The organism is Bacteroidota bacterium (assembly GCA_023957335.1).
Classification (GTDB): Bacteria; Bacteroidota; Bacteroidia; order NS11-12g; family UBA955; genus JALOAG01.
In genome coordinates this window covers 1-57,671 of record JAMLHC010000003.1, presented here as the reverse complement: position 1 = coordinate 57,671, position 57,671 = coordinate 1, and the positions used below count along the sequence as shown (strand labels likewise).

General features: G+C 38.3%; 40 protein-coding genes and 1 pseudogene (1 of these 41 running past the window's edge). 18 read left to right on the top strand and 23 right to left on the bottom strand.

The genetic code is table 11. The features are described from left to right. Positions 1-2,480, bottom strand: partial view of a DUF559 domain-containing protein gene (locus tag M9892_06220; protein ID MCO5253938.1) — the 5' portion only. It extends 625 nt beyond the left edge of the window; 2,480 of the gene's 3,105 nt are visible here — the first part of the coding sequence; its start codon is at positions 2,478-2,480; the stop codon falls past the left edge of the window. A 996-nt stretch (positions 2,481-3,476) separates the two neighbouring features. Between M9892_06220 and M9892_06215 the strand changes: the two genes are divergently transcribed. The 5 genes from M9892_06215 (at position 3,477) to M9892_06195 (ending at position 7,109) form a co-directional block, all read left to right on the top strand. Beyond that, a complete protein-coding gene (locus M9892_06215; GenBank protein ID MCO5253937.1) occupies positions 3,477-3,875 on the top strand; it encodes a hypothetical protein in 399 nt (132 codons plus the stop codon). Between the two features lie 199 nt (positions 3,876-4,074). Then, entirely contained in the window at positions 4,075-5,310 is a 1,236-nt protein-coding gene (locus M9892_06210; GenBank protein MCO5253936.1) for a polysaccharide deacetylase family protein, read from the top strand. Further along, a complete protein-coding gene (locus tag M9892_06205) occupies positions 5,307-6,203 on the top strand; it encodes a hypothetical protein (GenBank protein MCO5253935.1) in 897 nt (298 codons plus the stop codon). The genes M9892_06210 and M9892_06205 overlap by 4 nt, the downstream gene beginning before the upstream one ends. Before the next feature lie 97 nt (positions 6,204-6,300). Beyond that, positions 6,301-6,630 (top strand): hypothetical protein, encoded by a 330-nt coding sequence (locus tag M9892_06200; protein ID MCO5253934.1) that lies wholly within the window; start codon positions 6,301-6,303, stop codon positions 6,628-6,630. Between the two features lie 86 nt (positions 6,631-6,716). Next, positions 6,717-7,109, top strand: a complete 393-nt coding sequence (locus tag M9892_06195) for a hypothetical protein (GenBank protein ID MCO5253933.1) — start codon at positions 6,717-6,719, stop codon at positions 7,107-7,109. Positions 7,110-7,183: 74 nt separating this feature from the next. Here M9892_06195 and M9892_06190 read toward each other — a convergent pair whose 3' ends face one another. Further along, entirely contained in the window at positions 7,184-8,626 is a 1,443-nt protein-coding gene (locus M9892_06190) for a glycosyltransferase family 39 protein (protein MCO5253932.1), read from the bottom strand. Positions 8,627-8,764: 138 nt separating this feature from the next. Here M9892_06190 and M9892_06185 point away from each other — a divergent pair, with 138 nt between their 5' ends. Next, a complete protein-coding gene (locus M9892_06185) occupies positions 8,765-11,053 on the top strand; it encodes an NADP-dependent malic enzyme (protein MCO5253931.1) in 2,289 nt (762 codons plus the stop codon). Between the two features lie 42 nt (positions 11,054-11,095). On the opposite strand, the gene M9892_06180 is transcribed toward M9892_06185, so the two are convergent. Further along, on the bottom strand, positions 11,096-12,358 hold the full coding sequence (locus M9892_06180) for an aspartate kinase (protein MCO5253930.1): 1,263 nt from the start codon (positions 12,356-12,358) through the stop codon (positions 11,096-11,098). A gap of 57 nt (positions 12,359-12,415) precedes the next feature. On the opposite strand from M9892_06180, the gene fbp reads away from it, so the two are divergent. Next, positions 12,416-13,381: a class 1 fructose-bisphosphatase gene (gene fbp, locus M9892_06175; protein ID MCO5253929.1), complete on the top strand. Its 966-nt coding sequence runs from the start codon at positions 12,416-12,418 to the stop codon at positions 13,379-13,381. Here fbp and M9892_06170 read toward each other — a convergent pair. Beyond that, complete coding sequence (locus tag M9892_06170; protein ID MCO5253928.1) at positions 13,378-13,980, bottom strand: hypothetical protein; 603 nt, start codon at positions 13,978-13,980, stop codon at positions 13,378-13,380. The two genes, fbp and M9892_06170, sit on opposite strands and share 4 nt — an antisense overlap. 244 nt (positions 13,981-14,224) lie before the next feature. On the opposite strand from M9892_06170, the gene M9892_06165 reads away from it, so the two are divergent. Then, a complete protein-coding gene (locus tag M9892_06165) occupies positions 14,225-15,049 on the top strand; it encodes a hypothetical protein (protein ID MCO5253927.1) in 825 nt (274 codons plus the stop codon). A 3-nt stretch (positions 15,050-15,052) separates the two neighbouring features. After that, positions 15,053-16,129, top strand: coding sequence for a peptide chain release factor 1 (gene prfA / locus M9892_06160; protein ID MCO5253926.1), 1,077 nt, complete (start codon positions 15,053-15,055; stop codon positions 16,127-16,129). An 18-nt stretch (positions 16,130-16,147) separates the two neighbouring features. Here prfA and M9892_06155 read toward each other — a convergent pair whose 3' ends face one another. The 3 genes from M9892_06155 to M9892_06145 form a co-directional block, all read right to left on the bottom strand. Continuing rightward, entirely contained in the window at positions 16,148-17,413 is a 1,266-nt protein-coding gene (locus M9892_06155) for a metallophosphoesterase (protein ID MCO5253925.1), read from the bottom strand. Continuing rightward, on the bottom strand, positions 17,414-18,964 hold the full coding sequence (locus M9892_06150) for a S41 family peptidase (GenBank protein ID MCO5253924.1): 1,551 nt from the start codon (positions 18,962-18,964) through the stop codon (positions 17,414-17,416). It abuts the gene before it with no gap. A gap of 65 nt (positions 18,965-19,029) precedes the next feature. Next, positions 19,030-19,449 carry a nucleoside-diphosphate kinase gene (locus M9892_06145; protein ID MCO5253923.1) on the bottom strand — a complete coding sequence of 140 codons (420 nt, stop codon included), beginning with the start codon at positions 19,447-19,449 and terminating at the stop codon, positions 19,030-19,032. Positions 19,450-19,675: 226 nt separating this feature from the next. On the opposite strand from M9892_06145, the gene M9892_06140 reads away from it, so the two are divergent. Beyond that, complete coding sequence (locus M9892_06140; protein ID MCO5253922.1) at positions 19,676-23,431, top strand: T9SS type A sorting domain-containing protein; 3,756 nt, start codon at positions 19,676-19,678, stop codon at positions 23,429-23,431. A gap of 102 nt (positions 23,432-23,533) precedes the next feature. Here the strand turns inward: M9892_06140 and M9892_06135 are convergent, their stop codons facing one another. Then, a complete protein-coding gene (locus M9892_06135; GenBank protein MCO5253921.1) occupies positions 23,534-24,289 on the bottom strand; it encodes an RNA methyltransferase in 756 nt (251 codons plus the stop codon). 108 nt (positions 24,290-24,397) lie between these two features. On the opposite strand from M9892_06135, the gene M9892_06130 reads away from it, so the two are divergent. Further along, complete coding sequence (locus tag M9892_06130; GenBank protein MCO5253920.1) at positions 24,398-26,623, top strand: BamA/TamA family outer membrane protein; 2,226 nt, start codon at positions 24,398-24,400, stop codon at positions 26,621-26,623. Here M9892_06130 and M9892_06125 read toward each other — a convergent pair. From M9892_06125 to M9892_06105, 5 genes are all read right to left on the bottom strand, one after another. After that, on the bottom strand, positions 26,620-27,588 hold the full coding sequence (locus tag M9892_06125; protein MCO5253919.1) for an acetyl-CoA carboxylase carboxyltransferase subunit alpha: 969 nt from the start codon (positions 27,586-27,588) through the stop codon (positions 26,620-26,622). The two genes, M9892_06130 and M9892_06125, sit on opposite strands and share 4 nt — an antisense overlap. A 32-nt stretch (positions 27,589-27,620) precedes the next feature. Continuing rightward, positions 27,621-29,741, bottom strand: coding sequence for a S46 family peptidase (locus M9892_06120; GenBank protein MCO5253918.1), 2,121 nt, complete (start codon positions 29,739-29,741; stop codon positions 27,621-27,623). Between the two features lie 136 nt (positions 29,742-29,877). Next, on the bottom strand, positions 29,878-31,446 hold the full coding sequence (locus M9892_06115; GenBank protein MCO5253917.1) for an OmpA family protein: 1,569 nt from the start codon (positions 31,444-31,446) through the stop codon (positions 29,878-29,880). Positions 31,447-31,560: 114 nt separating this feature from the next. Beyond that, on the bottom strand, positions 31,561-32,016 hold the full coding sequence (locus M9892_06110; protein ID MCO5253916.1) for a hypothetical protein: 456 nt from the start codon (positions 32,014-32,016) through the stop codon (positions 31,561-31,563). 1 nt (position 32,017) lies between these two features. Then, positions 32,018-32,863 (bottom strand): 3-hydroxyacyl-CoA dehydrogenase NAD-binding domain-containing protein, encoded by an 846-nt coding sequence (locus M9892_06105; GenBank protein MCO5253915.1) that lies wholly within the window; start codon positions 32,861-32,863, stop codon positions 32,018-32,020. Between the two features lie 90 nt (positions 32,864-32,953). Here M9892_06105 and gmd point away from each other — a divergent pair, with 90 nt between their 5' ends. Together gmd and M9892_06095 are read left to right on the top strand one after the other, a co-directional pair. Beyond that, positions 32,954-34,090, top strand: a complete 1,137-nt coding sequence (gene gmd, locus M9892_06100; GenBank protein MCO5253914.1) for a GDP-mannose 4,6-dehydratase — start codon at positions 32,954-32,956, stop codon at positions 34,088-34,090. 3 nt (positions 34,091-34,093) lie between these two features. After that, the gene (locus M9892_06095) at positions 34,094-35,236 is read left to right on the top strand and encodes a GlmU family protein (protein MCO5253913.1); all 1,143 of its coding nucleotides are present in this window, start codon (positions 34,094-34,096) and stop codon (positions 35,234-35,236) included. 228 nt (positions 35,237-35,464) lie between these two features. On the opposite strand, the gene M9892_06090 is transcribed toward M9892_06095, so the two are convergent. Beyond that, positions 35,465-35,851, bottom strand: a complete 387-nt coding sequence (locus M9892_06090) for a helix-turn-helix domain containing protein (GenBank protein ID MCO5253912.1) — start codon at positions 35,849-35,851, stop codon at positions 35,465-35,467. 153 nt (positions 35,852-36,004) lie between these two features. Continuing rightward, positions 36,005-37,363 (bottom strand): 2-oxo acid dehydrogenase subunit E2, encoded by a 1,359-nt coding sequence (locus M9892_06085; protein ID MCO5253911.1) that lies wholly within the window; start codon positions 37,361-37,363, stop codon positions 36,005-36,007. A gap of 183 nt (positions 37,364-37,546) precedes the next feature. On the opposite strand from M9892_06085, the gene M9892_06080 reads away from it, so the two are divergent. From M9892_06080 to M9892_06065, 4 genes are all read left to right on the top strand, one after another. Continuing rightward, on the top strand, positions 37,547-38,083 hold the full coding sequence (locus M9892_06080; GenBank protein ID MCO5253910.1) for an RNA polymerase sigma factor: 537 nt from the start codon (positions 37,547-37,549) through the stop codon (positions 38,081-38,083). Beyond that, on the top strand, positions 38,080-39,537 hold the full coding sequence (locus M9892_06075) for a hypothetical protein (protein MCO5253909.1): 1,458 nt from the start codon (positions 38,080-38,082) through the stop codon (positions 39,535-39,537). The genes M9892_06080 and M9892_06075 overlap by 4 nt, the downstream gene beginning before the upstream one ends. Before the next feature lie 33 nt (positions 39,538-39,570). Beyond that, entirely contained in the window at positions 39,571-41,097 is a 1,527-nt protein-coding gene (locus M9892_06070) for a T9SS type A sorting domain-containing protein (GenBank protein MCO5253908.1), read from the top strand. A 135-nt stretch (positions 41,098-41,232) separates the two neighbouring features. Then, positions 41,233-44,745, top strand: a complete 3,513-nt coding sequence (locus M9892_06065) for a gliding motility-associated C-terminal domain-containing protein (protein MCO5253907.1) — start codon at positions 41,233-41,235, stop codon at positions 44,743-44,745. A gap of 20 nt (positions 44,746-44,765) precedes the next feature. Here the strand turns inward: M9892_06065 and M9892_06060 are convergent, their stop codons facing one another. The 4 genes from M9892_06060 to M9892_06045 form a co-directional block, all read right to left on the bottom strand. Further along, positions 44,766-45,452, bottom strand: a complete 687-nt coding sequence (locus M9892_06060) for an RluA family pseudouridine synthase (GenBank protein MCO5253906.1) — start codon at positions 45,450-45,452, stop codon at positions 44,766-44,768. Positions 45,453-45,457: 5 nt separating this feature from the next. Next, a complete protein-coding gene (murB, locus tag M9892_06055; protein MCO5253905.1) occupies positions 45,458-46,480 on the bottom strand; it encodes a UDP-N-acetylmuramate dehydrogenase in 1,023 nt (340 codons plus the stop codon). A gap of 85 nt (positions 46,481-46,565) precedes the next feature. Beyond that, entirely contained in the window at positions 46,566-47,636 is a 1,071-nt protein-coding gene (gene aroC / locus M9892_06050) for a chorismate synthase (GenBank protein ID MCO5253904.1), read from the bottom strand. Positions 47,637-47,688: 52 nt separating this feature from the next. Beyond that, positions 47,689-49,626, bottom strand: coding sequence for a caspase family protein (locus M9892_06045; protein MCO5253903.1), 1,938 nt, complete (start codon positions 49,624-49,626; stop codon positions 47,689-47,691). 133 nt (positions 49,627-49,759) lie between these two features. Here M9892_06045 and M9892_06040 point away from each other — a divergent pair, with 133 nt between their 5' ends. Then, complete coding sequence (locus M9892_06040; GenBank protein MCO5253902.1) at positions 49,760-51,190, top strand: S1C family serine protease; 1,431 nt, start codon at positions 49,760-49,762, stop codon at positions 51,188-51,190. 2 nt (positions 51,191-51,192) lie between these two features. On the opposite strand, the gene M9892_06035 is transcribed toward M9892_06040, so the two are convergent. The 4 genes and pseudogenes from M9892_06035 to M9892_06020 all read right to left on the bottom strand — a co-directional run bounded on the left by M9892_06035 (position 51,193) and on the right by M9892_06020 (position 57,489). Next, positions 51,193-54,825 (bottom strand): tetratricopeptide repeat protein, encoded by a 3,633-nt coding sequence (locus M9892_06035; protein MCO5253901.1) that lies wholly within the window; start codon positions 54,823-54,825, stop codon positions 51,193-51,195. A gap of 482 nt (positions 54,826-55,307) precedes the next feature. After that, a complete protein-coding gene (locus M9892_06030; GenBank protein ID MCO5253900.1) occupies positions 55,308-56,363 on the bottom strand; it encodes a Fic family protein in 1,056 nt (351 codons plus the stop codon). 58 nt (positions 56,364-56,421) lie between these two features. Next, positions 56,422-56,556: pseudogene (locus tag M9892_06025) on the bottom strand (invertase). Between the two features lie 441 nt (positions 56,557-56,997). Further along, positions 56,998-57,489 carry a hypothetical protein gene (locus tag M9892_06020; protein ID MCO5253899.1) on the bottom strand — a complete coding sequence of 164 codons (492 nt, stop codon included), beginning with the start codon at positions 57,487-57,489 and terminating at the stop codon, positions 56,998-57,000. Positions 57,490-57,671 lie beyond the last annotated feature (182 nt).

Genomic DNA, 57,671 nt, shown 5'->3' with positions numbered 1-57,671 from the left:
CCTTTGTAAGGAGGGGTGCCCGAAGGGCGGGGTGGTTCTTGTTTTATCCAACCCTGGGTGTCCGCAGGACGGGGTGGTTGTTTCCCAAAATAACCCCAAACCTCATTCAGCAACCCCTCCGGATTATCCCACACCCATTTGTTTTCAAACCTTAGTACCCTTATACCATAAGCTTCTAAAAACAAATCTCTTTCTCTATCGTATTCAGCCTGACTTGCTTCAAAATGTCCTTGTCCATCTAATTCTATAGCCAAGCGTTCTTCTGGGCAATAAAAATCAAGAATATAATTGGCAAAGCTGTGTTGGCGTCTGAATTTTCTTCCGCCCATTTGTTTGCCTTTAAGCAATGTCCAAAGTTTGGCTTCTGCGGGGGTAAGGTTGTTTCGGAGTTCTTTGCGGAAGGTTTTTAAATATGGTAGGTTATTTAATTGTTCTTGACCCCTCCGTCCTTCGGACACCTCCCCTATAAAAGGGGAGGAGCTTTTTAGGGAGGAGCTTATGTAATACGCATTTTTCAAAAGTTCAATCCACAAACGCAAACGGCAAATTTTTACGGAGTTGGAATTGATGTCCACACCGAAAAGGCAATTTTCAATTATGGTTTGCTTTTCGTGGAAAAGTGTTTCTTGTATTCGTTGGCTTTCCTTATTGCTTGGGTTGTATTCAAAAAGTTCGCCTTCTTCGTCTGTTACAATCAATTCATCATTTACCACTTCTACCTGATATTCTTTCAAGCGTTTTCCGTCACGGTCTTGTAGGATTTTCAAGTCGTTTTTGATGGCAATAATTTCATTGAGTGCCGAAACCAAAAAGTGCCCAGAGCCGACAGCAGGGTCGCAAATTTTGATGCTGTTTACAATGTTGTTGGCTTCTTTTCGGTCTTCAATTTTGTCGTAAAGTTCTTCAAGTGTTGTACAGTCCCATTTTTTGGTTTCGTTGAATTTCTGCACAACTGCTTTACGAATGGTTTCACGGCACATATACATTGTGATGAAACCCGGAGTGAAAAAAGAACCGTCTTTGTAGCCGTTTATTTTCTCGAAAATCAATCCGAGAACCGAAGCATTTATAAGCGTTTTATTGTCTTCCTGTATTTCTTCACCGCCTTCGGCTCCAAAGTCGTAAGCATCTAAAAACTCAAACAAGTATTGAAGCGTGGAAATATTGCCAGTCCGTTTTTTGCCTTGTTGGTCTTTCAGCACGGTTTGCGAAAAAATCGGAATGGTTTTATCGTCTTTTAGGTTGCTGATAAACAAAGTAACCTGTTCAATGTCGCTTGGCTCGAAAAGCGAAGAATTGAGATAAGGCACTTTTTCAAACGCCTTTTTTACATCTTCGTTTCGCTCGTCATATTTGCGTGCCAATACCTGAAAAAACAAGCTGTTCAGGTCGTCATAGTTTTTGATATTGTCAAGATTGAGAAACGAAAAAGATTTGTCGCCTTTGTGATAAGTGATGAGTTGTGCTTCCAACAACTTCAAAAATAAAATTCGATTTATCCAAGTAATCGAAAGTTCAAGGGCAACATTAAAAAGTCTTTCCTGTTGTGTGCTGCCGAATTGGCTTGGCTTTTCCAATCGGCTTAATTTATCTAAACTGTCAAGCTGAATGATGGCATCTTCAAGGATTGTTCCTGTGTGCCGTTCACCTGCTTTGTTTCGGTCAATCAGCTTTTTGCTTCCTTCTTTGGTTTCAGTTAAACCGATAATGTGCAACAACTCGCTGTAAAAGCGTTTGTCAAGACTGTTGCTGTCGTTGGTAAATGGTAGTTTTAAAAGATGCTCAGGCGACAGCAATTTGAATAAAGCAATCAGCGAATTGTCGTCTGTTTTGTCTGTATTTCGTAAGGGTTTTTGAAAGTCCTGAATGTTGAAGTAGGTAAATTCAATTTCAGAAGTAATACTGTCAATAAACGGCTCGGCAATTTGTTTGTAGAAAAAATCAGTTTTGGTGTCTGCCAAGCGTCCGCCTTCAAAATCATTGAATTGCTTTACAAGATTTTTGTTTTGAGCAAAAAGTCTGTCGAACAGGGTAGCGTCATAAATGAACCATTCGTTGATGTTGGTCGCCACCAAATGTTTTACTTCAAGGTTTTTATGTGTAATTCTCTCACGTAAATAATACAAAACCAATTCCTGAAACGCTTTTGCATTCAGTTTATTTGTTGTAATCATCTCGGCTTTGTTGGTCGGCTTTTTAGCTTCAATGATTACGCCAACTGTAGAGTTTGCATTTTGTCCGTTATGAATAACAAGGTCGTTTCGACCTTTGGTATTTATAAAATGGTTTGGGTCGTAATAGGTTTTCTTTAGAAAGTCAATGACAAGGTTTTTATGAAACTCTTCGCTTTCTGTATCATTAGTTCTGTCGAGTAAAGTAATGAGATTGGTCTTGAAACCTTCAATTTCAGTCCTGTTAGGTTTTACTTTTAAAAAGGCTTTGTTCAGTGCCTTTCTTGGTTTCAATTCTTTTAATTCCATTTGCAATTTTATATTCTTTTTTCAGTCGATTAAGATAAGTTTTTCGGTTGCAACGGTGTTAGAGTGTTGACTCGTGTGTCTGGAAAAACCAAATGTGCCATTTTGTGGGTGGGCTTTTTTGTCGTCTGTCTGTACGTTAATTTTTGCACTGTCGTCTGTTCTTTAGGGTTGCAGCTAACTAATTTAGACCCTTCACTTTATCTCGCCAATTCAATCAATAATAGCAGACTTTGTCTCATAAATGTTAGGATTTATTTCATGGACAAAAATAATGGATTTATAAATACAAGGTTGTCTTATGTGTATTGTCCCCAAAAGTTACACTTCGGTTTGTACTCAGCTATATTCCAAACACTCCAAATGTAAACCTACTCCCCAACTTTTTTTGGAAGATACTATCGTGAAAGTTTTGTAATAATGCTTGTTTTAGATTTTGGATATTAGATGGTTTTTTACGGTGGGGTTTGTGGTTGGTGATAACACCAACCACGACCACAAAAAATTGTCAGGCTGAGTTTCCTGCATCAGCAAGAAGTATCGAAGACGGCAATTTTGGAGAAGTACTCCTCAGCCGTAGTTAGTGTTGTCGCCAACCACTGCCCAAATGGCGTGTATCCATATTTAATTGAATGTGGCATAATTGATTGTTTTAATTATTTCATTTTCATCATAGCCCTTGGGCTATGGATGTGCACGAATATATTTACAATGGTTTTAACCATTTTCTGCTGATTTTTATGAGTGGTTGGTGTTGTCGCCAATTACGGCTGAAATTACGTGGATATGAGACGAATATTTTTTTAGAAATATTTGTCCTTAAAAAGTGCTTGTTTATGGAATTTATTTATTTTTGCGCATTAAAAATCCAACCTAATTGAATAATTGAAAATGCAGCTTGATATTCAAATTTTACTGAAATACGCAGAATATCGTATTGTGAAGCTGCGCTCTATTATTCACTTTTGTAACCAATAAACACCCCCCAATTATAATATTATGAAAAAGAAATTATTACTGCTGGTTTTTGCATTTATGTCATTTGCAACAGCACTCAAAGCTCAGGTAACTTTCACATGCTATTATCGCGAGTACTGTGATTGGAACTCCTACACCGAAAAATTTGTTAACTGTAAAGGCTATGATGAAGCATCCATGTTTGTGATGAACGAAAAAGAAACAATGTTCACGCACACCATCGAAAACATGAAATCTACCTACTATGTGGATAGCAAGGAATATGATTCCAAAAATGATGTGTACACCTATGAAGTAACAAGTGATGTTGGGAATAAATATTATTATGTTTTTGATCCTAAGAATAAAGAAATCAGGGCATTGTATGTGAAAGACGGAGAAACGGTGATGATTCGTTTCTATGTAAAAGCCATGTTCTGAAAACATCATTTATTGATATTAGAAAAGACCGTACTGCAATGCATCCGGTCTTTTTTTTGGCTAAAAAAATACAAATAACTATTATTCATGTTTGAATAAAATAGCCCCGTAGTTCATAAGTACTTATATTGTTTAAATATAGTGTTTCCGATACGCATTTTGTTTTTCTTTGCAATACAATCAATGTCGGTTGAAACCCTTGTCAATACTTGTAATTCATAGTAAAACAGTAAGCAATAGGCTGCGCTATATTGCTATACAACTCTTTGAGCAATGGCATCAAATTGCCATAAAATTTGTTGAGGATGTCCATGTCGCACCGCATGAGTACAGTATATTCAATTCGCAAGGCGTGTTGCTGTGTAGCAGTCAAAGCAACATCCTTTTTGCTGACAGCATGTACGAAGATTTTGTTTTTGACTGGGATAAGATTTTGGCAAATGATTTTAATTCGGACTGGCTGGGAGCTTCATTTTTTTTGTTAAGCAGAATGGAAGAGTATGAGGGCGAGAAAGATGTGCATGGACGTTTTTCTTATAAAAAGAGTATTGCATTCCAACAAGGATTTTTAAATGAACCCATAGTGGAGCGGCTTGTTCATTACTTTGTGATGAAAAATTTACCCCAAAAAACGACATATATACACAAAGCTCATATTGTGCCGACCCTTGATATTGACATGACACATGCAATATTGGGGCGAAGTGTAATCCGGCAGTGCGGAGCTATTTTGAAGGATTTTGTTAAAGCAAAACTTTCAGAAAGGCTGCAAGTGTTGCGTGGCAAGGTAAAAGACCCCTATGATACTTTTGATTATCAACTTGCGGTGATGAAAAGTACAAAGCTGACTGCACAATACTTTTTTCAGGTAGGCGCTTACGGCAAATACGACAAAAATATTTCTCCAAAACATCCGCTTTTTAAAAAAGTTATTGCCAAACTTCATAAGCATAACATAGGACTTCACCCATCCTATAAAAGCATGATAAGACCGGCTTTGTTTTCGAGAGAAAAGAAGACTTTAGAGCAACTTTGCGAACGACAAGTGCAGGCTTCACGACAGCATTTTTTGAGATTTTGTTTGCCTGAAACATACAGTGAATTAATAAAAATCGGAATAAAGGAAGAACACAGCATGGGTTATGCTGAAACAATAGGATTCCGAGCAAGTACAAGCCGTGCATTTTATTGGTATGATTTGAAAAATAATTGTCCGACTGAGCTGTTGATTCAACCTTTTGTAGTGATGGATGTTGCGCTCGCATTCTATCAAGGTCTTGCTCCGGAAAAAGCAATATCTGCAATTCAAGAATTAAAGCAAAAGATAGCTGAAATGAATGGTACTTTTGCTTTCTGCTTTCACAACGAATCCCTGAGCGAAAGGAATCAATGGAAGGGCTGGCGAGCTGTCTTTGAAGAAGCCTGTAAGTCATGAAAATACGCTATGTTAAATACCGCAAAATTGACCGTGTAAAATGGGATGCACTTATTAGAAGTAGTCCTCAAGCGTTGTTTTATGGATTAAGCGTTGTGTATGACACCATGTGCAAACGATGGGATGCATTGGTGTTGGGCGATTATGAAGCAATAATGCCCTTGCCATATAAAAAGAAATTCAATGTGTTGCCTTATATCTATCAGCCTTATTTTGTGCAACAAAGCGGGATTTTTGCAAATGGCGAGGTGAGCAAAGAAATGTTGGAGAAATTTATTTCCAAAATCCCAAAGAAATTTGTCAGAGTAAACACTCATCTGAACTATCAGAATGATTTGAGAGGTACTACTAAGGACTGGATTTTGACTCCGCGTAGGAGTTTTGAGATTGATTTAAGCCAAGATTACGAAACGATTCGTGCAGGATATAACAAAGATTGTATCAAAAATCTCAAAAAGCTTGATGTGCCGGAGATTGTCGTCAAATCTGAGATTGCAGATGAGCAGGTAATTGAAGTTTATAAACAGGCTTACGGCAAACTGAATGAAAAAATATCTGAGAATAAGTATAAACGATTTGCGCTCTTGGTCAGTCTGCTTGAAAAACAAGGGAAAGTAGTAAAAGCAGCCGTTTATCACAACCAAACCTTGCTTGCCTGTGGCATTTTTGTCAAAGCCTTTGGGCGGATTCATTATTGTCTGGGCGCACCTACCGAACAGGGTAGAGAATGGAGTGCCACTCACTTGTTGATAGATTCTGTTATCCGTAAATTCAGCGGACAAGCATTGTTTTTTGATTTCGAAGGCTCAGAAATCCCTATGGTTGCAGCCTTCTACAAGAAATTTGGACCTAAGGAAAACCGTTTCTTTATGTTGGAAAAAGGGGTGGTGTAGTGCCGAGTTGTCTTGACAGGGTGCCAATATTTTTGTTGTAAACTTGTTTTATGTTATGGATTAACTTTGCATAGTATTAACAATATTTGTAAATAAAATGTATACAAAAAAAGTCATCTTTCTACTTGCTGTTTTGTTCGGATACAGCGCACACAGTCAGCATTATGTGGCTGTTGATTTGGGTTTCCAAAACATTAAAACAAATAGCATTGAATCGGATTTCTATGAAGACGGCAATATCTATTTTAATGAAGACCATACGCCCTGCGAATTAGGCTTGTCCTATCTGCGTGCACACAGTAGGTTTCAATGGCAGGCAGGGCTGCATTTTCGTCATTTTGTAGGTGTGGTGATAAACAGCAATTTCAACCCCGTAATGTTGCCAAACACTCGTTTTGTCAGAAATGGGTATGCCTTCTTCAGTTAGCTCTTCCTGTAAGTGCAAATTATGCCATTGTTAAAAATTCATTCATTGAAATCAGACCTTTTGCAGGGCTTAGTCTGAACAGATACATGGTAGCCCAAGGAGAATCAAGATACTTAATTACCCCAAGCAGGGAGGATGATTTAGCTGCTCCCGATGTTGTTTATGCAATAAAAAAATTTTATACAAAGGGAGGTATTCTCAGCGGAGAGTCAGGAATACAGGTTTTTGGGGTGTATGGAATTCATTTTGATTTTCTTATAGGCAAAGACAGCGAAAGCAAGTTTAGAGTTTCATTGATGAGTGCCAAAGGTCTGACAGACGGGACAAAATATGATTTATACTACGAAAATCAAGGAGGAGAAGTTGTCGCAGGGGTGCAACAAGGCAGGCATTGGCACAGAATGCATTATGCCACGTTGCAATTCAGTTATCTGCATCCAATCAATTTGAATAAAAAATCCTCCGGTACCAAATTGTAAAGTGAGGTGTCTATTGGTGCAAGGCGTTTCATTACTCGTCTAATGCAGTGCCATTGCTGTTAATTTTGTTGCAATCAGTTGGGTGCATCGTGCAATTCTACTTCCAAAATACCGTATTTCTCAGCTATAACAACCGCTTTTAGATGAGCTGGGATAGCGGTCAACAGCGTGGGCTGTAACAAAAACACTTTGTCGCCTTTCTGGAACTCAAAGGGCTTTTTTAAAGTAACATTTTGACTTTTTTCGCGTTTGAGTTTTTCTATATAAAAAAGTTGGTTGGCATAGTAAGGAAAGCCGGTAGCCCAGCAATATCCGTTAAAATCACGATGTTGCTTAATGCCTTCATTTATCATTAAGCCAAAATGGCTTGACTCAATACAGTATTCGCAGGTTTCTAATGGTTTATTTACAATTTGTCTAAGTGCGAGTCCGCAAAAGAATAGTAAACATATAAAAATTACCTTGAGCGAAGTTTTGTTTTGAGCAGGAAAGCGATGAGATGTAAAATGCCTGGAAATGCCGATATAGAGTACTCCCAATAGGATAGATAACAACGGAAAAGCAGGAACTATATACCATGCGAGCTTTGTTTTTGCAATACTGATAAAAAATATCCATACACCTGTAAATAGCCAAAAGAAAGAAATAGGTTTTGTATAAATCTTGTTTAAACGCAATTTCACAAACCAATAAACACTTGCTGCAATAACAATCAAAGACAAAGGCATTGCTTGTGCTGAAGTCAAGCCTTGCAGATAATAATACCAAGGACCTCTATTGCCTTCTACAACGTTGCCAAATCTGCCCCAAAGCTCATTGACATATACAACTGCCAAATAGCCCGGTTCTTTGAAATCACGATAAAGATAATATGACAGAACAATCAGTGTGGTAGTTAAAAATAATGACTGAAAAGAGTGTAAGCGTAACGTTGAAATAAGCTGTCTATGATATAACAAATAAATAATTACCGCAGGCAGAAACATCAAGCCGGCAATACCCTTTGAAAAAATAGTCAGCAATATTCCAATGAAGAATAACAGCAGGAAAAATTGATTTTTTGTCTTGATATAACGATAAAAAGAAATAATAAAGAATGTTGAAAACAAACAAAGAAAACTTTCAAAATCCCCTGTTCTGGCTGCATGGTATCCGTTGAACCCTTGTGTGGTTAGCAGGCTCAATACCGCAACAAAGCCACCCGCTATGCTTTTAAATTCTGAAATAAAAAAACTGAAAATCAATATGCAAAGAAGTAGTGCTGCCAATGCTGACGGCAATCTAAGGGCAAATTCGTTGATGCCAAATATTTTAAAAGATAATGCTTGGGTAGCAACAAGAAATGAAGGTTTAGTATTCCATAAATCTGTTTCACCTTCAAATGTGGTAATCAATGGGTTTTGATTGTCTAACATCTCAAGGGCGTTGATAGCTTGTCGGCTTTCGTCCCAACATGCCAAGGGGCTTGTGCCTAAGTTGTAAAACAAGGCGAAAACTGCAATTGAAACAATTGCCAAATACGCAGCAAGTATAGGAATCGAAATCCTCACTTTGTTTTCAGCAAAAATAAGCAGAATTGTGTATATAATCAGTAAGAGACTTCATTCATCATTTCTTAAAATACATACCTTTGCAATCCTTAGAAAAGAAAATATATGTCAGACAATAATATAAAGCAAGACTCATTAAACTACCATTCTGAAGGTCGTCCGGGTAAAATTGAGGTTATACCCACCAAGCCTACTGCGACAAAGAGAGATTTGAGCTTAGCTTACTCTCCCGGTGTAGCCGAACCTTGTTTGAAAATTGCTGAGAATAAAGAAGATGTATATAAATACACTGCCAAGGGGAATCTTGTAGCTGTTATTTCCAACGGGACGGCTGTTTTAGGATTAGGCGATATAGGTCCCGAAGCATCAAAGCCGGTAATGGAAGGTAAGGGCTTGTTGTTTAAAATATTTGCAGATATAGATGTATTTGATATTGAGTTAAACGCCAAGTCCGTTGAAGAATTTGTAGCTTGTGTCAAAGCTATGGAACCCACTTTTGGCGGAATAAATCTGGAGGATATCAAATCGCCTGAATGTTTTGAAATTGAAAAACGCCTGCGCCAAGAACTGAATATTCCTATCATGCACGATGATCAGCACGGTACTGCAATCATATCAGGTGCCGGCTTGCTCAATGCACTTAAAATAGTGAATAAAGATATTTCCAAGGTTAAAATGGTTGTAAATGGAGCGGGTGCATCCGCCATCTCATGTTCAAAATTATTTATTTCTCTTGGTGTCAGCAAAGAAAATCTGATTATGCTTGACAGTAAAGGTGTTATCAGAAAAGACCGCAGCGTCTTGGACGAGAACAAAATATTTTTTGCTACCGACCATGATGTACATCATTTGGCAGATGCACTTGTGGGTGCGGATGTTTTTGTGGGTTTATCCAAAGGAAATATTATGACTCCGGAGATGGTGCTCAGCATGGCTTCTAACCCTATTGTTTTTGCTTTAGCCAACCCGGACCCCGAGATTGATTATGAACTTGCTATTCAAACCCGTCCCGATTTGGTCATGGCAACCGGAAGAAGCGATTATCCCAATCAGGTGAATAATGTACTTGGTTTTCCATTCATTTTTAGAGGAGCGCTTGATGTTAGAGCAACTGAAATCAATGAAGAGATGAAGTTGGCTGCCGTTCGGGCATTGGCAGCACTCGCACTCGAGCCTGTGCCTGAATCTGTTAGCGTTGCTTATAAACAGCCTAATATTTCCTTTGGCAAAAATTATATCATCCCCAAACCACTTGACCCGCGTTTGATAGAAGTGGTTGCGCCTGCGGTTGCACAAGCGGCTATGGACAGTGGTGTAGCCAAGCAGCCCATCGCCAATATGGAGAAATATAAACAACAACTTAGAGACAGACTGGGTTTAGACAATAAATTTATCAGACGTGTGAATACAAGGGCACAACAGAGCCCTAAAACGGTTGTTTTTGTGGAAGCCGACAACCTCAAAGTTCTCAAAGCAGCTCAAATTAGCTTAGAAGAGGGAATTGCAAAACCCATTTTGTTGGGAGATAAAAAAAGGATTAATCGCTTGATGGAAGAGTATAATATTGATTTGAAAGACATCACCATGATTGATCCTTGGGAAGAGGAGGCAAAAAGGGAGGAGTTCGGCAATATGCTTTATGAAAAACGCAAGCGCAAAGGAATGACGCTCAGTGAAGCCAAAAAGATGATGAGAGACCGAAATTATTATGGGATGATGATGTTAGAAAAAGGCGAAGCAGATGCGGTTATTTCCGGTATGACCAAACACTATTCTAACACCATTCGCCCTGCGTTGCAAGTGATAGGGAAGGAAGAAGGATATTCCCAAGTTTCAGGTATGTATATCATGATGACTAAAAAAGGTCCGTATTTCTTTGCCGATACTACGGTGAATATCAATCCTAACTGGGAACAGTTGGTTGAAATTACCCGTCAGGTACATAAAAAAGTGAGTGATTTTGGTGTAGAGCCCAGAATTGCTATGTTGTCATATTCAAACTTTGGTTCATCAAAAGGAGAAATTCCGGGAAAATTGCAAAAGGCAGTTGAGTACTTGCATCAACATCATCCCGAAATTATTGTAGATGGCGAGATGCAGGCAACGTTTGCACTCAACAAAGATCTTTTATCCGAAAACTTCCCTTTCAGCAACCTTGTGGACAGCGAAGTCAATACTTTTATTTTCCCTGAACTTGCCTCCGGAAACATCGCATATAATTTTGCAAAAAGTTTTGGCAAAACAGAAACCATGGGACCTATCTTAATGGGACTTAAACGCTCGGTTCATATTCTACAATTAGCAAGCAGTGTGCGCGAAATTGTGAATATGGTGGCTGTGGCTGTACTGGATGCGCAAGCTAAGAGTGAGACAGGCAGAAGAGTAGGCGGATAGAGCCTTGTTTGAATTGTTCTTGCTACGTTTTGAATAGGTATTCTATGCCAAAACCAAATGAAGTACCCTTTCGGTTTTTTGTTCAAGGAGTACCTTTTTTTCTTGAGTCAGAAACTCCGGTATTATTTTGCCCACATGGTTGTATATGCTTATTAGGCGCAGATTGGGCGTATGTTTAATTTCAAAAGATTGTTCCAAATCGTGGATGATTTTACTGAGTTTGCGCTCATCACAATCCACTATTGTCTTAAAACTAATCGCTGAGTTTTGCATCACATTGACGCGAACTTTATGAACCGATAATATCCTAAATATCTCTTGCAAATTGTTTTCCGCTACGAATGAAAAATCACGTGTTTTAAGCGAAAGCAGACACTGGTTCTCCTTGAAAATAAAACAGATTTTGTCTGTCTTAAATTCTTTACCTTCTTTAACAACAGTTCCGGTTTCGTTGGGGTTGACAAATGATTTTACATACAAAGGAATACCTTTGCTTTTGAGCGGTTGAATGGTTTTTGGGTGAATCACACTTGCACCGTAATAAGCAAGCTCAATAGCTTGGTCAAAACTCAAGGAATCAATTTTCTCTGCGCTATTAACCTTTCTTGGGTCAGCATTCATCACCCCTGCAACATCTTTCCAGATGGTTACAGAACTTGCATTTAAGCACCATGCAAAAATGGCTGCACTGTAGTCAGAACCTTCTCTGCCAAGGGTCGTGGTTGCGTTGTTTCTGTCTTTGCCAATGAAACCTTGTGTGATGACCATGCTCTTTTCAGCAAAAGGCTTGAGTTTGGTTGAAATAATATGCTCTGTTTCAGACCAATTCACACCGGCTTCGCGGAAATTACTGTTAGTGAAAATAAAATTACGGGCATCTACCCACTTGTTTTTAATACCTTGTGCCAACAAATATGCGCTCACAATCTTGGTGGAAATAATTTCGCCATAGCTCACAATTTGGTCATACACAAAATCATAATCATCTTTTACTTCTTTCTCGGTCAGACATTCCAGTTCCAAGAAAATATTTTCCAGGTCATTGAAAATAGGATGATTATCGTCTGTTATCAGTTCTTTGCAAAGCTTGATATGAAAATCGGCAAATTCATTCATTTTGGCAGTCATTTCTGACTTTTTATAAACAAATGCATCCACTACATTTTCTAATAAATTGGTAGTTTTTGCCATTGCAGATATTACGACCAAAACCTTGTCAGAGGCATGGTTGTCAAGTATTGCTGCTACGTTTTTGACTGATTCGGCATCTTTAACCGATGCGCCCCCAAACTTGAATATTTTCATCTGTCTTTGTTCCAAATAGTATGATTATTTTTGAGCCGCAAAAATACACAGAAATAGATGAGAAATTCAGTAATCACATTAGGGCAATTTATCATTGACAGACAAGAAGAGGTACACGATGCTAAGGGTGCTTTTTCAGATATTTTCAGGGCATTGGAACTGGCTGCCAAGATTGTGAACCGGGATGTGCGCAAGGCAGGTTTGGTGGACATCTTGGGTAATCACGGTTCCACCAATGTACAGGGCGAAGAAGTGAAAAAATTAGATGTGATTGCCAATGAAGTTTTCAAAAATCATATAGAAAAAACCGGAGAAGTATGTGCCATCATTTCCGAAGAGGAAGATGATGTGTATTGGTGTACGGATGCAAAAGATGCAAGGTATATTCTCTGTATGGATCCACTTGACGGCTCGTCTAATATTGATGTCAATGCTTCCATTGGTACTATTTTCTCTCTGTATAGACGCCATGATGTGAGCAAAGCATGTTCGTTGGATGACATCTTGCGTCCGGGCAGAGAGATTGTAGCTGCAGGATATGTTATTTATGGTTCCAGTACTATGATGGTGTTTTCGTCAGGCAAAGGAGTAAACGGCTTTACATTGGATGATTCTATCCATGAATTTTGTCTTTCGCACCCCGATATTCAAATCCCCGCCAACGGCAAGATATTTTCTGTGAACGAAGGCAACCTCCACGATTTCTCCCCCGCCATCCAAGACTATATTTACACTTGCAAAGCCGAGAAACTCAGTGCCAGATACATTGGTTCGCTCATAGCTGATTTTCACCGCAATTTGCTCAAAGGCGGTATTTATATGTACCCGGCAACTGAAAAAGCCCCTAATGGCAAGTTGCGACTGCTCTATGAGTGTATTCCTATGGCATATCTGATTGAACATGCAGGCGGCAAGGGCACGGACGGCAAAAATCGGATATTGGACATTCAACCGGAAAAGTTGCACCAAAGAACACCTTTGTTTATTGGTTCTGCTAATATGGTGGACAAGATTATGAGTTAATTTTGAGGCTCATTGTATTTTGCAATACACCTGAAACCAAACGCGCCTTTATAATCCCCATAATTGAAACTGTTTTCTTTGTTCATAAGAACTTTATAAACTTGTCCAAATTGAATTATCTCGGGTAGGGCAGGGGAAGGTATGCTTATGCCTTTTATTTTGCCGATGGAAACCAAATGTACATACATAGCAGAGTCTAAGAGGTGATAGCTTACAGTTGTTCCGGCAAGTTTTTTTGTTTGCTTAACAATCTCAGTTCGCCATTGGCAGAATTTTTCTATTTGAGCTAAACTTAGCCCTACAACTGCTGAATCTTTGTGTGAATATGATTTAAAAACATTGCTGCCATAGCGTGCTGAAATGATATTGGTGTCGGGCAAGCAAAGCATGGCGGATGAATCTCCTTTGTGATTTAAAATATCATAATAATACTCACGCCAGCTACGAATTGTAATAGCATGTTTGTCCACGTAATATCCAACGGTTTTGACATACTGCGTTCCGAATGGAGTCTTTTCTTTTCTGGCACTCGGTGTGCTTGGGTTAATTCGGGAAAACCCAAGTAAAATTATTAAAATCGTCAATAGAAATTTGAACATTGATATAATCCTTTGTAATTAGTTTTTGAAACTGTAATTCTGTCAAATTGTAGAGTGTTTTTAACTCTGACTTCATTGTCTTCGACTGAATTTATTTTAGTTGATTTTAAACAAGTTCAAAATTAGAAAACCTTAATATATATATAACATTATGGATTGAATACATATATGTTTAGATTAAATCACAAAATTGCTTCATGGTGATTTTGAGATTTTTTGGCTGTATTTTTGCCATTCCTACCTTATGCGTCATTCGGCTGTCATTATTATCTGTTTGCTGTTGTGTGGGTTCTCTCTGCAACCACAACCCACAACCGAATTTGTTGAGGTCAGCAGAATCCATGCAAGCAATATCGTGCACTTCACCTGTGACAACATGGGAAATATCTACACAGCCAATACCAACGGAGATATTGTCAAATATAATAAAGACGGAAAGCAAGTTGCGGTGGCTAACCATAAATCACTTGGAAATATCCATTCTATAGATGCATCAAATCCTTTTGAAATTTATGTTTTTTATAAAGTCCAAAATAAGGTATTGTATTTTGATAATCAGTTATATACAATGGGTGTAACCAATTTGGAAGATGGAAGTTTCTTTCAGTTGAGTGCTACTGCCCGTAGTTATGATAACCAAATCTGGGCTTTTGATTTGGGAGATTTGAAATTGAAAAAAATAAAAAGAGATTTAGCTGTAGAGCTTAGCAGCGGTAATGTAAGAGAGTTTGTTGCCGGCAATGGATTTGCGCCATTTTATATTGCTGATGTGAATCATTCGGTATATTTGTTTGATAGTACATTGGGTTTATTTGAGTTTGACAATTTTGGCAACTATTTGAGAAAAATTACACTCAGCAATGCCAAGCAATTCTTTGTGATGTCGGGTAATTTATACTTTCTCAAAGATAATGCTGTGTATCAATTAAATAAAGAGTTTTTAACAGAAAGGTTGATACCGGTTCAAAACATACCCGAACAGATTGATGCATTTTCTCTTTCGCCTGAAAGATTAGTGCTGCAAAGCGGAAATGCACTAATTTTGTACGCCCCTAAAAACAAGAATTAAACCATGCTGGAGAAGTTAGAGGCGTTAGAAGCACGCTTTAAAGACCTTGAAATATTATTGTCAAGTCCCGAAGTGATTGCCGATATGCGTAAATTTACACAACTCAATAAGGAGTATAGCGACTTACGCGAGGTAGTGGATGTGATTATGCAGTATAAAACCTACTTTAATAACCGAGAACAAGCCCGTGAAATTCTCTCCAATGAGAAGGATGTTGACCTGAAAGCACTTGCCAAAGAAGAGTTGGATGAAGCTGAAGAAAAGTTGCCGGAGTTGGAAGAAATGCTTCGTATCATGATGTTACCAAAAGACCCTCAGGATGAACGCAATGCAATTATCGAAATTAGAGCGGGGGCGGGCGGAGATGAAGCTGCAATCTTTGCAGGTGAGCTTGGTAGAATGTATATCAGATATTGCGAAGGAAAAGGATGGAAAACAGAAATCCTTGAGTCCAATGAAAGTGAAGCAGGAGGATATAGCAAGTTTGTTCTTTCTGTGGAAGGCAAAGATGTGTACGGAACACTCAAGTTTGAATCCGGGGTGCACAGGGTACAGCGCGTGCCTGTAACCGAGTCTCAGGGAAGGGTGCATACTTCTGCCGTTTCAGTAGCTGTTCTACCCGAAGCGGATGAGGTGGAAATTGAAATCAAAGATGCTGATTTAAAGTTTGAAACAGCCCGAAGCGGTGGTGCCGGAGGACAGAATGTAAATAAAGTGGAAACCAAAGTGCATTTGACTCATATCCCCTCAGGGATAGTAATTACTTGTCAGGTGGAGCGTACTCAACTTGGAAATAAAATGTTGGCAATGAAAATGTTGCGTGCAAAACTCTATGAAGATGCTGTGCGCAAGCAGGAGGACGAAATTGCTTCTAAACGCAAAACAATGGTTTCAACCGGAGATAGAAGTGCTAAAATCAGAACCTACAATTTCCCGCAAAGCCGTATGACTGACCATAGAATCGGTTTGACATTGTATAACCTTGCGGATGTGATGAACGGTCATATTGAAGATATTATCAATAAACTTCAACTTGCCGAAAACACGGAAAGAATGAAAAATCAAGAATTAGTGCACTAAACTATGTTGCAGCAATGATTATTTAGACTTCAACGTAATCATTGTGATTTCCGGGTCAATGCCCAATCTGCCCGGATATCCGAGATAGCCAAATCCGCGGTTTACATAGAGATACTGTCCGTTTTGCTTGTATAATCCGGCCCATTCGGGGTACATGTATTTTATTGGGCTCCATTTAAACCTGTGCGTTTCTATCCCAAACTGGAATCCGTGAGTATGTCCTGAAAGTGTGAGTTTAATGTTTTGAGAGGTCTGAAGAACTTGCGCTCGCCAATGGCTGGGGTCGTGTGTGAGTAAAATTTGAAATGGTAGGTTTTTGGATTCGGCAAGCGCTTTGTCCAAATTGCCGTATTTGGGAAAATTGGGTTTAGCACTCCAATTTTCCACCCCAACAATTTCAATACTTGCTCCATTCTTTTGTATCTCAACTGTTTGGTTATTTAGCAACTGCCAGCCCATTTCGGATTGGGTTTGTTTTAATCTATCAAGGTTCGCAACTTTTTCTTCAATCGAACTCCAATGAACGTAATCACCGTAATCGTGATTGCCAAGTATGGAAAACACGCCCATGGGGGCTGAAATACTGCCAAATAGTTCTTTCCATTGTTCCATTTCATCCGCATAACTGTTAACAAGGTCGCCTGTAAAAAGGATTAAATCTGCATTGAGTTCCTTAATCATTGCCACTCCTCTTTCTACAGCGCTTCTACTCCAAAAACTGCCTGCATGAATATCAGATATTTGTACTATGCGAATACCATCAAAGGATTTGGGTAGCTCTTCAAATTGTAAATTTATTTTTCTGACCCTATAATTATGTGCGCCTTTTACAATTCCATAAGTAAGACCTATAAACGGCAAAGAGCCTAAGCCAATACCGGTCAGAGAGATAAATTTTCTGCGGCTGTGCAAAATATGCTCTGCGTCTTTGTGTGCAAATAAGCCAACGAGCCATTCAAATATTCTGTAAATATCTTCAATCAATAAAGGAATAGCTAAAATAATCTGAGCAAACATAAGTCCGAACCCCAATGCCTGCAATACGCCAAAGATTGGGCTGCCTCCGTGTCCGGCATGGATAAAAGGTTTGCATATAACTAATACTACAAAGAATAAACATACAGCCCAATATGAATAGAACAAGGTGGTTCTGGCTCTTGCCGACCAATCTCTCGCAATTGTCCTTAAACCTTGCCAGGCATACAAGTCAAGCAGGAAAAGCACAACTCCTAATAACCCAAAAAATAATACTGCATTAAACTTTGACACTATACTTTGAAACACTTATTTATTTGTTAATTTTTGAAACTCCTTGTCATACGCCATGATAGCGAGTTGAATTCTACTTGTAATTCCTTCTTCTTGATTGATTACCTGCTGATATCCCTCTTCTCCAAAACACAGTCTGGCTATACTTGCTTTGATATACTTTTTAATTAGGTTTTCACCCACAGGTGTAATACGCAGATTCTTGTATTTAGGTTTGGACTCCAGATATCGCTTTAAATTATGCCAGATGCTCGGGGAGATTTCATAAGAACGAGCAAACTGTAAGGCGGAATGATATTTATTGTTGACATTGAAAACCTCATTGCGCAAATGGTCTAAAATGTAGATATCGAGTATGCCAGAATTGAACAATCCAGGTAAAAAAATCTCAAATTTTTCTGATTCGTTCAAGGTGTCCGTTAGTGTAAAGTCAGGACTAATGCCACCTCCGGCACCGAGTGGTCTGGAGAGTTTGGTGCTAAAATATTTTTTTTCGCTTGTGTCCAAATCAATTTGTTCGTTTCTGCGATAAATTTCTTGACGATATGCCTCCACATCTTTTGTATATGGTTTCTGAATGCTACGCCCGGAAGGGGTATAGTATCTTGCAACCGTCAGTCGTAAGGAAGAGCCATCAGGTAAGCGATAAGGCTCTTGCACCAAACCCTTGCCAAATGTTCGGCTACCTATGATAAATGCGCGGTCGTTGTCTTGCAATGCACCTGTGAGGATTTCGCTGGCAGAAGCAGTACTCCGATTTGTGATAACAAGCAGTCTCCCTTTTTTGAAGCTTCCCGTTCCGCTGGCTTTGTACACTTCTTTATTCCGTTTGCGCCCTTGTGTGTAGGTAATCAAATCTCCTTTGTCCAAGAATTCATTGGCAATCTTGATTGCCTCGCGCAATAATCCGCCCCCATTGTTGCGCAGGTCGATTACCAAGTTTGTCATACCCGCTTTTTGCAAAGCATTCAATGCATCTTTAAATTCATTGTATGTATTGGCACTGAAAGATTTTATTTTGATGATACCCGTGTATTTGTCAATCAGATAATAAGTTTCTACGCTCTTGAGGGGGACAGACCCACGTCTGATTTGGGTTTCAATGATTTTTTTATTTCTTTTTCTAAAAATTGTTATTTTGACAATGGAGTTAGGTTCTCCAGAAATAGCTTCGATGATTTTGTTGTCCTTGGCATTGTCTCCGGTCAGTTTTTGTCCGTCTGCTTCGATTATTCTGTCGCCTTCGCTCAAGCCCGCAATATATGCAGGCCCTCGGGTATAGACTTTAACTATTACTGCAGTATCTTGATAAATAATATAATCAACCCCAATCCCTTGATAGTTTCCTTTGACTTTCCTTTCTGTATATTCCACTAAGGCTGCAGGAACAAAAGTGGTATGGGGGTCGAGTTGTGAGAGCATACCTTTGATTGCATCTTCTTCTAATTCTTGTGGATAGGGTTGGTCAACATAGTCGTTTTGAACAATATCAAGTATTTGGTAAATACGACTTTTGGTAGGTGGCTTCAGAAAAAAACCGAATATTATTCCAATTATTACTAACAAGGAATAAATAGTCGGTTGTAAGAAAGACTTTCTATTTGAAAATAGAGCCACGGTTGAGCAAGGTTTTAAAACCTTTCAAATTTGCTGAAAAAAGTGTTTCCTTCTATTTCTGCATTTTCATCGCTATCTGAACCGTGGATTGCATTTGCATCAATAGACTCGGCAAAACGGTTGCGGATGGTACCGGGAGCAGCTTTTTTAGGGTCTGTTGCACCGATTAAATCTCGGAAATCTGCCACCGCATTCTCTTTTTCAAGAATGGCTGCTACAATACTGCCGGAGGTCATAAAACTAACCAAATCATTAAAAAAAGGACGTTCTCTGTGAATTGCATAAAACATCTCTGCTTGTTCTTGGCTCAAACGGGTGTATTTCATCGCCTTTATTTTGAAGCCTGCGGAAATAATTTGGTCTAAAATTTTGCCCGTGTGTCCGTTTGATACAGCATCGGGTTTAATCATTGTGAATGTTTGATTGGTTGTCATTTATTGTTCTATTTCTTTTGCGCTGCAAAGGTAGTGGGTTTCAATCTGAAAATTTAGTGAATCACAATATAATCATCTGTTTTTTTAACTAATAAGACCAAGAAAAAAATTGGTTTTTAAATTTGGTTTGGTCTTTCATTTATCGGATACTATCCTGAAAATGTGCATTTGGATTTTTTTAGGTAAGATACTTGGCTATTTTTGCCACATATAAAAAGATGAAATTATGAATAAAAAATATTTATTATTTGTTGGTATTGTGATAGCACTGTTTGGTTGGCAGCAATCTTCTGCAGCTAGATGGTATGTTGATGTGAACGCCACCGGAGCCGCAAATGGTGCAAGTTGGAAGGATGCATTCACCGGACTGCAAGATGGTCTTGACAATGCTGTAAGTGGAGATACAATTTGGGTGGCATCGGGTACTTATTATCCCGTAAAACCGCCTGTTGTCTCTGTGGACCCGCGCGACAGAACCTTTCTCATGAAAAACGGTGTGCATATTTATGGTGGATTTGTTGGCACTGAAGTGAATTTAGCTGATAGAAAAACAGATTCTACTAACCTGCATGTTAATTATGAAACGATTCTTAGTGGAGATATCGGTAATGTCAACGATCAATCTGACAATGTATATCACGTTGTTATTTCAAATAACCTTTCCTCATTCACATTAGATGGTTTTACTGTAAAAGCAGGATTTGCCTCTGAAATGACCTTTTTAACCGTAGGAGGAAATGATATTTATAGAAATGGAGGTGCAGGGATTTATAATTTTGAAACTCAAGGGATATACAGAAATATTGTAGTCAGAGACAATCTTGCTTTTAGTACGGATGCTGAGCTTGGCGGAGGTGCAGGTATGTATAACTGGGAAATTAATAATCAAGGTACTTTGTTGGTAGATGGTTCTGTGTTTTTTGGTAATACTGCCAAAAGTTGTAATGGAGGTGCTATGTATAACTCGAACAGCAGTGTTACTATTACAAATACCTATTTTACTAAAAATATAGCCAATACTGATGATGAAGGCGGTGGAGCTATTGACAATAGAGAAGGCAGTGATTGTGTAATCGAAAATGTTGTTTTTGATGCCAATGAAAGTACTAATTCCGGTGGTGGAATTTATAATGACGGTAGCAGTTGTAATTTGACTAATGTGCTGTTTGTAAACAATATAGCATCGGGTAGTTGTGGTGGCGGAATGGATACAGATGGTGGTAGTAATGCCATTTTGAATAATGTTACTTTCAAAAATAATTATGCCGAGGAGGACGGTGGAGGATTGTATGGTTGGAAAAGCAGTCCCACACTGAATAATGTTTATTTTTATAATAACACTGCCAACGGAAACGGAGGCGGTATGTATTATTACAACACTTGTAAACCTGTCATAACTAATGCAATCTTTATGTACAATACTTCCAACGCATACTTTGGTGGTTTTGGCTTAGAAAGAGAATCAGAAGCTGTGGTTACAAATGTGTTATTTGCGCGTAATTATGCAGTAAATGACGGAGGAGGATTAGGTGCTTTGGGTTCCAATACAGCTATGATTCTTACCAATGTAACAGTTGCCAATAATTACACCAAAAATGGCACCGGTGGAGGAGGTTATGACCAAGGTTCAACCTCGAAAATTAGAAATACAATTTTTGCCGGCAACTATCCCGATGAAGTAAATATTGCAGCCGCACTTGCCATGCTTGTCAAACACTCTATTGTTGGCGATACTTATCTTGAAGATGGTAGTGTGAATCCATACGGAACTGTTGTAGCATCTACTGCTTATTTTGAAGATACGCTCAATAATGATTTCAGAATGGTCTCAGGAAGTGTTGCACTTGACTTGGGTGACAGCACTTTTTATGCTCCTGCCGCTACGCCTAATTTGTCAACTGTAAAAATAGATTTGAACGGACTGGAAAGAACATTAGGAAATAATACAGACATAGGAACTTATGAAAAATGTCCGCAAATTATAATTCCGAGTGGAACAGTGTCCGTTAGCCCGGGAGAATTGGTGCCCAATGGAACTACCATGATATTCACATTAACTCCCAAAAATGCAGGTAGCAACCCCACTTTTCAGTGGTTCAAAAATAGTACTCCTATTGCAGGCAAAACATCTGCTACCTTTAGCGGAGCTGCCGGAACTGATTTTGGTGACAATGATACAATCTGGGCGATGATATACACTCATGAGTCATGTATTAGCCCTGCCAATACCGCAAGTGCCAAAAAAATTGTAAAAATATGTCCGCAATTATTATTGCCTTCGGTAGTAGTTACTTTATCTACCGGAACCCTTGTGCCTTCAGGTACTGCGGTTAAATTCTCTCTTAATTTGACCAATGTGGGAGGAAGTCCTGTGATTGAGTGGTTCAAAAATGGAAAGAAAATTCCATTTGCGTCCGGAGTGTCTTATACAGCAACAGCAGGTATAAATTTCAACGATGCGGATACTTTTACAGCCAAAGTGGTTTCTTCAGACCCTTGTGCAGTTCCCAACAATGCATTAAGCAATTCATTGGTAATGCACATTTGCGCTAATGTTGTTACACCTTCAGCATCATTGTCGGTTGACAAAGGGACCCTTGTTCCAAACGCTACTCAGGTTAGATTTACCTTGACGCTTACTGATGCAGGTGTGAATCCTACCATAGAGTGGTACAAAAACAATATTCAAATCATAGGTCAAACAGGAGTAACTTACGATGCAGTGTCCGGTTTGGATTTTAATGATAAAGATACCATAAGTGTAAAAATAACTTCACTTGACCCTTGCGCTGTTCCTAATAATGCGGTGAGTAATAATATAGTGATGAATATTTGTCCAAACACTGTCATACCGTCATTAACCATATCATCTGACAAATCGATGCCTGTTCCTCCCGGTACTGCTGTTACGTTTACTGCCAGTACAGCTGATGCAGGTGTGAACCCTGATTTTGAATGGTATTTAAATGGTGCAATTATTCCTCTTGTTACAGATAATTATTATACAGCAACGTCCGGTGTTGATTTCAAAACCGGAGATTCAATATGGGCTAAGGTAATTTCACACGAACCTTGTGCAGTACCTGATTTTGGTTTCAGTAATAAATTGATTATTGACATTTGTACAAACGTTTTGGAGCCGACCGTTGATATTAGTGTGTCTCCACAAACCGTAGTTCCTGTGGGCGCTACTGTTACATTCTCTCTTGCGATAACGGATGCGGGTGCAAATCCTGATATTGAATGGTATAAAAATAATACACGTATCAATACACAAAGCGGAAAGATGAGTTATGTAGCTGTTGCCGGAGTTGATTTCAGCGAAGGTGATTCAATTTGGGCAAAAATCACTTCACATGATCCTTGTGCCGTTCCGAACAATGCTTCTACCCATAAAATAGTGATTGAATTTTGTACCCAGACCATATTGCCTACAGCTACATTGAGCAAAGATGTTGAAAGTGGTGTTTTTGCCGGTACAGATATAAACTTTGTATTGACAGTTAAGGATGCAGGTGCTACTCCTGCAATAGAGTGGTATAAAAACAGTACGCTTATTCCAACTGCAACAGGACTTAATTATACTGCAAAAGCAGGTACAGACTTTGACAATGGGGATACGATTTGGGCATTGGCAATTGCTTCTGACCCTTGTGCAGTTCCTTCTGAGGCTATTTCTAATAAATTTGTCATGAATGTATTTGGTTTGAGTGTGAATAAAATCGCTTCAAACTTTGATATGCACCTTTCTCCAAACCCGAACAAAGGAAGCTTTGTGCTTAATGCAAACTTTGTTGCAGGAGAGGATTATGTCCTTAATGTGGTGGATGTAATCGGCAGAAATGTGTATTCCGAGAAATTCCAAATCAATACATCCAATAAAGAATTAACTCTTCCTGCATCGCTTACACCGGGAGTTTATTTGCTCACTATCTATAATCCTCAACAAGGCAGGAGCACACTCCGATTTGTGATTGAGTAATCTAAATATTTAACATATCAATAAAAGGCGACCTTAGAAGTCGCCTTTTTTATGCTTGAGGATGAATTAGATAAGTACTGAATTGAAAATTGGATATAACTTTCACTTACGGATATTTCGATAAATATTGTCTAAAACGATTGCTGTTGCCATAGCAGCGTTCAGAGATTCAATCTGCCCACTTCCTTTGATGGTGATTTTTTGTGTAATAAACTTCTCAACTTCAGGACTAATTCCGCTTCCTTCATTTCCAATTACAATGATACAAGTGTGTGGAAAGTCAAAATGATGAATATCCTTTCCTTCTAAGAATGTCCCTAAAATAGGAATCTTTGCTTTCTGCGCTTCAGCAAGCCATAGCTCTTTTTGTGTATAAGTAAAATTGATTTTGGCAAAGCCACCCATGCTGGCTTGAATGGTTTTAGGGTTGAAAATGTCGGCACAGCCAATGCTCAATGCAATATTTTTGAAGCCATACCATACAGCTAATCTAATAATTGTGCCCAGATTACCCGGGTTTTGTATTTCGTCCAGAAAGAGCGAACACCCGTGTTGAATATCTATAGCTTCTAAAGATTGTTTGGCAAAAGGTACAATCGCAATTACATCTCCGGCATTTTCAAATGAGGATATCTTGTCAATCTTGTCGGCATTGTTATCTATGACTTTGCTATGCGGAAAGAGACGGCTAAGTTCCTTGTCTTGATGTGCCCTATACAGTATTGTGTCGGGAATAAAGTGCGTATTTTTTAATTCCTTAATAGATTTATTTCCTTCGACTACAAATTGGCTATATTTTTGCCTACACTTTTTGACTTTAAGCGAAGCAAATTGTTTTAAAAGCGCATTACTCAACATTTGGCATCAAAAGTAAACATAAGTTTTTTCATAGGTATAATTGCAGTACTGATATTTGCATCAAGTTGTTCGCTTACCAAAACTGTTCCTGAAGGAAAGCATCTGCTTATGAAAGTGCGCTATGATTTGCATGATGTCCCCAGACAGAAACAAAAATTACCTGAATACAAAGAATTAAATAACTATAAACCCAACCGCAAGATATTGGGACTAACGCGTTTTCATCTCAAATTGTATAATGCGGCTACCAGCACAAAGGATTCAGCCTTAAATAATACTAAAATCAGAAGGTATTTTAGAAATGTAGGCGAACCTCCGGTTTTGTTTGATTCCACTTTGGCAGATAAAGCCGCAAATAATATCGAGCAATTTTTGGTTAACAGCGGTTACTATGATGCAGAAGTTTTTTATACGGTGCATTACAAAAAGAAGAAAGTCAAATATCTCATGTATCATATTTCTCCCGAATATTATTATAGAGTCCAATATTACAAAATCGAATGTAAAGATTCTATTCTGAGAGAATTGGTTAGAAATGATATGGTCAATAGTCTTTTTAAGGGAGGAAGACGTTTGGAATTTGAAACTATTAATCAAGAGCGTGAGAGAGTCCTAAAAACAATCAGAAACAATGGATACTATGCTTTTAAAAAGGATTTCATAGATTTTGAGTTGGATACATCCAAGTCGCGGCATACTGTAGATATCAAGCTCATCATTTCTATTCCTTCAGACCCAAAAGTATTAGCGTTGTATCATATTGACAATATTACCGTTCAAATCAATTCGCCTTATCACAAACCATTTTCAGAGTATTTTGAATATGATAGTGTTAAGTATTATACCAATAAGTATCCATTTTATGCCAAAATGTTGCGGAATAATCAGTTGATACAAAGAGGTAAGCTATACAATCAATCTGAATTTGATTTGACATACAGAAGGTTAAGTGCATTAGGAGTTTTTAATACAGTTGAAATTGACACAAAGAAATCGCTGAATGATAGTTTCGTGCTTAATACAAGCATTGTTTTGACGCCCGGATATCTACAGAGTTTTACAGTTGAACCTCAAGTTATTTCGTCAGATTTGAGTAATCAGATTTCCAACATGGGAAATTATAGAAACTATGGTGTTGCAGGAATTGTAACGTATTCACACAAAAATGTTTTTCATGGTGCAGAACGCTTGGATTTGTCCTACACGCTTAGAGCTGAAACCCAGTTGCGTTCTAATGAGAATTTAGGTCGTTTTTTTACAAACTTCCAAACCGGTATTACAGCTAACCTATATGTTCCCAGTTCTTATGTTTGGCAATCATTTATTGAAAGAAAAAAACTCAATTCGGTGAAGTCTGTTTTTTCACTTTCTTATATCTATGAAAATAATCTTGATTTTCAGCGTAACATACTTCCGGCTTCTTTTTCATATCAGTTTGTTAAAGATAGGAATATATGGCTATTAACTCCTGTTGAAATTTCATATTCAAACAGTCGTATAGTACCGGGGTTTTTGGATAAAGTAAGTGGACCCAATCTCGAATATGTTAAAAGATTATTTGCCAATAACCTTATTACTTCCACCGGATTGAGATGGAGTCATTCTCATTTCAAGTCAGGAAACACCAAAGATTATGTTATTTGGAGACTGAATATCATTGAGTTTGGAGGTAATATTCATAGATTAGTGCGCAGGGCATTGGATGCAGAAAGAAACGTTGATACCACTTATGATTTTTTGGGTGTTAACTATTTTCAGTTTGCCAAATCAGAACTTGATTTAAGAATTGGGAAATATCTTGATATGAATAACGCACTTGCGTTTAGATTGAATGTGGGCGCGGGAATTCCCTATGGAAATGATGATATTCTCCCTTTTGATAAACGATTCTTCATTGGAGGTTCTAATAGCTTGCGTGGTTGGAGACCCAGGACTTTGGGTCCAGGCAGTTATATTGATACCACTTCGGGGACCCGTATTGACCGTTCCGGAGATTTGATTATACAAGGGAGTGTAGAATATAGGTTTAAATTTATCAAACCACTGGAACTTGGCATTTTTGTAGATGCCGGTAATGTGTGGAATATTATCCCCAACTCCGGAACAACCCGACCGGAGATGTTCGATTATAGAAGGTTTATTGGAGAAATGGCACTCAATACCGGTATAGGTTTTAGGTTTGATTTTGAGTTTTTTATTTTTAGGTTAGATTGGGGGATTCAACTTAAAGACCCCGGAGTTGCCAAAAACAATGGTTGGGTAGCCAAGGAGTTATTTAAACCTAAAGGTATTAATTATACGGTTTTAAATGCTGGTGTAGGCTATCCTTTTTAGGATTGAGATTCTGCTTCTAATTTATAAGCTCCCATTTCTGAGAATTTTGCAATTCTACTTTCTATAATTTTGTCCGCAGGTATGTCTTTCAAAGATTTATATAGCCTTTTAATTTCTCTTTTTAAGATTTCGGCAGCCTCCTGAGGATTGTAATGAGCGCCACCCAAGGGTTCTTCAATGATGCCGTCAATGAGTTTGTTTGTTAACATATCTTGCGGGGTGAGTTTAAGTGCATCGGCTGCTTTTTCTTTGTAATCCCAGCTTCTCCATAAAATGGAAGAACAGTTTTCGGGTGAAATTACAGAATACCATGAATATTCCATCATCATCACTTTGTCGCCTACCCCAATTCCCAAAGCACCTCCCGAAGCACCCTCTCCAATAACTACACATATCACAGGGGTTTTGAGAACCGCCATTTCCATTAAATTTTTGGCTATAGCTTCGCCTTGCCCTCTTTCTTCCGCTTCTAATCCGGGTGAAGCTCCGGGTGTGTCAATCAGAGTAAGGATTGGCTTGTTGAATTTTTCAGCCAGTTTCATGAGTCTAAGAGCCTTTCTATATCCGTCAGGATTAGCCATCCCAAAGTTTCGGTATTGACGTTCTTTGGTGTTGCGACCTTTTTGCTGACCGATAATCATGAAGGTTTGTCCGTCAATAGTGCCAAAACCACCCACAATGGCTTTGTCGTCATTTACAACTCTGTCTCCATGTAATTCAATAAAGTCAGGTGCAATATTTTGGATATAATCTAAAGTATATGGTCTGTCGGGGTGTCTGGACAGTTGGACACGTTGCCAGTTGGACAGGTTGCCGTAAACCTCTTTCTTTAGCTCATCAATTTTCTTTTCTAATTGAGCAATGGTGTCTGTCATGTCAACTTTGCCATGAGAATGGGTTTCTTTCACTTTGTCTAACTGCTCACAAAGGTCTTCAACCGGTTTTTCAAAATCAAGGTAATTCATTTTAGCTGCAATATTAGGTCAAAAATGTGAAATCAAATATTTACACCCATTTCTTGTAAAATATGGTCAGCACCCGAAAGATATTTCATTATATAAATAACATAACGGATGTCCACTCCCACAGAGCGACTGTAATTCTCATTCCAAGCATAATCATTGATTGTTGCAGTGTAGGTTCTGTCAAAATTCACACCTACCAAATTGCCATCTTTGTCTAAAATCGGGCTGCCTGAATTCCCCCCGGTAGTGTCGAGATTGTAAAGCATGCAAACTACGGGTTTACCGCTTTTCTTATCTACTAATATTTCAGGATATTGTCTTTGGTCAAAGAAGGTCCTCAGGTTGTCAGGCAGGTAATAATCGGGGTTGCCACTATTGTATTTTTGTTGGATGCCTTCTGCGGATGTAAAGGGGTAATCAATTTCACCGTCATTTGGGGTATATCTGCGGATGTAACCGTATGTAAGTCGTAATGTTGAGTTAGCATCAGGAATAAAATTGCTTGGCTGTGTTTGGTATTTTAGTTCTGTATAGATGGGTATCCATACATTTAACTGAGCATCGATGAAGTCCTTTTTGGCTTTGATTTTATCCATATATGGGAGCAATTCTTGAAGAAAGCTAATCATTGGAGAATTAATCTTTTCAAACTTTTCAGGTTTTGTTGATAAAGTACGCAGCCATTTGTCTCTATCCTTCTGAAAATGAACATAAAGATTTTTTAACCATTCTTCTTTGTTCTTTGCTTTGCGATAAGCAGCAGTTGTAATATTTTCTTTCTCTAATTTGAATACTAATTCTTTGAAAAAAGCAAATTCTATGTCTTGATTTTGCAATGTAAACCTCTTGTTCAATAGATTGCTCATTACATCTTTCTTATTTGTCCAAAAATCTTGCAGGTCTTTTTTAGGTTGGTTCTGATATCGGATAATGGTTAATGCGGTTTGTACATAAGCGACATCATTGTTTAAGAAATTGAAAATGAATTCTTGTTCAAACATTTGATTTTTAATTGAGTATAAGCTATCAATCTTGTCAATGACTTGTTCGAAACTGTTGCCCATTTTATTTTTTATTGCCCATTGTTTCATCATAATATCTCCATCTCTTTTGGATTGAAGAAGATTCGTGCGTTTTAAACCTTGAATTTTTCCTTCATAGTTTTTCTTGACATTGGCTAAGCTTTTGATGGTGGAGGCGAGATTGAGGTAGCGTGCTTCATCACCTTTGTTTATGCTTACTTCCATCATGGTTTTAATTTTGAAACCGAACCAATCAGCAATAAAAGGTAATAAATGGTCTTCTTGATATTCAATAAACTTGGCAGGTTGATGCCTAAATGTTTTGCCGGGATATCCGAGTATAAAAACTAAATCTTCTTCTTGTACGCCATTGGGATTAACTTTAAGAAATTTAGTCGGTTTGTAGGGAACATTGGATTCGCTGTAATCGGCTGCTTTATTGTCTTTGTTTGAATAAGCTCTTAAAATAGAAAAATCACCGGTATGCCTTGGCCATTCCCAATTGTCTGATTCGCCTCCAAACTCTCCGACTTGGCGGGGCGGAACATACACAAGTCTGGTATCTGTCAGAATTTCATAGCGAAAGAGTACGTAAGTTATACCAATAAACATTTCTGAAACCTCAATTTTTAAGTCAGGATGCCTTTTGGACTCTTCTTCAATTAGCTTTTTTGTATTTTGAGTGATTATCTTTTCGCGTTCTTTACCCCCGGTTTCATCTGTAATACCTTTCAGTATAATACTTGATACGTCTTCGTAGGAACGGGTTATTTTACATTCAATCCCAACGGGTATTTCATCGTTTCTTGATTTTGCCAAAAAACCCTTTTCAAGGTAATTATTTTCAACTGTTGATACTCTGCTGACAGCGCCAAATGCACAATGGTGGTTAGTAATAATCAAACCATCTTCGGAAATAAAAGAACCGGTACATCCGCCAAGACGGACTAAGGCATTGGTTAAGCTAATGCCATTAGGGTTGAATATATCTTCTTGTTGTATATTGAATCCGGCTTTTTTGAAATCTATTTTACTCAAATCACTCAAAGGGAACATCCCTTCTTCCTGTTTGTTTGAGCTGAAAAGTATTGTGCTTATTATGCATCCAATTAAAAGTGCAATCTTCTTCATAATCTATTAAAGAATAGTTCTTGTTAGTGAGCTGGCGAAATTAGTGAAAGTATTTGTGTTGAGACTTGAATAGAAGTATAAATAAAAAGAGGGTGGTTAATAATAACCACCCTCTATATTCTATTCAGTAATTAAATTAGTACTTGATATTAAAATCAACTCTTCTGTTTTTGGCTTTTCCTGCTGCAGTTTTGTTGTCTGCAACGGGTTTTTCATCGCCATATCCAATAGCGGTTAGTCTGCTTTCATCAATTCCTTTGCTCACTAAATATGCTTTAACGGCATCTGCTCTTCCTTGGGATAGTTTCTTGTTTGCTTCTGATTTGCCCACATTATCAGTATGACCCTCAATGTCAACAAATGCTTCTTTGTATAGAGTGAGCATTTCAACCAAAATGTCCAAGTTCTTATAAGAATCTTTTGTAATAATAGTTTTTCCGGTCTCGAAATTAATTCCTTTAGCTGCTAATGCAATTTTCTGAATATCTTGTTTTTTGATTTCAGGACATCCTTTGTTGGCAGCAATACCGGGTACGCTAGGACATCTGTCTAAATGGTCAGGAATTCCATCTCCGTCAGAATCAGGACAACCTTCCCATTCAATAGGTCCTTTTACATCAGGACATTTATCGTCAATATCAGGAACGCCATCTCCGTCTCTGTCGGGACAACCTTTGAGTGCGGCAGTACCAGCTTCATTCGGACAACGGTCGTCAATATCAGGAATGCCATCTTTGTCCGTATCAGGACATCCTTGGAATTCAGCTAAGCCGGCAACCTCAGGGCAACGGTCTTTTTTGTCGGGAATGCCATCTCCGTCTGTATCAGGGCATCCATCGAATTGCGGAATACCTTTGGTATAGCGACAAGAGTCAGCATGGTCAAAAATTCCATCACCATCAGAGTCAAGAGGGCAGCCTACGCTGTCAACAATCCAGCCAATAGGGGTTTTTGGGCATTTGTCAAATTTGTTAGGTACTCCGTCATTATCACTGTCTTTGAGTTTTTTAGGACCTTTTTCATAGTTTAAAAAGTCATAAGGTAGGTTGAATACTACACCCACAGAATGATACATATAGGAGTCATAGAGCTTTCTTCTTTTGTGTATGCCATCTGTAAATGGGTATCCGTCCCAAATGTCATTATATGTGTAATTGAAAACGGTTTGTAATCTAATGCCAACTTTTTCGTTGATATTGAATTGGAGTCCACCGCCTCCGGTCAAAACACCGGAAAATTCAGTCAAATTGTTTCTGGTTTGATTCAAAATGCGAGAATGTATATATTGAAATCCCACGCCTCCAACTAAGTAGGGGAATATTTTTGATTCTGAAGAAAGTATGATATCGTTGTTGAATTTGTATCTTAATCCGGTTGATACATTAAATAGTCTGGCTCTAAAGCCTGCATTGTCAAAGGGTGGATCTACATAAGGTACACTTTTGTAATAACCTAAATCACCGGACCCGCCAAATAGCATGACGTCAAAGGATGGAGAAAGATAATGACTGATACTGCCTCCCGCCCCCATATAGTTTGGTTTTTTCGAGAAAAATAATGAATTTCCGTGGTCTCCTTGGTATTCCATAAAACCTCCGTTAATTTCAATACCGAGTTTGTTGTCTGCATTTTGTCCGTAGGATTGGGTGCTTAAGCCAATAATCAATGCAAGTGGTGTAAATAAGGTTAGTAATATTTTCTTCATGATCTCTTTGATTAGATTAACTTTAATAGTTTTCAATACGGGCAAAAGTACAGATATTTTTATTCCAACAAAATTTTTTTTGTGGATATAGTTAAGTAATTTAAGGATGAATGATCAATTGCTGATATCTATAATGTTTCCGTTCTTATATACCCTATATGTTTTCAACGGAAAGAGCGCGGGACCGTTGGATAGTTGACCGTCATATTGGAATTTAGAGTCGCAACATTTTTGAAAAACTCCGTTTTGCATACTCCCGCATCTAAAAGTATAATTTGAATCAATCTCTACTCTCGAACATTCGTCAAATGGTTGATAGGGACACATACGGTCAGTGGCATAAAATTCTTCGTCAAACCCATGAAAAAGTGTAATTCCTTTGTTGCCGCCATTTAAGTAAATATAATTGCCCGGTACTAATAATTCGTTATATAATGGCAAGTCCATATTGACCCTGATACTCACCGCAACATTCGGAATCATATTCTCGTCTTTGCGCTTATTGCAGGACGTGCTGAATAACAGTATTATGATTGTTGAAGAAAGAAAGGCTGTTAAAAGTTTTTTCATCTTAATATTCATAGAATCCTTTTTTTGTTTTTCTTCCATGAAATCCTGCTAAGACCTTCTGTTTTTGTAATCTTCCAGGTCTGAAACGGTTTTCGTAGTTAAATAAACCAAATAAACTTTCCGTCACAGCATAATTGGTCTCAACACCGATTAAGTCCATCAATCGAAAAGTTCCCATCTTAAAGCCGGAAGCTTCCAGCAGTTTATCAACAGCTTGAAAATCAGCAACACCTTCTTCTACTATTTTTAAGCTTTCAACATAATAATGTCTCGCTACTCTGTTGACTATAAACCCGGGAGCATCTTTTGCCTTTACACCTGTTTTGCCTAATAGACCAATAAATGTAAAGCAAGCCTGAACTACTTCTTTGGATGTACATTCGCCCTCAATGATTTCAACTAATTTCATGATATATGCAGGATTGAAAAAATGAATGCCAATCACTCTTTGAGGGCGTTCAATTCCGTTCGCAATTTGTGTGACGGGAATAGAGGAAGTATTGGTTGCAAGGATAGTTTCATGCGGATTTTGGGCTGCTACTTTTTTGAAGAATTCTTGTTTGATATCAAGCCTTTCGGGAATCGCTTCTATAATCAAATCGGCTTTAAGTTTGTTAAAATCTGAAGTAAAAGAAAGTTTAGATAATGCCATAGATTCTTGATGTTGCGTTAATTTTCCCAATTCCACAGCTTTGCTTAAATTCTTTTTGATTGTACTTTCTGCTTTTTGTAAAAACTCGTCTTTAATATCATACAACATGGTTTCAAATCCGGACATGGCACAAACTTGTGCTATACCCGCTCCCATAACACCGGAACCTGCAATCAATATTTTTTCTATTTCCATTACGTTGCAAAGATATAAAAATGCAAAACGCATTGAATTCTGCTTTTATCCTTACTTTTGAGAACTCAAAAATTGACTATCTAAACCGGCATGAAGAAAGCCCTCATTACAGGAATCACAGGACAAGATGGAGCATATTTAGCAGAATTTTTGCTCAAAAAGGGATATGAAGTACATGGTATAAAGAGAAGAAGTTCTCTTTTTAATACCGACCGAATTGACCATTTATATGAAGACCCGCACTCGCCCAATGCTGCCTTGAAACTTCATTATGGAGACATGACCGACAGCACTAATCTGATTAGTATTGTTCAAAATGTACAACCCGATGAAATCTATAATTTGGCTGCACAAAGCCATGTTAAAGTAAGTTTTGAAAGCCCTGAATATACTGCCAACTCTGACGCATTGGGAACTCTGAGGTTGTTGGAGGCAATCCGGATTTTAGGATTGACCGAAAAAACAAAAATTTACCAAGCATCTACTTCTGAGTTATATGGGAAAGTGCAAGCTATTCCTCAAACAGAGACCACGCCTTTCTATCCGCGCTCACCCTATGCAGTTGCAAAAATGTACGCGTATTGGATAACGGTCAATTATCGCGAAGCATATAATATGTATGCATGTAACGGAATTCTATTTAATCATGAGTCACCGGTCAGAGGTGAAACTTTTGTTACCAGAAAAATTACTAGAGCTGCAGCCAGAATAGCGCTGGGACTTCAAGATCAATGCTATTTGGGGAATCTGAATTCCAAAAGAGACTGGGGACACGCTAAGGATTATGTCGAAGCAATGTATTTGATTCTGCAACAGATTAAGCCCGAAGACTATGTGATTGCTACAGGGCAAACTACCGAAATCAGAGATTTTGCCAGACTTGCATTTGGTTATTTAGGGATTGACTTGGATTTTGTTGGTAAAGATGCTGATGAAAAAGGGATTATTGCCGGAATCAATGTTGAACGCGCGGTAGCATTGGGCTTAAACACTAAATTTTTGTCCAAAGGTAAAGTGGTCATTGCAGTAGATCCTAAATATTTCCGTCCGACCGAAGTTGACTTATTGATTGGAGATGCTTCAAAAGCACGACAAAAATTAGGATGGACACCTAAACACAGTTTGAAAGAACTCGTGGATGATATGATGCAAAGCGATCTAAACTTAATGAAAAAAGATGAATACCTCAAGGATGGAGGGTATGGTTACAAAAATTATTTTGAATAATTTATGGCTTTGAATATCACACTTTTTGATGATGCGGGTAGGGAGGATTTGTTTCCGCTTGCTTTGAGTCGGAGTTGTGCCGATTTTCGATGGGGAATATTGACTATCAAAGAAAAATGGGGGCATGAACTTGGAACAAGTGTACATTTAAAAACTGAAAATTATTTACAACCTTTATACGGTAATTATTCCAACACACTGTTTGTGAACAGCAGGTTGTTGCCAAACCAAGAAGTCATAGAATCAATTGCTAATCTGCAGGATGGAGATGCATTATATACTGACGGGGATATACTTCTTGCTCTTAAAGGCAATAGTGAGTTGAGAAAAATTAAATTTAAAGGTAATGTAGTGATGCTTAATCAACTTTGGGAAATTTTTCAATTTAACCATAGAGAAATAGAAGCAGATTTCCGAAGAGTAACCAATGGCAGGCAGTCGCAAAAAATCTCCAACACTAATAGAATCATTGGTTCAAACCTTGTTTTTCTTGAGGAAGGAGCAAGAGCAGAATGTGCCATTTTTAATACGGAGGAAGGTCCTATTTATTTAGCCAAAGATTCTGAAGTGATGGAAGGGGCAATGATTCGGGGTCCTTTTGCATTAGGCGAACACAGTCAAATCAAAATGGGAGCAAGGATTTATAGTGGTTCATCCTTTGGACCGCATTGCAAGGTTGGGGGTGAGGTCAGCAATAGTGTAATCTTTGGGTATTCAAATAAAGGTCATGAAGGATTTTTGGGAAATTCAGTGTTGGGAGAGTGGTGTAATCTTGGTGCAGATACAAATAATTCCAATCTCAAAAATAACTATGAACAAGTTAGGTTGTGGAATTATAGAAAGAAAAGTTTTGTGAAAACCGGTTTGCAATTTTGCGGACTCATTATGGGAGATCATAGCAAATCAGGAATAAATACAATGTTCAATACCGGAACTTTAGTTGGATTTTCCTCCAATATATTTGGTTCCGGTTTTCCCCGAAATTATATCCCATCGTTTACTTGGGGAGGTGCAAGCGGTATGGATACTTATGCCCTGCCCAAAGCACTGCAAACTGCTGAACGTGTGATGGCAAGAAGAGGAGTTCAGTTACAAGAAATACACAAAGAAATCTTTGGTTTTATCTTGGAATACGATATGCAGTAAGGGTTATTATGTAAATTTAAACCCTATAAGACATAGTTTTGTATCTTGAATCAGAAACTTGAATTGTCACGTTTCGCTTGTTAACATTTGATTATCTTTAAATTATAAAAAAAATATAATCTCTAAGTGATATTTATAAATCAGTATAGTGCTTGATATTTGAGAGAATTGGTATAAAAAAAGCCCCCTAAAAATTTTAGGAGGCTTTTTAATGAAAAAACTTAAAAGTTATCTTTCAAGTTGTTTAATTACTTTTTGTTGTAATTCAATAATTAATGATTGATAATCAACAATTTTGTTTGAGGAGATTTGTGAAGAACTTGAGCCATTTTGAGATGTAGAAGAAGTAACAGGAGCATGAGGATTTGTGATGCCTACATTGAACATGTCACCTTCGCCTAAGATTAGCCATGCGGGATTGATTCTGTCTCTAAAAGTCTCATAAACTTTTTGTATCACTTCAAAAGAAGGTTTTTTGCCTTTTTCGATGTAATTGTTAATGTTTTGGTAGCTAATTTCCAAAGCACTGCCCATTTTAGATTTGTTACCACCATAATAGGTTTCACAAATAGTTCTTAATCTTTCACTCGGTGTGTTTAACGCGTCAGTTGTCATTTTGATTTTAATTAAATATTCGTGTGCAAAGGTAGTTTTATAATGTAAGCATGCAAAGAAAGTCTGGATTTATTCCCCTAAAATATTGGATAAATTCGATAAAAAAATATTATAAAGTTAGAAAAGCTTGCGAGAGAAATAAGAGCCTGAAAATCAAGCTTCTCTATTCAGATCGAATTTCTCTAGATAATCGGCAACCCTTCTTACAAAAGCACCGCCTAAGGCACCGTCCACTACTCTGTGGTCATAGGATAAAGACAAGTACATCATGTGTCTGATTCCAATCATATCCCCCTGGGGAGTTTCTATGACTGCCGGTTTTTTTCTGATTGCACCCGTTGCCAAAATAGCAACCTGAGGTTGGTTGATAATGGGTGTACCCATTACATTGCCAAAAGTGCCTACGTTGGTGATGGTAAAAGTGCCGCCTGATATATCATCCGGTTGTAATTTGTTGTCTCTGGCTCTTGTTGCCAAGTTATTGACACTTTTTGTTAGTCCGGTCAAATTTAGATTGCCCGCATTCTTGATGACGGGTACAATCAGATTGCCACTTGGCAAGGCTGTTGCCATTCCTATATTAATTGCCTTACGCTTGATGATTTTATCTCCATCAAGACTGATATTAATCATTGGCATATCTTTGATTGATTTGACAATCGCTTCAATAAAAATGGGTGTAAATGTTATTTTTTCGCCTTCTTTCTTTTCAAAAGCATTCTTAATTTTATTTCTCCATATTACAAGATTTGTAACATCTGCTTCAACAAAAGAGGTAACGTGTGGCGAAACAGCCTTACTCATCACCATGTGTTCTGCAATGAGTTTTCGCATTCTGTCCATTTCTATTATCTCATCGCCCTCCATCAGAGTAATTTTTGGACCTTGAATACTTCTGGCTATCGTACCGGGCTCAGAAGTCGGAACAACTTTGGATATTGCATTAGCGGGTATTGATGCGGACTGTGTCTTGCCTCCATTATCAATAAATGCCAAAATATCTCTTTTGGTTACTCTGCCATTGGAGCCTGTGCCCGTTATTTTTTCTAAGGTTTCCATAGAAATACCTTCAGTACGAGCAATATTCAAAACAAGAGGGGAGTAAAATCGGCTTCCTTCCGAGTTTGATACAGATGCTGAACCGGCAGTGGATTGGGCAGTGTTAAACCCTTTTTCGATATCATGGATGGCTTTGTCAACAGAAACCGATTCAATTTGTTTGGAAGCAGGTGGTTCATTGGCAGGTTTGGTAGAAACTTCTCCCGCGTCTGATTCAATGCCAATGATGGCAATAGGGGCGCCAACAGGCGCAACCTGACCTTCGGCAAATAGTTTTTTAACTAAAATGCCGGACACAGTAGAGGGTACTTCTGAATCCACTTTGTCGGTAGCTATTTCAACGACAGCTTCGTCATTGGAGATACTATCACCTTCATTCTTGAGCCATTTAGTGATAGTTGCTTCGGCAATACTTTCGCCCATTTTTGGGAGGATTAATTCTACTTCTTTCACGTGTTATTGAATTAGTTAATTTTGAGAAGTGCAAAAATGCACATTTTTGTTTGGCTTGACAAACCCGATATCAAATTCAAAAGAAAAAGTACAACCCTTAGGCAACATTTTTAAATGTTATGGTGTCTATAGGACTGTAAAATACCTGATTTTTGCTGTCGGTTATTGTCTTATTGAACTGCGATGATGAAAGAGGAAGATATCATAGAAGGTTGCATAAGGGAAGACAGACAAGCACAAGAGGCATTATACAAAAGATATGCTCCTCGTTTGTTGGGTCTGTGCTGTCGATATGCTAATGATATGCTTGAGGCAGAAGATATCCTTCAAGAGGGGTTTATTAAGGTCTTTGACAATATTTCTAGTTTTGGCGGCAAAGGTTCGTTTGAAGGTTGGCTCAGAAAAATAATGGTCAACGAAGCTTTGAATAAGATTAGGGCAAGAAAAAAGAATCTGGATTATATGGAAGAAAGTGAGTTGGAAGCTCCTGATTTTAATATTCCGATTGAAAAAATTCAATTAAAAGAATTGTTGAATATGCTTGCCTTGATGCCTGAAGGGTATAGAATTGTGTTTAATATGTTTGCTATTGAAGGTTATAGCCATCAAGAAATTGCAGAACACTTGAATATCAGCCACTCCACTTCGCGCTCACAGTATGCTAAAGCTCGGAACTATTTTAAAAAACTGATTGATGAATTTGAAAATGTTAAGTTATGAATGAGAACAACTTTGAAAAGTTTGTAAAAGAAAAATTCCAAAACTATGAAGTCAAACCTTCAGCGGGTTTGTTTGAGAAGATTTTGGATGTACGCCAAAAAAATAGAGGAGGCATTGCTTTTTTTGGGTTGAAGTCTATGGCGCTGCTGATTTTAGGTTTGTTGCTCAGCGGGTCTTGGATTTTTATTAATACAAGGACATACAATGAATTAAAACCGGTGCCTAATCACACACACACTTCCATCGACAATAACAATAAAACAACTACATCTGATAAACACAAAGGTTCTGAAGAAAAATTAGTTGAATTGTCAGATGCTCACAAATTGAATCAAACTGACGAGTCTGATTTGCAAAATCATTCTTTGCAAGTGGAAAATTTAAAAACAAAGCCAAATAATCAATCTGCCGAAACAAATAGTCCTCAAGTTACTATTAATGCTAATAATAATGGCAGGGCAATCATCAAATCCAGTTCCGGTGAAATTAAAACTACAAATCCCACTGCTACGATTGGTTCTGTGAAAGAAAATAATGCCAACATATCATCAGCGAATATTTTTGAAGTCAATGCCCGCACCCAAGAACTGTCACGTGGTACAATTATAAGACAAGCTATATTGTATTATCAACTTCCTTTCCATTCATTAAGCAGTATTTTCTATCCTACGCTTTCATATAATTCTTCTTTTGTCAAGTCTGAAGATTTGCTCTATTCACCTATACCCTATAAAAGACCTCGCAGGCTCTATGAATCCTCTTTGTGGATAAAAGAAATTGAGGTTAATTTGGGTGCAGGAATGTGGTATGGAGCAAAGACTATTGACAATTTTGCCGAATCATCACCTTTCTCTGTGAATGCAAATATCAAAACTCGTTTTAAAGTGAGCACGCATTTAGATTTCATCACAGGTGTTTCATATTTATATAGAAGTTCTTCGGTTGCATACAGCAGAACTGAAAATAAGGAAGTAATGGAGATTGACACAGTGCATGGTTTTATTATAGACCCGGGAGCACCGCCAATACCTGTGGTTAGATTCGATACCTCCTACAATACAATTACAGGTTTCTACAAAGGCTCGGGTAAAAATATTTATAACCGATTTTCGCTTCCTCTGGGCTTGGAATACCAATTTGACATGGGCAGGCACTTGGTATATGCCAACGGAGGAATATTATTGACACTTGCTACTTACGACAAAGGACGTTGGCGCGCAGAAGCGAATCAGGAACTTGAAACTTTTGTCGGACAATCTAAACAAATTGCCACTGCATTTAACTCGGGCTTTTTTGCCGGAGTAGGCTATGGCTATGTCATCACACCGGAATTTACTTGGGTTGTTGAATCCAATTTTGCCATGTGGAAATTCAAGTCCAATCCTCTGGGTAAAGAAAAAATGAATCAGATGTTTAATGCCGGATTGAATACCGGGATCAGGTGGAAATTCTAAACATTTTTCTGAAAATTCTTATAAATTTGTTGCATGAAAGGATGGGCTGTATTGACCGCTTGCATATTAACAACGCTGTTGTCTTATTGTCAGACTAATCCATATTTAATCAAAAGTCAGAAATATGATTTTATCTTTAATCCGGTTGGACTATTTGAGTCTGAATCAAATGGCAGTCTATTTGTTCCTTCGTCCACTTCAAATCCGGTAATAGCCAATTCGGGTATTTGGGTTGCAGGGAAAATGCCGGATGGCTCACTCCGCGCTTCGATTAACCTGAATAAAAATATCACTGATTTTGATTATGGACCGTTGTCTATGTCGCAATCAACACACTTAGACTCAAGTAAGTGGTTTAAAACATGGGTCATTTCAAAAGATGAAATCAACATTCATATCAATTCGTATAAAAAGTCCGGATATATCGTGCCTCCTGCGATTGCAAACTGGCCTGTAAACCCGCCTGCCGGTTATGATGGGATATTAGCCCCTTTCAAAGATTGGAATGCAAATGGGGTTTATGAACCTGAATTGGGCGAAGCCCCTGTTGTAGAAGGAGATTTGAATGTTTTTACAGTCTATAACGATTACAATAAACCAAGAGTGCGAGCTGACAGTGGTTTGGGCGTTGAGATAAAACATTTTGTTTACATGATTGATAATCCAGAAATGAATCAGTATCTCATTCTAAACAGAGTGTTGGTTACTAACAGAAATAATTTTGATATACAAGCTTTCAAATTGGGTGTTTATGCCGATTTGCTACTTGGACAAGGCGATTCGAATTTTGTTAGAAGTTTTCCTCAACATAATGCAGTTGTGGGTTACTGTACCTCAAAATCTGATTCATTCTATGGGAATAATATTCCGTCTTTTGGGCTCATCACATTGAATAAACCTCTTGCAGGTTCTATATATCTGACTACGGATAATGATTTAGTTTCCGGGTTTCCTACTTCAGCAGAACAGATAAATAATTATTTGTCAGGACGCTGGCGCAATGGAAAAGCTTTGACTTATGGAGGCAATGGAATTGATGCAAGCACTCCGGTTAGGTTTGTTTATTCCGGACTGGATGATCCTCTTAATCACCCTTTCGAATGGGTAGAAGAGAATTCGGGAATTGTACCGGGTAAACGTAATTTTTTAGTTGCTTTTGATAGTATCAATTTGCTTGCCAACTTAACTTCTGAATACAGATTTGCCTATCAGATTATACCCAATTCAAATCATGATACTGCTCTCATTAGACAAAGGGTTTCTCAAACACAAACTACTTATTTAAAAGGGGATTTGACGGATATCCGTCCCATAAATAAACAAAATTCAATTATTGTGTTTCCAAATCCTTCACAAGGGTCTAACGAAATTTCAATACGGTCAGTGGAGCCCGTTTTGTCAGTGACTATATATGATATGTTCGGGAAAGTAGTCTATGAATTTGCACCTGCTACGCAATCCAATAGTGTGAAGATTGTGCCTCAACTTAGTTCCGGAATCTATTGTGCCCAAGTGGAAACAGCATCAGGTGTTAGGTTTGTTAAACTGAGTTTTAATTAAAGAGTTGTTTTTTTTGGAGTAGAAAGATTGTGTTGAGTATTGAAAATTATGTTTTAACTTTGTCTAAAGTTAAATGCATTGATGAAGCAACTTCTACCAATTGGCCTTTTTGTCGGATTTTTGCTATTGTTTCACTTGGAAACAAAGGCAAGTCACATTCTTGGTTCAGAGTTGAATTATGCATTTTCTGACGCAAATAATTTACAATTAAATCTGAAAATCTATCGAGATTGCAGCGAATGTAAGTTGAATGGAAATGGAGGCGGGGTCAATCCTGATAATTGTTCCGAAATTCCTCCGATTGATGTTTATGGTTTAGATAATTCAACCGGCAAAAGAGTCTATTTGACTTCAATTGCTATCACCAGAATAGGAATAGAGAATATTACAAATTCTTGTTTGGGAATTACAAACGCTTGTGATTTAACATCAACTCCGGATGTTATTAAAGGGATAGAAGTACACCAATTTTCTGCCTCATTTAATACCCTCTTATACGAAACCCAAGGGTATTGTCACTTTTATTTTACCACTACTGTTTTTTCGCGTTCAAATGAAATCACTCCTCCCAATGTGCCGATTGAAAAGTTTTTCAATTACTCTGAATTGGACATCTGTTCGGGTATAAGGTCTAACTCCATAAATTTATCTGTTGCACCAAAATTTTACGTTACCATGGGCTCGCCCATATATCATTCACCCGGAATAACATCGGGAGATGCTGACAGTATCAGTGTTAAGTTAGTTCCTGCATTGAGTGATTTTGGACAAGCTATTCAATACATCTCAGGGATGAGTTATAATCTGCCGTTTTTGGTGGCAAGTTGTGGCAGTATTGCTTGCGAGCCCAACCCAACAGCTAATCCTCCAACAGGATTTTATTTTGATGAACATACCGGAAATACGGTTTTTACTCCCCAAATCTCAGGTCAAGCAGGAACTTTGGTGTATGAGGTTACTAAGTGGGTACGCAATTCGTCAAATCAACTTGTAGAAGTAGGCAAAGTTCGTAGAGATTTTATGATTCAAACCATTTCCGGCTTCAATGCAGAACCTAAATTTGAGAGCCACCAATCGGAATTTAACTTGTGTACCGGAGTACCATTCACATTGAATATTCCTGTCAATGATAATCAGAATATTACCTATAAAATCTTGAACACTGTTACAGGTATGAGTTTTTCTCAATCTGCATCTATTGCACCTTCATACAATGGATTATTTGCGTGGACTCCACCCACAAATGTTGCAGGGAAAACATTTTTTGTAACAATAGAAGCAAAAGATGATAACTGCCCTTTAAGAGCAGTCAGCACAAAGACATATAAATTGAACGTGCTTGAGAATCCTTCTTTGTCTATCACTATTAATCCAAAATCATGCGGAAATATAGAACTGAGTCCATTGCCTAATTTATATCCCGATAATAAATACCTTTGGAGGATTACCTATCCCAATACAGTAACCAAGGAATTTTGGGGTAAAAAACAAAAAATTGAGCATTTATCGGGAGGCTTGTTAAACATTGAACTAAGTCTAAATCAGGTTTGTAAAGGCACAACGTTCAGCTCAATCTCTTTGCCGGTTTATACACCACCTGACTTTACACTTGATGCAGAATATATATCATGCCTTGGAACCGACATTACAATTACCCCTAAAAACCTTCAGGGTAGTCAACCTTTGCAATACTATTGGAACGATTCGCTTGGTTCAAACTCATTTAGTGCAAGTATTGGAAACATGGCATATTCTTTACAACTGAAAATTGAAGATAAAGATGGCTGTTTCAAAACCATTTCCACTGTTGTGAAACCTTTTCCAATCCTAAGACCGCAACTAAATGATTCCTCCTTTTGTGCTTTTGATTCGGGTAAGTTTGTACTAAATGAGCTTTTAGGAAAATCATTCTTAAAATATAATCATGGATTTGAGCTGAATGAAAGCGGTACTGTGATTTTGAATGACAATGGAGAATGGTACTTTTTGAAACAGAATTTCAATAAAGAACAGATTTCGTTCATGGTTTGGGTTGAGGACGAACACGCTTGTAAATACTATGATACATTTATAATTTCCAAAACATCGGGCATCCACTTCTCCCGGCTCAAGATAGGTGCTTATTGTAATACAGCATCTAAAGTCAATCTTTTTGAAGAGTATGGGTTGAAACCAAGTGACGGATTCTTTGAGTCTATTATTTTCGGGGCTATTGAAAACGACAAAGTGCTTAATCCTGCTGCATTCAGCCAATCCGGCACTTATGATATTTATTTTATGAGCTCCGCACAATATTGTTCTAAAGTTACAATTTTACAAGTTGATATTGAGGTTGCTCCTGATATTGCGTGGCTGCATAATCTCAATGACAAAGTTTGTAAGAATAGCGGCTTAGTGGAATTGAGCCCCCAAATAGAAGGTGGACAATGGACGGGACAAGGCGTTGAAGGTTTTAGTTTTAACCCCGCGAATCCGTTGATAAATGTGGGCGAGCAGTATTTTTTAAAATACAAGCAGGTGTCACCGGAATTAGGATGTGCTTCCTCTGATTCGTTTGCAATTTCGGTATATGATGCACCTTCTTTTGAAATTAATTTTGTGGATAATGCAGGTAATAAATTTGGAAATGAAGTATGTATCAACAACCCGGTCTTTATCAAGTTGATACCTCGTTTTAATATGAAAGACTTTCCGTTTGCATATACAAATGACTTACAAACTGACTTAGGCACAATTCAAGATATGAGGTTAAACCCTGATTCCAAAGGTGGAATTCATCATCTTGTACTTACTACTTTCAATGATATTTGTCCTGAAGTTTCCACTGCAAACGTGATTGATATGAGGGTAGTGCCTACAATGCAATCAAAAAATTCAAATACTGAGTTTTGTGAAAATGCGCAAGAAATTACAATTGATTATACTACGTTCAATACTCAGACTGTTGAATGGTATTTGAATTGGGCAAAGGTCGGTGAGACTAAAGATGTTATAGGCTCCTATATTTTAAAAGATATCAAAGCCGGTTCTTATGTGCTGATTGCCAAGCTTTCTAATGATGTTTGCCGGAATGAAGTAGAAATTATTAACCCCCTCAAAATATTCCCAACCCCGATACCCGTTATTGATGCGCTTCCATCTCAATATATTCCTTATGATATGCGCTTCATAAATGTGAAAGATGCCGGCAAATACTTATCAGATATTACAACAAGAAAATGGGCGATTGAAAACAAAGTTTATGAAAATCAGCTAGCACTCAATCATCGTGTTCAAGCGGAGGAAGGAGAGGTTTCTGTTCGTTTATATGTTCAAGATGTAAACGGTTGTTATGCTGAGACGGAAAGCATGTTTACGATTTCGCCACCGTTGGATTTGTATATCCCCAATGCTTTTAGTCCTAATGGTAAGGGACCGGAGAGCAACAATGTTTTTAAAGTTAATGCAGAACATTTTGATGAATTTCAAATGATTATTGTAAACAAATGGGGTGAGATTGTGTTTACCGCCTCTGACCCGAACCAAGGTTGGGACGGAACATTCTTGGATGCACAATTGCCAAGTGATGTTTACATTTATTACATTAAGGTAGTCAATCAATTAGGCGGAACTAGAGAGTTTAAAGGTACTGTAACTCTTGTCAGGTAATGGATTAAAACGATTGTAAATTATCCAAAATGCTCCCAAAGCTGATTTTTGGGATAAGGTGCTTTAGTTTTAATTGTTTTTTTGGTTACAGGGTGCTCGAACTCAATAGAACGTGCGTGTAAATAAATAGATTTATCTTGATTGGGTTTCTTTGCGCCATATTTCAAATCTCCAATAATATAGTTGCCATTTTTGAAAAGTTGTGCTCTGATTTGATGAAAACGCCCTGTTTCTAATTCAATCTCAAGCAAACTATTTCCGGCAAAATGCTTGAGTAATTGATAATGCAATACAGCCGGCTTGGTATTTGATTTGGGAGAATTACTCAAAATAGCTATCCTTTTTTCACCGTCTTTTCTGTGATAATGGGTCAGGGTTGCTGCATCTGCAGATGGAATACCGTTTACAATGGCATGATAAATTTTTCGTACCTGCCTGTCGCGGAACATTTCAGTCAATCTGCTCAACGCCTTGCTTGTTTTTGCCAGAACCACTAAGCCTGATACGGGACGGTCGAGTCTGTGAACCAAGCCCAAATACACATTACCGGGTTTGGCATCGCGCTCTTTTATAAAATCTTTGACTACATCCAACAGACATTCGTCTCCGGTTTTATCTCCCTGCACCGGTAATCCGGCAGGCTTGTTGAAGATAAGAATATGATTATCTTCAAACAGAATACGTTTTTTGATTTCCTTAAATTCCAAAGTGATTAGTAAATATTAACCTCAGGTGTAATTGAAATACCAAATGTATCCAATACGGACTGTTGAATTTGTTGAGCCAGTTGATAGATTTCACTTCCATGCGCACCGCCATAATTCACCAATACTAAGGCTTGTTTAGCATGGCTGCCACAATTGCCTATTCTTTTGCCTTTCCAGCCGGTTTGTTCAATCAGCCATCCGGCAGGGACTTTGGTCATGCCCGCTCCGCTAGGATACCCTTTGATATCAGGATGATTTTTTTGCAATGATTCAAATTGTGCAGTAGGGATACTGGGGTTTTTGAAAAAACTACCGGAATTTCCAAGTTCACGCGGATCGGGTAATTTACTTTGTCGGATTTTAATCACAGCTTTGCTCACATTCATTGGACTGATTTGTGATTCTGTAATTTGCATTTCACTCAAAGTTGCTTTGATATCACCGTATTCAATATGGTAGTGAGGCTGCTTGTTGACTTTTAGGGTTACAGCAGAAATGAAATATTGGTTTTTGTGTGTGGTCTTGAAAATACTGTCACGGTAGCCGAAATTACATTCTGCTGACCTAAAGGTTACGATGTTGCCATTGGATAAATCAATGGCTTCTAATGAATCAAATATGTCTTTGAGTTCTACACCATAAGCCCCGATATTTTGCATGGGTGCCGCACCAATGGTGCCGGGAATCAACGACATGTTTTCTACCCCGGACCAGCCTTGCTCTAACATCCAACAAACACTCTCGTGCCAACTCTCCCCGGACTTAAATTTTATCCAAACATGTTCTTGAGTTTCTTTTACTATCTCACGCCCCTTGATTTGATTGACAATCACAAGTCCGTCATAATCCGATGTGAAGAGGACATTGCTGCCACCACCGAGTATCAGTTTGTTTTGGTTTTTGAATGAAGGATTGGTCCAGATTCTCCAAAAATATTCTTGCGAAGTGATGATTGTCAATGCTTTGGCATTCACATCAAGTCCAAATGTTTGATAAGGCTTCAGCGAAACATTTTCGAGAATTTGCATGTGGCGAAATTATGATAAAAACAAGCTCATTTAAACTTCGATGGGTTCAATCATAATTCAATTTCTGAAACATATAACGCGACCATTACTCATGCTTTGCCATCAACCACAAATCCGCTAACACAAGCCATGTGAGTGCCTGCACGATTGGAACTGCACGAGGAACTACGCAAGGGTCGTGTCTTCCGCTTGCTTCTATAATCACGGGATTACCTTCGATGTCTATGGTCTGTTGGGGTTTGCCAATAGTGGCAGTCGGTTTGAATGCTACTTCAAACAGAATGGGCATGCCGTTGCTGATACCGCCTTGCAATCCTCCTGAGTGATTTGTTTTGGTTTTGTATTGATTAGATTCTGCCAGCCATTCATCATTGACTTCAGAACCCTTTCTGCTGCTCATCTCAAAGCCAACGCCAAATTGCAAGCCTTTTACTGCATTTAGAGAAAAAATGGCTTTTCCGATATTGGCTTGAAATTTCTCAAAAACAGGTTCTCCAAGCCCAATCGGACAGTTGAGTATTTGTGTAGCCACAATACCTCCCAAACTGTCTTTTTCATTTAAGGCTTGCGTGATAGCTTGTTGCATTTTCTCTGTGGTCGGGGGATGTGGACAGCGAATAGGATTGTCGGTTTGGCGTAATTGTTCTATGCTTAACCCATCAGGAATTTGATGAGTATAAATCTGTTTGACATAACTGAGAACTTCAATCCCCGAATTTTTGAGAAAGATTTCGGCAATTGCTCCTGCTGCTACCCAGCCTGCGGTTACTCTGGCAGATGCCCTGCCTCCGCCTCTATAATCGCGATTTTTGTATTTTTGTTGATAGGTAAAATCTGCATGAGAAGGACGGTAAACATCTTTCAAGTGCTTGTAGTCTTGCGGTGCTTGGTTTGTGTTCGGAATCCAGATTGTAATGGGACTACCGGTAGATTCTTGATTAAATACACCGGAAAGTATTTGAAATCGGTCATCTTCTTTACGCGGACTTACATAAGCTGAACTGCCGGGCTTTCTTTCATCCAGTCTTTTTTGGATGAACTCACTATCAATGGCAATGCCGGAGGGTAACCCGTCTATAACGACTCCTATGCCTGCACCGTGTGACTCGCCAAATGAAGTAATTCTAAAAATATTGCCCAGACTGTTGGATGCCATCGATGCGCAAAATTAGTAATAGAATTGGTTCGGCAGTGTGATTACACGAAGTTTACTTCTTGATTATCTCGTAAATAAATTCTGTGCTATATCCATCAACACCATAGGAGTTTGACTGAGCAGAGGAACCGCGCGTAGTCTGAAAGCTATTGTTTATAAACCTCTCTAAGGGATTGGAATTGGCTCCGCGAGAATTAGTGCCTTTGTTCTCGACTGTGGGTTGCAAATCTAAAGGAAAAGGGGAGGCAAAGCCTTTGAGCACAAGTTTTTCATAAGGCTCGCTGAACGAATAAACACAGCGTTTGAATACGTATGTTTGGTGTGCCGGAATCATGCGTTCTTGGTTGTTTAATTGGCAATTTTGGTGAGGGAAAAACGAAGCAATCTCGCCTTTGCTGTTAATTTCTACTATGCTGATATAAAGCGGATAACTACTTGTGTTGGTAACTTCTAACCACATTTGGTCTTTGCCGGGAACAACTTTTAAAATCCGGTTGGGTTCGTTGTTTTGATAATTTTCGGAGTTGACCGGAATTAAACGGAAAGAGAATTCGTAGTTTTGGTTGTTGAGTTGGAGGTTTTTGAGATACAAGCCTTGTGCATATTTAAAAATTTGGTTGTTGAGCAGGTCTGATTCTGATGCGCCTCGTGTGGCTACTGTGTTTTCTATGCTTTGTAAGCTTGATGTAATGGCAATCGTGTATGTACCTTTCAGATAAAGAACGGTTAAGTCAGATGTGAGTTGGTCTTGTACAATTTCGCCCAGATGATTTTTGTGCAAAAAATCCTCAACGCTTTCTATGATTTGAAGATTCTTGACCGACAAATCAAAAAATACTTTCACAAACATATCTCCGTAAGAAGGTCTGTTTACAAACACCCAAAGGTCTTTCTCTTGTTGTGCCGCTAAATTTCTGTCAAGTGTAACAACGGATTCTGTGTATTCAGCTCCATTAATTGTGCCTTTGGCAATCGCTTTGTTTGAATCGGCTTTGGTTACTCCTGAGGGCATTACCCAAACTTCTGTACCATCAAACAATCCATGCAATTTGCCGAATGGAATTAACAAAGAAGTCGGACTTTCTATTTTTTTGACGGTATAATATGTTTGTTGAGTTGTATAATTTCCACTGAATAATTCATAGTCAATATCGCCCTCAATTACAGGATTTTGATAAGGAGCCACAACTTGCATTTGCGCTTGTATTTTTGCAAATAACTGTCTGTATGTGGCGTCTTTTCCAAGGTGCGCCATAGCTTGTGAGAAAGAATAGCTGAGAGAGCCATAACCTTGATACTCATAATTGAGCTCATTGGCAGAAGCCCCTGATATCATGATGAATGGTGCAGCATCCGCATTTACCTTAGCATTTTCGATGAGTCCGCTTCCTTTTGGAGATTGTTTTGTGTCGGTTACACTCCAATCCGGTGGCACAAGTGCACCCCTGCCGCCTCTGGCTTTTTGACCGCGCGTCATGGAACCGGAATGACAACTGTCCATAATAAATAGAACTTGCCCTGTTTTGCCTACTTTGTTTCTGTAATTTGCAATAATATTTTCGAGTTCATCATCTCGTATATGATTTTGACCGTGGTATTGTTCGCTGTACTCCGCAAAGGCATCAAAAGGAACTAAGGCTTCATCAAGTCCGTCTGCTTCATCACCGTTGTCATCAAATATTTGCTGCCCGTGTCCGGAATAGTGTATCACCACTATGTCGCCCTTTTTTACCTTGTTCTGAAGCTGAGTCAAAGCCTCTAAAATTCCTTTTTTTGTGGCTGCACTGTCCGTCAGAACGTTAATGTCACTTTCAGCAAATCCCTGTCCTGACAACGCACTTTTAATCAAAGGAACATCTTTCAGTGAACTGATCTTACCCCATTTGGTTTCTGTCGGATAATCACCTATTGCAATAATCAAGGCATATTTTTTTGCAGTAAGTGAGAATGTATTGAGTAATATGACCAGGAGATAACAGAGTTTTTTCATAGTAATTTCAAACTGTGTGATTTGGTTTTCAATGACTGCTTCAAATTTAATTCAAAAACTCGGTTTTAATAAAATTAATGAAGGTATGAAAAATAATAATTATTTATTTTTGTCAGATTAAACCACAAGTAACATGAGACACATAATAAAGTACGGGTTTTTGGTGCTGCTATTGATACCAACCCTATTTGTTCAGGCACAAAATATTTCAAACAAAATAGAACATGCGCTGAGCGCGGTTGTTACTGTTTCTGTAGAAAAGGCAATGCCTTCCGGCAAAATGTTAATGGGATTTCGTGGTAAGGTAATGGAGGAAGCATACCAAAGATCGTTAGAATTAACTGATGCTGTCAGTTCTGGCTCCGGTTTTATTATCGAAAAAAATGGTAAAATGTATATTATCACCAATGCACATGTGGTTGAGAGTGCATCGGATGAGACGGGTAGCTTATATATTTATTCCTATAACAGAAAAAAATATGAAGTAAAAGTGTTGGGCGGTGATTCTTTTTATGACCTTGCCGTACTTGAATTTGTTGATAAACCGGGTAAAGAGTTGCTGACCTTGGCTTTTGCACCTCAACTACCTGCAATCGCTTCTAAAGTTTATGCCATTGGCAATCCGCTTGGCGTTTATCCCTACACTGTAACAGATGGAATTGTTAGTGCTGTCAATCGGGTTAGAGGCGGGGTTACAGGAAAATACGGCTTTATCCAAACAACTGCAACCCTCATCTGGGGAAACAGCGGAGGCCCATTGATCAATGAAGAAGGGCAGGTTGTAGGTATAAACTCTCAGATTGCGTTTGCAGATGCACCTGATGGAACATCTTTCCAGATGCAGCAAATTAATTTTGCCTTGGAATCTCCTTTAGCTATGAGGTTGGTGGATGATATTATTCTAAAAGGTAAACCCGTTAGAGCTTATTTGGGTATTGAACTCAAACAAAGATGGAGAATGGGGAAGACCAAAGAAGGATGGGGCTTGACAAGTCAGATTGATGAGCTTCCAATAATCTCCCGCCTTACACCGGGCACGGATGCTGCAATTAAACTCAGTACTTATATTGGATGGACTATTGCCGGGGTGAACGGGGTTGAAGTAAGGAATTTAGAAGAAACGCTCGGAGAATTTGAAAAAATCAAACCGGGTGAAGTAGTTAAACTGCGTATGTTCAACAAAGGAGCTTATTTGGATGCAAATATCAAATCGACCGAATTAGCCACTGAACACCTTGAGAAACTGGCAAGCATGGTACTACAACAAATCCCGAGTTTTACGGTGGATTTGAACTCCCCACAAGTAAAAGTATATATGGATGACAAGGTAAGAATGGGCAGTTCAAGAACCACGTACTTTATGACAAGCGGAGGTTCGTCCTCTAAAGATTTATGGCGTATCACAACGCTTGCCGATTTAGGTACATTACTTCGTATTTATGGTATGAGAGGAGGGGTGGAGTATGTTTTTGTTGCTGAGAATGATTATCATAATACGCCAAAAACCTATACTCAGTATTTTGGAGAAAAGGACGACATTTATCAGACCATGTTGTGGTATTGAAGCTATTTAACCAACACAAACGCAGCCCATTTGTAAGGCTCATTAGGGTATTTAGCTTTCATATATTTTTGACTTAACTCAAAACTTTCTTCAATATTTTTGATAGCAAAAAGTTTTCCGTAAAAATACTCCATAAACTCAGCAGTTTCTTTGTCAGGTACTTGCCACAGGCTCATAATCAGATATTTGACTCCGGCCATTTTGAACGAACGTTGCAATCCATATACACCTTCACTTCCTTTAATGTCTCCCAATCCGGTTTCGCACGCAGAGAGCACAACCAATTGTGTGTTGGGCAGCGAGATAGTAGAAACCTCATAAGAGGTCAGCACTCCATCATCCACACCAGCCGTTTGACCTTGTCCTCGCCAAGTGTTGTTAGCTCCCGCAAAGAGCAAACCCGAACGGTTGAGCGGATTGTCTGATGTCTTGAATGTGATTTGCTCTTGTCCCATCTTGATATTTTTGTTAATGTCTTGCTTGTTTTGCTTGGGGTCGGGAAAGAAAAATCCGTGAGTGGCAATATGCAGTACGCTTGGAGAATGTTTGCCGTTCAGGGCTTTGTATTGCTCTTCTAATGCGTTATTTCCAGAGAAGTACTCAATCCGTATTTTATTTCTTTCAGCAATATTTTTTATGTTCTGCACTTCGCTTAGAGTTCCTTGCAAATAGTCCCAAGATTCGCCTCCTCTTGTGGCTATGGGGGTAAATGAACCGGATGAAAATGTTCCGTTGTCTTTGATTTTACGCGCAGATGAAGCCATGATGTCAGACGACAAATCGTAGTTGACTCCGCCAAATAGGGCGAGATCGTTTAATTTGATGGTTTTATCATTGTCCAAAATTTTGGCGGTCGTGCTGACTTGTTTGAGTGAATATTTGTCTGAAAGGTATTTGCCGTCAGGAGTTACGATTGCTGCAAATGCAATTTGATTGAGAGTACCCGATGGGGAAAAATAAACAGTTTGCCCTCCTTTGATATATTTTTCAATGGGTTTCCACACCAAATCATAGATTTTGCTTAAATCATGTTGAACGGTAGAACTAGCAATTGAGCCTCTGTACAGATTGTTCACTCCGTTGACACCATTGCCGGCATTGCTAAGCAGATTGTCCATCTCATACTGATTAAACAAGGGTACAATGATGGGTTGTTTGTCGTCTTTGCGCACTATGATTGCTACGTAATGTGCGGTGTCTGACCATGTTGCGCCATTGTAATCTTCAAAATTAGCAAACTCAATAGCTACTTCCCAAGGCAGTAGTTTTTGTTGAACATCGCGCCACGTTGTTTTACCTATTTGCAGATTGTTGCCCAACTCTTTTGAATATTGCAGCAGACGTTTTTCAAGATTTTCTGCCTCTGTTTCCCATTTGGCTAAATTTGAACTTTGTTCTGCCACCGGTAATGTGTATTGTGCAGATAATTGAGATTTTTTAGTGAGCCACGCATCATAAATCTGCAAAACTTCAGGATTACTAATTTTTTCAATAGATTGTCGCATGGTTTGAGTAGAATACAAAATCAATCCTTTGTTCATTAGCTCTATGTCATAAGCAGTGCTTGCAACTTGTGGGTTTGTTTTGTAGTAGTTTGTAAAAAAATTCTGATAGGTAGGGAAATTGTATTCAACACTTTTTATGAATTTTTCTTTCTCTTGTTCCGAAAGGAAACTGAATGTTTGGGTGATTTGCATTTTGAGGTTTTCAAAACCTTCCTTGTAAAGTTGGAACGCCTTGTCTGTATTGCCTGTAACTTGATATATGCCGGCTAAATTGTTGAGACTCAGTCCGTAGCTCGGATGGTTCACGCCATACGTTGTTTTCTTAATATTCAAATCTTCTTCGTACAAAGGGAGCGCTTTTTCATATTGCCCCATAAAATCATACATGAGTGCAAGGTTGCCCAGTCCTACAGCGTATTCGGGGTGATGTTTGCCGAATTTTTTCTCAGTAATTTTAATGGATTCCTTATACAACGCTAAGGCTTTGTCATATTCGCCCTGATATCGGTATATATTAGCAATATTGTTAAGGGCTGTTGCGTATTGCGGACTCTCTTTGCCTACCGAACTCTTAAAGATTTTGAGTGATTCTTGGAATAAAGGCATTGCTTTATCATAATCTTCCATAGAGAGGTATAGATTAGCAAGGTTGTTCAATCCGGAACCATAGTCAGGGTGGTTAGTGCCAAGACTTTTCTTCTTGATTGCGATTGATTGCTCATACATGGCTAAAGCTTTGTCATATTGTCCCAAATGATGGTAAAGCCCCGCAATGTTGTCTAAGTATATACCATATTGCGAATTTTCTTTGCCGAGTGTTTTGGCAGTGATGTTTAAGGCTTCTTCATACATGGATAGAGCTTTGTTATATTGCCCCATTTTTTCATATAACATCGCAAGATTGTTAAGGCTTGTGCTATAACTTGCATGCTCTGTCCCGTAATTATTACGGGTGTTTTCTAATGCCGTTGTTAAATAGGATAAGGCTTTGTCGTATTGCCCGATCTGGGTATAAAAGATACCAATATTGTTGAGCCGTATTCCATACGAAGGGTCGCGTTCGCCAACCGCTTTTTTAGTAACTTCTAACGCCTCTTCATATAAAGGTTGTGCTTTGTCATATTCTCCCATATCATTATACAAAACAGCAAGATTACTTAACCTTATACCATAAGAAGGGTCGTCTTTTGGGAGGTATTTTTTAGCACATTCCAAGGCTTCTATAAACAAGGGGAGTGCTTTTTCATAATTTCCCATTCTTTGATATAAAGAGGCAAGGTTGTTCAGGCGTGTGCCATAATCAGGATGTTCTTTGCCTACGACTCTTAGCGTTACTTCTAAAGATTCAAGATACAGTGCAAGTGCTTTGTCGTATTGTTCTAAATTGTCGTACACTCCTGCAAGGTTGTTCAGGGCTGTTTCGTAATAAATATGATTGGTGCCGAAGGTTTTCTTTGTATAATTTAATAAATCATCCCCGGCAGTTAATGCTTTTTTGTTTTCTCCGGCATCATAATAATCCATCATGGTATTATTTTTAGCTTCCCAGACTTTTTCCTCGTCCGATAATGAGTAATTACCCTTGGTCTCGATACTTCCATTTTCTCTGTACCAAACCCAATCCCCTACCATCTCACCATTTTCGTAATATCCTTCGGTTTGCTTTCGCCCATTCTCATAGTAAGTTTCAATCTTGCCAACTTCTTTGCCTGCTTTGAATGTAGTTCGCATTTCAAGTTGTCCGGATTCGTAATATGACTCGAAACTGCCGTCCAATTCATCTAATACATACGCGCACTTGATTTGAATTTTTCCGTTTCTGTAATAAGCCGTACATGCACCATCAAATACATCAGGGTCAATGGAAAGGAGCGTGCCTTCCCATTGAATCTTCCCGCCCGGATAGTAATCGCGCACAATTCCTTGGGGTTTGCCATTTTTGAAAAATATTTTTCGATAATAATATGTTTCTTCAATCCGCTGAACCATGTTATCCGAAGAGTCATACCAAAGAACCCAATCTCCTTCTCGCTGTCCATTGATCATTTTGTTGGGACTCATGGGCGGAATCTGTTGAGCAGACAGATAGAAGGGGAGGGTGAAGAAAATGAATAATAGTGTATTTTTCATACCCAATTAGATTTGAAGTTACAAACTTATTAAAAAACGAGTTTAATAATTATTTTTTTAGTAATGGCGGATGATAAGGGATGATTAAGGTGTAAGCTACACTCACGGCTGCACAAATAAAGAATATTGAATTTTTGTAGTATTATAGATATTTTGATGAAGGTGTTTGGAGTGATGGGTGACAACGGTTTGAAGCCTTGCGAGGGAGCGGATTTTAGCACTAACGCTCAATCAAAGAACCGAACTTCAAATTTAACAAAAATGTTGATGCGAAGACGTTATCCCGCTCTCTTGCAAAAACCCTTGTTGGATGCTGGTGTGGTTTCTGTCCGCTTGTTGTTTTTTATTTTTTTGAAGCATAGGAAAATTTTTTTAAAACCAATTTTCCTTGCGTTGGCTTGTGCGGTTTGCAATTTTTAAATCACGAACACCTTTTGGAAAATAAAAAAGACGTGAGTAAATGTGCCACCAAAAGCATTGGCTTATTTTTCAATTATTTTCCAATATCCTGTTTTGTCGCTGCCGATGCGTTCTATGACACCCGATTTTTTAAGTTCCTGAATATGTCTCTTTATTGTTGCTGTGGAATAGCCTGTCTTTTCAGCAAGTTGAGTATAATTTGCTTTGGGGTTTTGTCGTAATTGTTGCAAGATGTTTGCTTTTACAGGGTCATTTCCAAGGTCGTTTTCTGCTTTTACAGGGTCATTTTGCGTGTTTACAAGGTCAGCGTACTGAACGTGCATTTCTCTGTTTTTAAGCAAATAATTTTCTTTGAGTAATAAGTTTGATAGAAAGCGAAGAAGAAACTTTTCAGTTTTGTAAATGCTTTTGGATAAATCTTCGTAGTTCGCTCTCACCAATGCATTGCGGAAATACCAAGAGTTTTCGGCAAACAAATCATTATTCACTTCTTTAAACCCCAATTTGCGTAAATACTTGATTAAGAAAATGGCTGTTGTTCGTGTGTTACCTTCGCCAAAAATGTGAATTTGCCACAAGTAAGAAATGTAATGTGCAATGTGTTCAATAATTTCCTGCTCGCTTAATCCTTTGTAGCTGAATTTTTTCTCTTGCTCAAAATCATATTCCAACGTTGCTTTCAGACTGTTGGCACTTGCGTAGAGAACTGTTTCGCCACTCAGCACCCATGCTTTTTTTGTGATGTTGTAATTACGAATTTTTCCTGCGAATTTGTAAATGCCCGTGAACAATCTGCGATGGATGGACAAATATTCGGCAGGCGAAAAAGTGAAAGTTTGTTCGCTTAACATTTCGGCAATACGTGCCGAAACTTTATCGGCTTCTTCGGTGCGGTCTTCGGTTGTTTGGGTGGGGTGCTGTTGGTAGTAATTGTCAATGCGTTTTTTTACTTCGTCAATAGTAATATCGCCTTCAATGTTTTGTTTGGCGGTTGCTATCAAATAATCAGACGGTTTCAGTCCATCCACTTGTTGCAAGCCGATTGCCGTTTTCCAAACTTTCGCTTTTTCTGCTTTGTTCGGTTCGCCTTGTCTTAAATATTCATCAAAGTTTTCCATTTACCTTGCCTGTACGCTGTATTTAGTGTTACTAATACCATTACAAAGATAGCAATTTTCAGAGGCAAGTTAATGTGTTCGTGTTTAATCTTTCGCCTTTCACAAAACTGCTTACGGTCAATCTGTGTACACCCAAAATTCTGCCGATTACGGAATACGACACTTTTTTGTCTAACAATTCTTGTATTTTTTTCAGCCGTGGTTGGTGTTGTCACCAACCACTCCTGAATGTTGAGTATCCATATTTTATTGAATGAAAATGGCATAATTGATTGTTCTAATGTATAATTAAAAACCGTTCAAACGGTTTTTGTTTTTGCATTTTCATCAATAGCCCACGGTTTAAACCGTGGGCTATTGATGTGCACGAATGTATTTACAATGGTTTTAACCATTTTCTGCTGATTTTTAGGAGTGGTGGGTGACAAAACCAACCACGGCTGAAAATTTTTTTCTAAAAATTGTTGGCTTAGATACTTCCTGCTGAAGCAGGAAACTCAGCCTGACAATTTTTTTGGATTGGCAACAACACCAACTACGACTGAATGATATTTGACGATGGAACCTCCCCCCCCCATTGTGCCGAGCCTGTGTTATGACCGGTTGGTTTATTCCTTTTCATTGGTATCAAATATTACTTGTTGATTTGGATTGATTCATTTTTATGAATAGTCCTTCCTTTATGTATAAATGATAATTTGTCTATTCTTACGTTCGGGTCGTTTTCATGGCATCCTTTTATTTTCTCTTGAGATTTTTTAATTTCAATATTTAATAGCGTGTCTTTTCCGGTGTGCCAATCAAAAATGAGCGTACAGTTGTCAAGGTAACTCGCATAATATCCAAGTTGATTTGATAAATCCGTGTCAGTAATAATCTCATTTGTTGAACGAGCTTCATTAGCCCAAAGGATATTTCTCATAATAAAAGTGTCAATTGAGCTTGTATTTGAATTGTCAACTCGGTATACTAAAATGTTGTTTATTTCAGTAATTGTGAAACCTTTAAATTCAATAGGTATTTCCACGATTTCTCCAATTCTTAAACTTTGATTGCAAGGTTTTTTACAAGCAAAAAATATTGACATAATGATAAACGTTACAAGTGGGTTCTTAATTAATTTCATATTAGTCTGTTGTGTTCTTTCAATTACCTATAACGTCCGGGTATTGCCGAAGTGGCGGATTTTCAGCACCAAAGTTCATTCGAAGCATTGAACCGCCACGTTTGCCAAACCGCTGTACCTGTTGCACGACTCAAAAGTAAAATAAAAATTAGAATACAAAAAATGCCATAACAATTTGATAG

What these genes read in the sequence shown, in the direction of transcription:
- M9892_06215 (MCO5253937.1), top strand. Translation starts at nt 3,477, where the DNA reads ATGAAAAAGAAATTATTACTGCTGGTTTTTGCATTTATGTCATTTGCA.
- M9892_06105 (MCO5253915.1), bottom strand. Translation starts at nt 32,863, where the DNA reads ATGGAAATAGAAAAAATATTGATTGCAGGTTCCGGTGTTATGGGAGCG.
- M9892_06095 (MCO5253913.1), top strand. Translation starts at nt 34,094, where the DNA reads ATGGCTTTGAATATCACACTTTTTGATGATGCGGGTAGGGAGGATTTG.
- M9892_06045 (MCO5253903.1), bottom strand. Translation starts at nt 49,626, where the DNA reads ATGAAAAAACTCTGTTATCTCCTGGTCATATTACTCAATACATTCTCA.
- murB (MCO5253905.1), bottom strand. Translation starts at nt 46,480, where the DNA reads ATGCAAATTCTCGAAAATGTTTCGCTGAAGCCTTATCAAACATTTGGA.
- M9892_06080 (MCO5253910.1), top strand. Translation starts at nt 37,547, where the DNA reads ATGATGAAAGAGGAAGATATCATAGAAGGTTGCATAAGGGAAGACAGA.
- M9892_06140 (MCO5253922.1), top strand. Translation starts at nt 19,676, where the DNA reads ATGAATAAAAAATATTTATTATTTGTTGGTATTGTGATAGCACTGTTT.
- M9892_06020 (MCO5253899.1), bottom strand. Translation starts at nt 57,489, where the DNA reads ATGAAATTAATTAAGAACCCACTTGTAACGTTTATCATTATGTCAATA.
- M9892_06120 (MCO5253918.1), bottom strand. Translation starts at nt 29,741, where the DNA reads ATGAAGAAGATTGCACTTTTAATTGGATGCATAATAAGCACAATACTT.
- gmd (MCO5253914.1), top strand. Translation starts at nt 32,954, where the DNA reads ATGAAGAAAGCCCTCATTACAGGAATCACAGGACAAGATGGAGCATAT.
- M9892_06200 (MCO5253934.1), top strand. Translation starts at nt 6,301, where the DNA reads ATGTATACAAAAAAAGTCATCTTTCTACTTGCTGTTTTGTTCGGATAC.
- M9892_06130 (MCO5253920.1), top strand. Translation starts at nt 24,398, where the DNA reads ATGAAAGTGCGCTATGATTTGCATGATGTCCCCAGACAGAAACAAAAA.
- M9892_06035 (MCO5253901.1), bottom strand. Translation starts at nt 54,825, where the DNA reads ATGAAAAATACACTATTATTCATTTTCTTCACCCTCCCCTTCTATCTG.
- M9892_06170 (MCO5253928.1), bottom strand. Translation starts at nt 13,980, where the DNA reads ATGTTCAAATTTCTATTGACGATTTTAATAATTTTACTTGGGTTTTCC.
- M9892_06125 (MCO5253919.1), bottom strand. Translation starts at nt 27,588, where the DNA reads ATGAATTACCTTGATTTTGAAAAACCGGTTGAAGACCTTTGTGAGCAG.
- M9892_06030 (MCO5253900.1), bottom strand. Translation starts at nt 56,363, where the DNA reads ATGGAAAACTTTGATGAATATTTAAGACAAGGCGAACCGAACAAAGCA.
- M9892_06090 (MCO5253912.1), bottom strand. Translation starts at nt 35,851, where the DNA reads ATGACAACTGACGCGTTAAACACACCGAGTGAAAGATTAAGAACTATT.
- M9892_06165 (MCO5253927.1), top strand. Translation starts at nt 14,225, where the DNA reads ATGCGTCATTCGGCTGTCATTATTATCTGTTTGCTGTTGTGTGGGTTC.
- prfA (MCO5253926.1), top strand. Translation starts at nt 15,053, where the DNA reads ATGCTGGAGAAGTTAGAGGCGTTAGAAGCACGCTTTAAAGACCTTGAA.
- M9892_06135 (MCO5253921.1), bottom strand. Translation starts at nt 24,289, where the DNA reads ATGTTGAGTAATGCGCTTTTAAAACAATTTGCTTCGCTTAAAGTCAAA.
- M9892_06195 (MCO5253933.1), top strand. Translation starts at nt 6,717, where the DNA reads ATGGTAGCCCAAGGAGAATCAAGATACTTAATTACCCCAAGCAGGGAG.
- M9892_06070 (MCO5253908.1), top strand. Translation starts at nt 39,571, where the DNA reads ATGAAAGGATGGGCTGTATTGACCGCTTGCATATTAACAACGCTGTTG.
- fbp (MCO5253929.1), top strand. Translation starts at nt 12,416, where the DNA reads ATGAGAAATTCAGTAATCACATTAGGGCAATTTATCATTGACAGACAA.
- M9892_06110 (MCO5253916.1), bottom strand. Translation starts at nt 32,016, where the DNA reads ATGAAAAAACTTTTAACAGCCTTTCTTTCTTCAACAATCATAATACTG.
- M9892_06180 (MCO5253930.1), bottom strand. Translation starts at nt 12,358, where the DNA reads ATGAAAATATTCAAGTTTGGGGGCGCATCGGTTAAAGATGCCGAATCA.
- aroC (MCO5253904.1), bottom strand. Translation starts at nt 47,636, where the DNA reads ATGGCATCCAACAGTCTGGGCAATATTTTTAGAATTACTTCATTTGGC.
- M9892_06185 (MCO5253931.1), top strand. Translation starts at nt 8,765, where the DNA reads ATGTCAGACAATAATATAAAGCAAGACTCATTAAACTACCATTCTGAA.
- M9892_06040 (MCO5253902.1), top strand. Translation starts at nt 49,760, where the DNA reads ATGAGACACATAATAAAGTACGGGTTTTTGGTGCTGCTATTGATACCA.
- M9892_06205 (MCO5253935.1), top strand. Translation starts at nt 5,307, where the DNA reads ATGAAAATACGCTATGTTAAATACCGCAAAATTGACCGTGTAAAATGG.
- M9892_06145 (MCO5253923.1), bottom strand. Translation starts at nt 19,449, where the DNA reads ATGACAACCAATCAAACATTCACAATGATTAAACCCGATGCTGTATCA.
- M9892_06115 (MCO5253917.1), bottom strand. Translation starts at nt 31,446, where the DNA reads ATGAAGAAAATATTACTAACCTTATTTACACCACTTGCATTGATTATT.
- M9892_06075 (MCO5253909.1), top strand. Translation starts at nt 38,080, where the DNA reads ATGAATGAGAACAACTTTGAAAAGTTTGTAAAAGAAAAATTCCAAAAC.